51 protein-coding genes and 3 pseudogenes (1 of these 54 only partly in view) are annotated in these 56,115 nt (G+C 63.2%); 31 read left to right on the forward strand and 23 right to left on the reverse strand.

Translation table 11 applies throughout. The annotated features are described in order from the left end of the window. From AC3FNH_RS26455 to AC3FNH_RS26465, 3 genes are all read left to right on the forward strand, one after another. Nucleotides 1-2,626 (forward strand): beta strand repeat-containing protein (locus tag AC3FNH_RS26455; RefSeq protein WP_488722174.1); only part of this gene is annotated, 2,626 nt, incomplete at its 5' end. A gap of 124 nt (nt 2,627-2,750) precedes the next feature. Beyond that, the gene (locus AC3FNH_RS26460; protein ID WP_488722175.1) at nt 2,751-4,079 is read left to right on the forward strand and encodes a TolC family outer membrane protein; all 1,329 of its coding nucleotides are present in this window, start codon (nt 2,751-2,753) and stop codon (nt 4,077-4,079) included. 1,348 nt (nt 4,080-5,427) lie between these two features. Further along, nucleotides 5,428-5,868 carry an acetyltransferase gene (locus AC3FNH_RS26465; protein WP_488722176.1) on the forward strand — a complete coding sequence of 147 codons (441 nt, stop codon included), beginning with the start codon at nt 5,428-5,430 and terminating at the stop codon, nt 5,866-5,868. A 122-nt stretch (nt 5,869-5,990) separates the two neighbouring features. Here AC3FNH_RS26465 and AC3FNH_RS26470 read toward each other — a convergent pair whose 3' ends face one another. Then, nucleotides 5,991-6,899 (reverse strand): alpha/beta fold hydrolase, encoded by a 909-nt coding sequence (locus tag AC3FNH_RS26470; RefSeq protein ID WP_488722177.1) that lies wholly within the window; start codon nt 6,897-6,899, stop codon nt 5,991-5,993. Nucleotides 6,900-7,414: 515 nt separating this feature from the next. Here AC3FNH_RS26470 and AC3FNH_RS26475 point away from each other — a divergent pair. Then, nucleotides 7,415-8,473: a beta-keto acid cleavage family enzyme gene (locus AC3FNH_RS26475; RefSeq protein WP_276102861.1), complete on the forward strand. Its 1,059-nt coding sequence runs from the start codon at nt 7,415-7,417 to the stop codon at nt 8,471-8,473. Between the two features lie 126 nt (nt 8,474-8,599). Then, nucleotides 8,600-9,040: a nuclear transport factor 2 family protein gene (locus AC3FNH_RS26480; RefSeq protein WP_488722178.1), complete on the forward strand. Its 441-nt coding sequence runs from the start codon at nt 8,600-8,602 to the stop codon at nt 9,038-9,040. Between the two features lie 226 nt (nt 9,041-9,266). On the opposite strand, the gene AC3FNH_RS26485 is transcribed toward AC3FNH_RS26480, so the two are convergent. Further along, complete coding sequence (locus AC3FNH_RS26485; protein WP_488722179.1) at nt 9,267-9,647, reverse strand: c-type cytochrome; 381 nt, start codon at nt 9,645-9,647, stop codon at nt 9,267-9,269. Between the two features lie 525 nt (nt 9,648-10,172). Between AC3FNH_RS26485 and msrB the strand changes: the two genes are divergently transcribed. Genes msrB through msrA form a run of 3 tightly spaced genes read left to right on the forward strand, consistent with a single transcriptional unit; the run spans nt 10,173 to nt 13,322 of the window. After that, nucleotides 10,173-10,691, forward strand: coding sequence for a peptide-methionine (R)-S-oxide reductase MsrB (gene msrB, locus AC3FNH_RS26490; protein WP_488722180.1), 519 nt, complete (start codon nt 10,173-10,175; stop codon nt 10,689-10,691). Nucleotides 10,692-10,730: 39 nt separating this feature from the next. Then, nucleotides 10,731-12,563, forward strand: coding sequence for a cytochrome c biogenesis protein DipZ (locus AC3FNH_RS26495; protein WP_488722181.1), 1,833 nt, complete (start codon nt 10,731-10,733; stop codon nt 12,561-12,563). Between the two features lie 24 nt (nt 12,564-12,587). Beyond that, nucleotides 12,588-13,322: a peptide-methionine (S)-S-oxide reductase MsrA gene (msrA, locus tag AC3FNH_RS26500; protein ID WP_488722182.1), complete on the forward strand. Its 735-nt coding sequence runs from the start codon at nt 12,588-12,590 to the stop codon at nt 13,320-13,322. 236 nt (nt 13,323-13,558) lie between these two features. On the opposite strand, the gene AC3FNH_RS26505 is transcribed toward msrA, so the two are convergent. From AC3FNH_RS26505 to AC3FNH_RS26535, 7 genes are all read right to left on the reverse strand, one after another. Next, entirely contained in the window at nt 13,559-15,676 is a 2,118-nt protein-coding gene (locus AC3FNH_RS26505) for a xanthine dehydrogenase family protein molybdopterin-binding subunit (protein ID WP_488722183.1), read from the reverse strand. Beyond that, entirely contained in the window at nt 15,673-16,650 is a 978-nt protein-coding gene (locus tag AC3FNH_RS26510; protein ID WP_488722184.1) for an FAD binding domain-containing protein, read from the reverse strand. The genes AC3FNH_RS26505 and AC3FNH_RS26510 overlap by 4 nt, the downstream gene beginning before the upstream one ends. After that, a complete protein-coding gene (locus tag AC3FNH_RS26515; RefSeq protein ID WP_488722185.1) occupies nt 16,647-17,180 on the reverse strand; it encodes a (2Fe-2S)-binding protein in 534 nt (177 codons plus the stop codon). The genes AC3FNH_RS26510 and AC3FNH_RS26515 overlap by 4 nt, the downstream gene beginning before the upstream one ends. Before the next feature lie 565 nt (nt 17,181-17,745). Further along, nucleotides 17,746-18,567: a c-type cytochrome gene (locus tag AC3FNH_RS26520; RefSeq protein WP_488722186.1), complete on the reverse strand. Its 822-nt coding sequence runs from the start codon at nt 18,565-18,567 to the stop codon at nt 17,746-17,748. A 350-nt stretch (nt 18,568-18,917) separates the two neighbouring features. Beyond that, nucleotides 18,918-22,019, reverse strand: coding sequence for an efflux RND transporter permease subunit (locus AC3FNH_RS26525; RefSeq protein WP_276102871.1), 3,102 nt, complete (start codon nt 22,017-22,019; stop codon nt 18,918-18,920). Continuing rightward, on the reverse strand, nt 22,016-23,194 hold the full coding sequence (locus tag AC3FNH_RS26530) for an efflux RND transporter periplasmic adaptor subunit (protein ID WP_488722187.1): 1,179 nt from the start codon (nt 23,192-23,194) through the stop codon (nt 22,016-22,018). The genes AC3FNH_RS26525 and AC3FNH_RS26530 overlap by 4 nt, the downstream gene beginning before the upstream one ends. Before the next feature lie 104 nt (nt 23,195-23,298). Continuing rightward, entirely contained in the window at nt 23,299-23,916 is a 618-nt protein-coding gene (locus AC3FNH_RS26535; RefSeq protein WP_488722188.1) for a TetR/AcrR family transcriptional regulator, read from the reverse strand. 53 nt (nt 23,917-23,969) lie between these two features. On the opposite strand from AC3FNH_RS26535, the gene AC3FNH_RS26540 reads away from it, so the two are divergent. Both AC3FNH_RS26540 and AC3FNH_RS26545 read left to right on the forward strand, forming a co-directional pair. After that, complete coding sequence (locus tag AC3FNH_RS26540) at nt 23,970-25,526, forward strand: efflux transporter outer membrane subunit (protein WP_488722189.1); 1,557 nt, start codon at nt 23,970-23,972, stop codon at nt 25,524-25,526. Between the two features lie 153 nt (nt 25,527-25,679). Next, nucleotides 25,680-25,997: a hypothetical protein gene (locus tag AC3FNH_RS26545; protein ID WP_488722190.1), complete on the forward strand. Its 318-nt coding sequence runs from the start codon at nt 25,680-25,682 to the stop codon at nt 25,995-25,997. 39 nt (nt 25,998-26,036) lie between these two features. Here the strand turns inward: AC3FNH_RS26545 and AC3FNH_RS26550 are convergent, their stop codons facing one another. Next, nucleotides 26,037-27,026: a Bug family tripartite tricarboxylate transporter substrate binding protein gene (locus AC3FNH_RS26550; RefSeq protein ID WP_488722191.1), complete on the reverse strand. Its 990-nt coding sequence runs from the start codon at nt 27,024-27,026 to the stop codon at nt 26,037-26,039. 35 nt (nt 27,027-27,061) lie between these two features. Beyond that, nucleotides 27,062-28,426: an adenylosuccinate lyase gene (gene purB, locus AC3FNH_RS26555; protein ID WP_488722192.1), complete on the reverse strand. Its 1,365-nt coding sequence runs from the start codon at nt 28,424-28,426 to the stop codon at nt 27,062-27,064. A gap of 106 nt (nt 28,427-28,532) precedes the next feature. Between purB and AC3FNH_RS26560 the strand changes: the two genes are divergently transcribed. Then, complete coding sequence (locus AC3FNH_RS26560; RefSeq protein ID WP_488722193.1) at nt 28,533-29,444, forward strand: LysR substrate-binding domain-containing protein; 912 nt, start codon at nt 28,533-28,535, stop codon at nt 29,442-29,444. Between the two features lie 100 nt (nt 29,445-29,544). On the opposite strand, the gene AC3FNH_RS26565 is transcribed toward AC3FNH_RS26560, so the two are convergent. Then, complete coding sequence (locus AC3FNH_RS26565) at nt 29,545-30,453, reverse strand: LysR family transcriptional regulator (protein WP_488722194.1); 909 nt, start codon at nt 30,451-30,453, stop codon at nt 29,545-29,547. A 127-nt stretch (nt 30,454-30,580) separates the two neighbouring features. Between AC3FNH_RS26565 and AC3FNH_RS26570 the strand changes: the two genes are divergently transcribed. The 8 genes from AC3FNH_RS26570 to AC3FNH_RS26605 all read left to right on the forward strand — a co-directional run bounded on the left by AC3FNH_RS26570 (nt 30,581) and on the right by AC3FNH_RS26605 (nt 38,373). Continuing rightward, nucleotides 30,581-31,585 carry a Bug family tripartite tricarboxylate transporter substrate binding protein gene (locus AC3FNH_RS26570; RefSeq protein WP_276102882.1) on the forward strand — a complete coding sequence of 335 codons (1,005 nt, stop codon included), beginning with the start codon at nt 30,581-30,583 and terminating at the stop codon, nt 31,583-31,585. Further along, complete coding sequence (locus tag AC3FNH_RS26575; RefSeq protein WP_488722195.1) at nt 31,578-33,680, forward strand: acetate--CoA ligase family protein; 2,103 nt, start codon at nt 31,578-31,580, stop codon at nt 33,678-33,680. The genes AC3FNH_RS26570 and AC3FNH_RS26575 overlap by 8 nt, the downstream gene beginning before the upstream one ends. A 2-nt stretch (nt 33,681-33,682) precedes the next feature. After that, nucleotides 33,683-34,453, forward strand: coding sequence for an enoyl-CoA hydratase/isomerase family protein (locus tag AC3FNH_RS26580; protein ID WP_488722196.1), 771 nt, complete (start codon nt 33,683-33,685; stop codon nt 34,451-34,453). Beyond that, nucleotides 34,450-35,865 carry an aldehyde dehydrogenase family protein gene (locus AC3FNH_RS26585; protein WP_488722197.1) on the forward strand — a complete coding sequence of 472 codons (1,416 nt, stop codon included), beginning with the start codon at nt 34,450-34,452 and terminating at the stop codon, nt 35,863-35,865. The genes AC3FNH_RS26580 and AC3FNH_RS26585 overlap by 4 nt, the downstream gene beginning before the upstream one ends. Nucleotides 35,866-35,889: 24 nt before the next feature. Continuing rightward, nucleotides 35,890-36,708, forward strand: a complete 819-nt coding sequence (locus AC3FNH_RS26590; RefSeq protein ID WP_488722198.1) for an enoyl-CoA hydratase — start codon at nt 35,890-35,892, stop codon at nt 36,706-36,708. Between the two features lie 415 nt (nt 36,709-37,123). Continuing rightward, nucleotides 37,124-37,822 (forward strand): hydrolase, encoded by a 699-nt coding sequence (locus AC3FNH_RS26595; RefSeq protein WP_276102887.1) that lies wholly within the window; start codon nt 37,124-37,126, stop codon nt 37,820-37,822. Between the two features lie 73 nt (nt 37,823-37,895). Continuing rightward, nucleotides 37,896-38,093, forward strand: a complete 198-nt coding sequence (locus tag AC3FNH_RS26600) for a hypothetical protein (RefSeq protein ID WP_276102888.1) — start codon at nt 37,896-37,898, stop codon at nt 38,091-38,093. Between the two features lie 40 nt (nt 38,094-38,133). Beyond that, entirely contained in the window at nt 38,134-38,373 is a 240-nt protein-coding gene (locus AC3FNH_RS26605; RefSeq protein ID WP_488722199.1) for a DUF2789 domain-containing protein, read from the forward strand. Between the two features lie 254 nt (nt 38,374-38,627). On the opposite strand, the gene AC3FNH_RS26610 is transcribed toward AC3FNH_RS26605, so the two are convergent. The 3 genes from AC3FNH_RS26610 to AC3FNH_RS26620 all read right to left on the reverse strand — a co-directional run bounded on the left by AC3FNH_RS26610 (nt 38,628) and on the right by AC3FNH_RS26620 (nt 40,544). After that, entirely contained in the window at nt 38,628-39,176 is a 549-nt protein-coding gene (locus AC3FNH_RS26610) for a hypothetical protein (RefSeq protein ID WP_488722200.1), read from the reverse strand. Between the two features lie 206 nt (nt 39,177-39,382). After that, nucleotides 39,383-39,787, reverse strand: coding sequence for a cupin domain-containing protein (locus AC3FNH_RS26615; RefSeq protein ID WP_488722201.1), 405 nt, complete (start codon nt 39,785-39,787; stop codon nt 39,383-39,385). Nucleotides 39,788-39,791: 4 nt separating this feature from the next. Continuing rightward, complete coding sequence (locus AC3FNH_RS26620; protein WP_276102892.1) at nt 39,792-40,544, reverse strand: SDR family oxidoreductase; 753 nt, start codon at nt 40,542-40,544, stop codon at nt 39,792-39,794. A 191-nt stretch (nt 40,545-40,735) separates the two neighbouring features. Here AC3FNH_RS26620 and pdxR point away from each other — a divergent pair, with 191 nt between their 5' ends. Further along, nucleotides 40,736-42,259, forward strand: a complete 1,524-nt coding sequence (gene pdxR, locus AC3FNH_RS26625; protein WP_488722202.1) for a MocR-like pyridoxine biosynthesis transcription factor PdxR — start codon at nt 40,736-40,738, stop codon at nt 42,257-42,259. 550 nt (nt 42,260-42,809) lie between these two features. Here pdxR and AC3FNH_RS26630 read toward each other — a convergent pair. From AC3FNH_RS26630 to AC3FNH_RS26645, 4 genes and pseudogenes are all read right to left on the reverse strand, one after another. After that, nucleotides 42,810-43,055 (reverse strand): hypothetical protein, encoded by a 246-nt coding sequence (locus AC3FNH_RS26630; protein WP_488722203.1) that lies wholly within the window; start codon nt 43,053-43,055, stop codon nt 42,810-42,812. A 244-nt stretch (nt 43,056-43,299) separates the two neighbouring features. Next, a pseudogene (locus tag AC3FNH_RS26635) lies at nt 43,300-43,413 on the reverse strand (oxidoreductase); the annotation flags it as partial. 37 nt (nt 43,414-43,450) lie between these two features. After that, complete coding sequence (locus tag AC3FNH_RS26640) at nt 43,451-44,395, reverse strand: alpha/beta fold hydrolase (protein WP_276100014.1); 945 nt, start codon at nt 44,393-44,395, stop codon at nt 43,451-43,453. A 28-nt stretch (nt 44,396-44,423) separates the two neighbouring features. Next, the gene (locus AC3FNH_RS26645; protein ID WP_488722204.1) at nt 44,424-45,833 is read right to left on the reverse strand and encodes an MATE family efflux transporter; all 1,410 of its coding nucleotides are present in this window, start codon (nt 45,831-45,833) and stop codon (nt 44,424-44,426) included. 257 nt (nt 45,834-46,090) lie between these two features. On the opposite strand from AC3FNH_RS26645, the pseudogene AC3FNH_RS26650 reads away from it, so the two are divergent. From AC3FNH_RS26650 to AC3FNH_RS26660, 3 genes and pseudogenes are all read left to right on the forward strand, one after another. Next, nucleotides 46,091-46,264 (forward strand): annotated as a pseudogene (locus AC3FNH_RS26650) (enoyl-CoA hydratase-related protein); the annotation flags it as partial. An 85-nt stretch (nt 46,265-46,349) separates the two neighbouring features. After that, the gene (locus AC3FNH_RS26655; protein WP_488722205.1) at nt 46,350-46,739 is read left to right on the forward strand and encodes an NnrU family protein; all 390 of its coding nucleotides are present in this window, start codon (nt 46,350-46,352) and stop codon (nt 46,737-46,739) included. Beyond that, nucleotides 46,721-46,999, forward strand: a complete 279-nt coding sequence (locus AC3FNH_RS26660) for an NnrU family protein (protein WP_488722206.1) — start codon at nt 46,721-46,723, stop codon at nt 46,997-46,999. Before AC3FNH_RS26655 ends, AC3FNH_RS26660 begins: the two co-directional genes overlap by 19 nt. A gap of 245 nt (nt 47,000-47,244) precedes the next feature. On the opposite strand, the gene argC is transcribed toward AC3FNH_RS26660, so the two are convergent. Then, nucleotides 47,245-48,198 carry an N-acetyl-gamma-glutamyl-phosphate reductase gene (gene argC, locus AC3FNH_RS26665; RefSeq protein WP_488722207.1) on the reverse strand — a complete coding sequence of 318 codons (954 nt, stop codon included), beginning with the start codon at nt 48,196-48,198 and terminating at the stop codon, nt 47,245-47,247. Between the two features lie 200 nt (nt 48,199-48,398). Here argC and AC3FNH_RS26670 point away from each other — a divergent pair, with 200 nt between their 5' ends. From AC3FNH_RS26670 to AC3FNH_RS26705, 8 genes and pseudogenes are all read left to right on the forward strand, one after another. Continuing rightward, nucleotides 48,399-49,283: a LysR family transcriptional regulator gene (locus tag AC3FNH_RS26670; protein ID WP_488722208.1), complete on the forward strand. Its 885-nt coding sequence runs from the start codon at nt 48,399-48,401 to the stop codon at nt 49,281-49,283. 250 nt (nt 49,284-49,533) lie between these two features. After that, nucleotides 49,534-49,710: pseudogene (locus tag AC3FNH_RS26675) on the forward strand (transketolase family protein); the annotation flags it as partial. A 371-nt stretch (nt 49,711-50,081) separates the two neighbouring features. Beyond that, nucleotides 50,082-50,522 (forward strand): Hsp20/alpha crystallin family protein, encoded by a 441-nt coding sequence (locus AC3FNH_RS26680; protein WP_276102898.1) that lies wholly within the window; start codon nt 50,082-50,084, stop codon nt 50,520-50,522. 16 nt (nt 50,523-50,538) lie between these two features. After that, complete coding sequence (locus tag AC3FNH_RS26685) at nt 50,539-50,955, forward strand: Hsp20/alpha crystallin family protein (RefSeq protein ID WP_488722209.1); 417 nt, start codon at nt 50,539-50,541, stop codon at nt 50,953-50,955. Nucleotides 50,956-51,066: 111 nt separating this feature from the next. Beyond that, nucleotides 51,067-51,633 carry an Hsp20/alpha crystallin family protein gene (locus AC3FNH_RS26690; RefSeq protein WP_488722210.1) on the forward strand — a complete coding sequence of 189 codons (567 nt, stop codon included), beginning with the start codon at nt 51,067-51,069 and terminating at the stop codon, nt 51,631-51,633. Nucleotides 51,634-51,667: 34 nt separating this feature from the next. After that, nucleotides 51,668-52,051 (forward strand): hypothetical protein, encoded by a 384-nt coding sequence (locus AC3FNH_RS26695; protein WP_488722211.1) that lies wholly within the window; start codon nt 51,668-51,670, stop codon nt 52,049-52,051. Between the two features lie 59 nt (nt 52,052-52,110). Next, nucleotides 52,111-52,431 carry a hypothetical protein gene (locus AC3FNH_RS26700; RefSeq protein ID WP_488722212.1) on the forward strand — a complete coding sequence of 107 codons (321 nt, stop codon included), beginning with the start codon at nt 52,111-52,113 and terminating at the stop codon, nt 52,429-52,431. Between the two features lie 462 nt (nt 52,432-52,893). Continuing rightward, nucleotides 52,894-54,051, forward strand: a complete 1,158-nt coding sequence (locus AC3FNH_RS26705) for a hypothetical protein (protein ID WP_488722213.1) — start codon at nt 52,894-52,896, stop codon at nt 54,049-54,051. Nucleotides 54,052-54,228: 177 nt separating this feature from the next. Here AC3FNH_RS26705 and AC3FNH_RS26710 read toward each other — a convergent pair whose 3' ends face one another. The 3 genes from AC3FNH_RS26710 to AC3FNH_RS26720 form a co-directional block, all read right to left on the reverse strand. Further along, complete coding sequence (locus AC3FNH_RS26710) at nt 54,229-55,287, reverse strand: NAD(P)H-dependent flavin oxidoreductase (protein ID WP_488722214.1); 1,059 nt, start codon at nt 55,285-55,287, stop codon at nt 54,229-54,231. Between the two features lie 18 nt (nt 55,288-55,305). Continuing rightward, a complete protein-coding gene (locus tag AC3FNH_RS26715; protein ID WP_488722215.1) occupies nt 55,306-55,719 on the reverse strand; it encodes a VOC family protein in 414 nt (137 codons plus the stop codon). Nucleotides 55,720-55,781: 62 nt separating this feature from the next. Continuing rightward, on the reverse strand, nt 55,782-56,115 hold the 3' portion of the coding sequence (locus AC3FNH_RS26720; protein ID WP_488722216.1) for a tautomerase family protein. 203 nt of this gene lie beyond the right edge of the window; 334 of the gene's 537 nt are visible here — the last part of the coding sequence; its start codon lies beyond the right edge, outside the window; it ends in the stop codon at nt 55,782-55,784.

Genomic DNA, 56,115 nt, shown 5'->3' on the forward strand with positions numbered 1-56,115 from the left:
GGGAGATCCCTCGGCCAGCGGCACGCTGACCGCGCACGATGTGGACGCTGGCCAGGCGCACTTTGCCGCGGTGGCGCCGGAAAGCCTCGCGGGCACCTACGGCACCTTCACGTTCGACAGCGGCACCGGCGCGTGGACCTACACGCTCGACAACGGCAAGGCCGATGCGCTGACGGCGGGCCAGCAGGTGACCGACACGCTGACGGTGCAATCGGCGGACCTGACCGCCCAGCAGACCATCACGGTCAACATCACCGGCAGCAACGACAGTGCCACCATCACCGCCTCGGCAAGTGAAGACACGATAGTGACCGAAGCCGGTGGCGCCAATAACGCGGTCGCGGGAGATCCCTCGGCCAGCGGCACGCTGACCGCGCACGATGTGGACGCTGGCCAGGCGCACTTTGCCGCGGTGGCGCCGGAAAGCCTCGCGGGCACCTACGGCACCTTCACGTTCGACAGCGGCACCGGCGCCTGGAGCTACACGCTCGACAACGGCAAGGCCGATGCGCTGACGGCGGGCCAGCAGGTGACCGACACGCTGACGGTGCAATCGGCGGACCTGACCGCCCAGCAGACCATCACGGTCAACATCACCGGCAGCAACGACAGTGCCACCATCACCGCCTCGGCGAGTGAAGATACGGCGGTGACCGAAGCCGGCGGGGTGGGCAACACCACGCCGGGAGACTCAGCAGCCAGCGGCACGCTGACCGCGCACGATGTGGACGCTGGCCAGGCGCACTTTGCCGCGGTGGCGCCGGAGAGCCTGGCAGGCACCTACGGCAGCTTCACCTTCAATAGCACCACTGGCGCCTGGACCTACACGCTGGACAACAGCAAGGCCGAAGGCCTGGCTGCAGGGCAGCATGTTTCCGACTCACTGGTCGTCAGCTCGGCAGATCTCTCGGCAAGCCAGACGATCACGGTCAACATCAACGGCGCTAATGATGCCGCCGTGAACACTATGCCGGTCGCGCAGACGGTGAATGAGGATACGCCACTGGTGTTCAGCGCTGCCAAGGGCAATGGCATGAGCATCACCGATGTGGACAACGCGACGCACACCGTGACGCTGAGCGCGAGCCATGGTGCGATCACGCTGAACGGCATTGCCGGGCTGCAGTTCCTGGCGGGCGACGGCACCGCGGACAGCACCATGACGTTCACGGGCAGCGATGCGGCCATCAACGCCGCGCTCAATGGCATGTCATTCCTCGGGGACAAGGATTATGCCGGTGCCGCATCGTTGCAGATCCGGACCGACGATGGCGCATTGGTCGATACGGATACGGTCGCCATCACGGTCAACCCGGTCAACGACGCACCCGTGGCCGCGGATGACGCCATCTATGTGTCGAGAGACACCAGTGGCATCCTGATCCCGGTAAGCGCTCTGCTGGGAAATGACTCCGACGTCGACGGGCGGGCATTGTCCATTACGGGATTCAATGCAGGGTCAGGCGACATCTCCAACGTGACGCTTTCGCCCGACCACAACTTCATCACGTTCCAGAGCGGCAAGCAGGTCAGCACCTTTAGCTATGCGATCGCTGATGGCGCGGGTGGAACCAGCACTGCGACTGTCACTGTCTATGTCGAATCTACCAGCGGGCCCTCGAGTGTCGATCTGTCAGCCAAGAACTACCAGGCTTCATACCTCGATGGCGACAAACAGTCAGATATCCTGACAGGCGCTGGCGTATCGGATTACTTCCTCGGTGGCACTGGGGACGACACGCTGTTTGGGGGCGCCGGCAATGATGTTCTGCGTGGGGGCGCCGGCAAGGATACCCTGGATGGCGGCGCCGGCATCGACATGCTCGATTTCTCCGACGCGACCGGCGCCATCAATTTCACGCTGGTGCAAAGCGACATCGGCGTGCAGGTCACCGTGGCCGGCCTCGACACGGACACTTACCGCAATATGGAAGGTGTGATCGGCTCCCGGTTCGGCGATAACCTGACTGGCAGCAACGCCAACGACATCATTCGCGGCGGCGCCGGCAATGACATCATCGACGGCAGAGACGGCATCGACCTGCTGGACTTCTCGGATGCCACCGGCGCAATCACGATGACGCTGACGCAGGGCAGCACCGATACCACGGTGAACCTGGGCAATGTCGGGCTCGGGAGCGATACCTATAGGAACATGGAAGGCATAATTGGGTCATCGTTCAACGACAGCATTACCGGTTCGGACGGAAATGACGTGCTGCAGGGCGGGGCGGGCGACGATCTTTTGATGGGCGGTGGTGGCAACGACACGCTGATTGGCGGCGCCGGCGCGGACGTGCTCACCGGTGGCGCCGGCTCCGATACCTTCGCCTTCCTGCGGGCCGATGCCGCCTCGGTCGATACGATCACCGATTTCGACGTCAAGTCCGCGGCGTCGGGCGGGGACGTGCTGGACCTTTCCGACCTGCTGTCGGGTATGACCGTCACCAGCGCCAATTTGGCGCAGTTCATCCACCTGTCGGAGGTTGGCGGCAATACCGTGGTCAGTGTCGATCGGGACGGCGGCGGCGCGGGCGCAGCGTTCCAGGACGTGGCCATCCTGCAAGGCGTGGTAGGACTCGATCTCAATACGCTGCTGAGCAACGGCAATATCCACACGGCGTGATTGTCGCCGCGCGGGAAGAAGTTGCGGGACAACCGCGAAGTTGAAGCACACAATAAATGGGTGACGTGCGGTTTGCCGCGCTGCATCGGACGGCAAGCCGCAACAGCACCCGACTGGGGGAAAGATGGGAAAGACGTCGTGCCGGCTGGCACGCGTGCTGCTTTGGGCCGCCGTGTTGCTGCCCGCCGTGGCTGGCGCGCAGACGCTGCAGCAGGCGGTGGAACAGGCCGTGCAGACCAATCCCGAGGTCTTGGCCGCTGGAAGCCGGCGGCTGGCCGCTGACGAGGCCCTGAAGCAGGCCCGGGCCGGCTATCTGCCGCGCGTCGATGTCAACGCCGCCACCGGTCGGGTGCGCCTGGACAGTCACAGCACCCGCCTGATGGGACTGGCCGATTCCTCCTATAACAGCAATGCCGCCGGAGTCACGATCTCCCAGATGCTGTTCGACGGCTTCGCCACCAGCAGCGACGTGGATCGCCAGGGCGCCAGGATTGACGGCGCCGCTTACCGTGTCGGCGCCACCGCGGAAGACATCGCGCTGCGGACCGTCGCCGTCTATATGGAGGTGCTGCGCCGGCAGGAGACCGTGGCTATCGCCATGGCCAACGTGGAGGTGCACCAGCACATCCACGAGCAGATCCGGACGGGCGCAGAGAACGGCGTGCTGCGCCGCGCCGACCTGTATCAGGCCGAGAGCCGACTGGCCCAGGCCCAGGCCAGCCTCAGGGCGGAGCAGGGCAGTCTGCAGGAAGCCATGGTGTCATACCTGCGCGTGGTGGGCGCCCCGCCCAGGGACTTGTCGCGGCCATCCTCGCTGGCTGGCGCGCTGCCTGCCACGGAAGGGGAGGCCATGCGGGTGGCCTATGCCAGCCATCCTTCGCTGAACGCCGGGCAGGCCGATATTGCCGAAGCACAGGCTGCGCGTTCACAGGCCAAGGCTGCCATGTGGCCCAGGCTGGATCTCGAAGTCGGCATGAACCGGGACCGGGACCGCGTGCTTGGCACCACCGACGAGCGCAGCGTCATGCTGCGCCTGCGCTACAACGTATTCCACGGCAATGCCGACAAGGCCCGCATCAATGAGGCCGGCTACCAGGTCCAGGAGGCGGAACAGAATCTGGACCGAGTCCGCAGGCAGGTGCAGGAAGGGGTGTCGTTGGCCTATAACGCCTACCTCACCGCGCGCGACCGCGTTGTCGTCCTGGCGCAGTATGTCGAGTCCAGCGACGCCACTCGCGTCAGCTATGGCAAGCAGTTCAGGATCGGCCAGCGCAGTCTGCTTGATCTTTTGAACGCGGAGAACGAGTACTTCAGCGCCCGCACCGCGTATGTGACCAGCCAGTACACGGAGATCGCCAGCCAGTACCGGATCCTCGCCGGCATGGGCCTGCTACTGGCGACGCTGCAGGTGCCGCTGCCGCAAGAGGGAATAGTACGGATCGGGCAGCGCTAGGTGGGCGAGGGCCTCTCTCAGTCGTCGTGACGATGCTTCTTTCGGCCCTCGTGCCTGCCGCGATTTCCGTTCTCGTAGTCATCGAAATGGTTGTTGCGCGAGACCTTGCCGCCCAGCGCTGAACCCGCGGCACCACCGGCCGCGGCACAGACGATGCCGCCGGTTCGTTCCTTCTTGTTGGCGAGACCGCACCAAAGCAGGGGCAGACGAGCGCAGGATCTTCTTCCTGCGCGTCGGGCGCAGCCCGTTTGAGAACGACGTCAGCATCTGCGCAGAAGATGTAGTGAATCTTGTCGCGCCGATCCATCCTGGCCCCTCCCGTCGGTTGCCACGCTCCATAAATGTAGTCCTGAGGATCTCGTGCTGCCGGACGCGCTGCCGACCGGCGAGGCGCTCACGACGAGGGGCCAGGAGCGCCAGCGCGCCACCGCCAAGCGCCCAGTGGGCGCATCGCCGCCCCTTGTCTCTTGTTAATAAAGTCGTAGAAACCGCGACAATAAAGTCTGAGATCTGGCTGTCAGAAAAGCTCGGTTTTGCTTGTCTCTGCTCGATTCGATGACTTTATTGTCAGCGGATACATCACTTTGGTTTATCACAAGTGCCCTTTGCCTCGTGAGCCTGATGCCAGCAGGGATATTCCGACGGCTCGAAAGGGTGCTCCGGCTGGCGTTGGCTCTTGTTGACGGTACTGAAAGCAGGGGGCCGGTGGCCGTCGGTATCCGACCCTTCTCTTCATCCACCAGACCTTAAATGACAGTCCGATTCGCACCGGGAATCTGCCGCGCAGCCCTGTTTCAGCGTAAAGGTCCAGCTCCTTCTTTGCAGCACGCAAGACGCCGGTTGATGCCGTTCATAGGACTTGGGGAATGAGGGTGACCATTACGTAGGCCGCGGCAACCACCAGCATGGCCCCAGCAAAGGCCGAGTAATACTTAGCCCCGTGGTGCGGCGGATGGGAGTGAAAGTGATGAACAATAGGCTTCATTTGCATTCTCCCTGACCAAATTGCACACGATTGGAGCGTAGCCCCGCTATGGCAACTGACCAAGCAACCCTCATACCATCTGTTGCCTACTCGCCCGATTTAACCGCCGGAGAAGACATGCACCTTAGCGCTGCCGTCCCAGCCCAAAGCTTTCAATGATCTGGTAGAGGCCGTACCCGGCCGGACTCTGACTTCGACCCTCCGTCGGGCCGGCCGTCTAAGAACGACCCTGAGCGGGCATTGGAATGACAAGTCGTACCACCAACAAAAGTCACCTCGAGGCGTCGCCCTGAGATTTCACCCAGAGGCGGCCTTTTTCATTGCTGACTCAGATCCGCGTAGTGCAGCGCTTATAATCAAAAAATGATTATTATTAGAAATTCCCGTCCCGATGAGGGCGAACGCGCTGTTGAAATTTGGCGCCGCGCGGTTGATGCTACTCATGACTTTCTGTCCCAAGAGGATCGCCAAGCCATCGACGAGATGGTTTGCGACTTTCTGCCAAAAGTTCCGCTTTGGTTCGCTGTGGATGCCAATGATTACCCATTGGCACTTATGTTCATCGACAACGGACATATGGAGGCCTTGTTCGTTGACCCCGCTTGCCGCGGGAAGGGCATTGGTAGCGCACTCGTTCGTCACGGCCTTTTGCTTCACCCCAAGATGACAACTGATGTCAATGAGCAAAACGCTCAAGCATTGGGCTTCTACGAGAAAATGGGCTTCAAGCCCACAGGTCGTTCTTCGCTTGACGGGCAAGGGCGACCATACCCAATCATTCACCTGGAATATGTCGGCGTCTGAAGGGCTGCTTCTGGCCGGTCGCGGTCGGCCGCCCGCCAGATGGCGGGCCTCCAGGACTGAGCGAATTCGCTTCGCCGCCAATGGATATGCGCATCGCCGTCAATAATGAGGGAGACTTGGCGTTATTGCGCGAGGAAATTAACGATCGCGCCCACGGTAGCTTGTGGCTGCTCTTCCATTAGCCAGTGCCCGGCATTGGGAATGACCAGTTCCTGCACGTTGCTGGCGGCATTTCGCATGACTATCGCTTCATTCTGGCCAAAGGACTTCTCGCCGCCGATTGCCAGCACAGGCATGGTCAGCTTGGTCGCCAGCGATTTCTGATTGTCCTCGGCGTCCTGCGGAATCGACAGGAATTGCGCGAATGCGGAGTGCATTGCGCCCGGGCGCGCATAGAGCCGCGCATAGTGAACCCGCGTTGCTTCGTCGATCTTCGAGGCATCCCCCGCGAATTCGTTCCAGAACCTGTCCAAGTAGATTCGCTCGCGGCCTTTCACCAGCCGCTCCGCATCGGGGCCGCCGAAAGAGAAGTGCCAGAGGGCGGGCATGCGCACGATCTGTTCCCACGGTGGAACACCCGGCACCGGGGCGTCCATCACGACCAGCCGCTTTGTCTTGTCCGGATAGTGCGCCGCATAGGCAAATGCGACCATGGTGCCAATGTCGTGGCCGACCACGTCCGCCTGATCGATATTCAGTTGCGTCAGCACTGACCGAATGTCGCCAGCCTGCGTGCGCTTGTCATAGCCACCATCAGGGTGTGACGATAGCCCCATTCCACGCAGATCCGGCACCACCACGGTATGTGTGCGTGCCAGCTCGGCAGCCAATGGCGCCCACATGTCGCCAGTGTCGCCGAACCCATGCAGCAATACCACCGCCGGCCCTCTGCCCCCTACACGCACAAACAGGGTCGCCCCGTCAGTCCGGATATTCTGCTGGCGGAAGCCTGGCGGGTACGGCTTGACCTGTGCTTGCAAAGGCTGGGTGATGGCAAGCATGAGGGCGACGGCAGCAAACAGTTTTCGCATGGTTTTTTCTTCTCTGAAGTGGTGCGGCCTGGGTCGATTTGGGAAGGAGCCATTCTGGATGGGCCGAATGGATGTGCGCTACGCGAACGCTCCTAAAGCGTAGTCCACGCCGCGCGCGGCGCAAGCACAGACCAAAAAATGATTTTTAATCCACCATCGAAGGCTTAATGTGAGGGCGGTCCCCTGTAATAACCCGCCGCTGGCAGCTAACTGCCGCTACGCCGTGCCGCTACGCCGATAGTCATCGTCCAGCACCGTCAAGGACGGTGCTGACCGGGCGGTTATCTTCTCGCGCAGGTAGTGCCTTCTCGGTGTCCCGTATTGTCAAATGAGTGTCCCGGAAAATCAAATGCGGGACGACGTCTTCGCCAATACTGCTTGGCAAGCCTCCCTAGGGAATGATTCGCCTGTCCAACGCGCCGTAGCACCCCCGGTGTTAGGCGTCAGTGAAGCCTGAATGGCCTTCCGCAGTCGGCAGTCCCGGGACCCTCGTAGATGCTCTTCCTGTCATTACCATGAACTTCCTTGACGGACACCTGTTCCCCGAAAACCAGCAACCGCTGATTATCACGGCTGCGCCTTACGCTCCCTCGTGGATGCCATCGGACTTTCCCGAGGACATCGCCGTCACCATGGAAGAGCAAATCCAGAAAGCGGTGGATTGCTACAACGCGGGTGCCACCGTACTGCACCTGCATGTACGGGAACTCGATGGCAAAGGCTCCAAGCGTCTGTCCAAGTTCAATGAGCTGATCGCTGGCGTGCGCGCCCGGGTACCGGAGATGATCATCCAGGTCGGCGGCTCGATCAGCTTCGCTCCGGAAACGGAAGGCGCGGCTGCAAAGTGGCTCTCTGACGACACGCGCCACATGCTGGCCGAACTCGACCCGAAACCCGACCAGGTTACGGTTACCGTAAATACGTCACAGATGAACATCCTCGAGCAGTTTGATCATCGCGACATCGTGGGCAGTTCCATGGAAGACCCGGCGGTCTTCAATGCCTACAAAGAGATGACCGTGCCGGCGCAGCCGGGCTGGGTCGAGGAGCACGTCCGCCGGCTGAGCGCGGCGGGGATCCAGAGCGCGTTCCAGTGCTACAACATCAACAGCTTCGAGTCTGTGGAACGACTGATGCGCCGCGGCATCTACCAGGGCCCGCTGGTCCTGAACTGGGTCGCGATTGGCGGGGGCATGGACTCGCCGAGTATCTATAGCTTGGCCAATTTCGTGCGCGCCGTGCCGGATGGCGCTGTTTTGACGGTGGAAAGCTCGGTACTCAACGTGCTCCCGGTGAACACGATTGGTATTGCGATGGGGCTGCATGTGCGCTGCGGCACCGAAGACACGCTCTGGAACCAGACCCGTACCGAGAAAATGGGTACGGTGGCCCAGATCGAGCAACTGGTGCGTATCTCGCAAGAGATGAGTCGCCCGATCGCGACCGCCCAGCAAGCGCGCGAAATGTGCAAGATCGGCGTCTTCTATGACACGGTGGAGGAAACACTGCAGGAAAACGGCTTCGCGCCCAATCGCAATGGCGCGCAACAAGGCTTCCTGAGGAAGGTGGCCTAACCAAGCGTTAGTCCTGAGGAGGCTTCGCCTCCCAAAGCACAATTCTTGCGCGCCAGTCGCGCGATCGTCCGGACGGGCCATGCTGGCGCCGTCCGGCTTCGGCGTGGCATTTCAGGTAATGGAACCATGAACAACCCAGAGACTCTTTCCATTGTTGTTGGCGGCGAGCAAACGGTGATCCGCATGTATCACGCCCTCGACCGACAAGACTATCCTGGTGTATCTGCGTGCTTCATGCCAGATGGTATTTGGGATCATGGCAGTCATGCACTGCTCGGGCGAGAACAGATCCTTGCTTCCCTGAGCAAGCGGTCCGCAACGCTGTTCACTCGACACTATGTCAGCAATTTTGTTGTCCTGGAGCAGGGCGGATCCGTGGCTAAGGTGGCCTTCGGTCTGACCGTCTATCGCTCCGACACAGGTGCAGCGCCAACGCTCCCCTTGGACAAGGTGGTGCCGGCCCTGTTGGCTGACGTGGAATGCGAGTTGACATGCAGTGACCGTGGAGATTGGCTCATCAACCGCCTCGCACCTCGGATCACCTTCGCCGCGCGCGCCGCGTCCTGATGCCCAGCGTGGGCGGCCACGCCAGCTTGTCCATCGTGCCCGCCCACAGCTCACCCCGACTGCGCCAGCCGCCGTCGGCGCGTATGACGTCGCATGTGCGGCCGTTGCCGGCGACTGAAAATTATTGGATCGGAATGCCCGATCGGCCCGGAACGGCAGGGTTGGCCGCGATCTTGAGGGGAGGGTCTCAGAACGGACCCATCGCGGTCAGACGGTCAACACGCAATCATCTGCTTTTGGAAATCACGTCACTCATGTATTTATTCAAATCGCGAAAATCCTGAACGGTCCAGGAGTGCGGCGCCAGCTTTACGCCGTTCTCCCTCAAAGTTCTCGGAATCAGGTCCCCGTTCGGACGAAGTATTACCGATGAAACAATGACGCCCGGATAATCATTGAGTCGCTTTTTGAACGCAGCAGTTGTGAGATCAGGCGTGGGGGGATTGCTTTTCTTGGCCAATGGCCCCGTGCCCTTGATATCTGCGCCGTGGCACGTCGCGCATCTCTGTGTGTAAAGATTTTTCCCGTTGATGTTTTGCGCGAAGGATAGTGATGGTTGAGTCAACACCAACGCTCCTAGCGAAGCGAATAATTTTCTTGCTTTCATTAGGCCTTGTCGTATCACGCAGATTGCCGGGCCGGGGAGTATAGCTCGCAAGCGCGGAATGGCCGCTCATGGCCGGCTCAGGCCATAGCCCGCCGCCAACACGAACCGGCAACGAACGGACATAAGGGATGTTCTGATGTTCCAACTTCGTTGAAGGTGCAGGAACTGGAGTGGTTGCTCGATTCGAGGCAACAGTCACTTCACTGAAGCGATTCCGGGCGAGCCGACTGGGAGCCGCTGGCCTATAGAGACGGCCACCCCAAAAAGGACCAGAATCGTCATCATGGGGCCGCGGATGACCGGCGGCCGCTACATCGTGCCGGCGTCACCTTCAGGGCGGTCCCATCGGATTCTTGTATCGCTGTGTATCAAGCTGGAGTCTGGCTACTTGCGCTGACAACCCGCGTCGCAAGGCACTACAGGCCAGATACACCGGTCACCTTAAATGCAGCAGTGGCGCGACAGGAACAGCCAGCGGAAGTGCTGGCCAGACCTGCGCCGCCCTCACCTGCATAGGAGGCCATCATGCGCATCAACAGGCGCTTTTTATTGTCCGGCGGCACCTTGGCCGCCACGCTTGCCGCCATGGGCGGCTGGCGTGCGCTGGCCGGCGGCGCGGCGATTGCTGGCGAAACCCGCAAGGCAGCGGAACGCTTCGAGGTCACCATGAGCGACGAGGCGTGGCGCCGGAAACTGTCCCCGGCCCAGTACGCCGTGCTGCGCAACGAGGGCACGGAGCGACCCTTCAGCAGCCCGCTCAACGGCGAGCATCGCAACGGCATCTTTGCCTGTGCCGGCTGCGAGCTCGACTTGTTCTCCTCGAAGACCAAGTTCGACAGCGGGACCGGCTGGCCCAGCTTCTGGGCACCGCTGGAGAATGCCGTGGGTACCACCGAGGACCGTACCTTCGGCATGCTGCGCACCGAGGTCCATTGCCGGCGCTGCGGCGGTCACCTGGGACATGTCTTCGACGATGGCCCGAAGCCGACCGGCCTGCGCTATTGCATGAACGGGGTCGCCATGACATTCCGGCCCGTCGCCTGACGACTTCCGTGAAGCCCTCCCTGTCCACACGTACAAACCATGCTGCTCCTGATCCTTGCCTATCTCGGCGGTGCGCTCACCATCCTGAGCCCCTGCATCCTGCCCGTACTGCCGTTCGTATTCGCACGCGCGGACCAGCCCTTCGCGCGCAGCGGCCTGCCGCTGCTGGCCGGCATGGGCATCACCTTCGCGCTGGTGGCCACGCTGGCGGCCGTGGGCGGCGGCTGGGTGGCGCAAGCCAACCAGTATGGACGCTGGCTCGCCATTGCGCTGCTGGCCGTGTTCGGCCTGACGCTGCTGCTACCGCAGCTTGCCGAGCGGCTGATGCGCCCGCTGGTCAGCGCAGGCAGCCGCCTGTCCAACTTCGCGCAAGCCGATGGCCGTGCAGCGAGCCCGGCCTCGTCGTTCCTGCTGGGCATCGCCACTGGGCTGCTCTGGGCGCCCTGCGCGGGACCGATCCTGGGCCTCGTCCTGACCGGCGCGGCACTGCAAGGCGCCAACCTTGGTACCACGCTGCTGCTGCTGGCGTATGCGGCCGGCGCGGCGACGTCACTGGCGGTAGCCCTGCTGATCGGGGGACGGGTGTTCGCGGCCATGAAGCGTTCGCTCGACGCTGGCGAATGGATACGCCGCGGCATTGGCGCCGCCATGCTCGTCGGCGTGGTGGCGATCGGGCTGGGTCTCGATACCGGCGTGCTGGCGCGTGTCTCGACGATTGCCTCGGGCGGACTGGAGCAGCACCTCGTCAACAGGCTGGCCGGCAACAAGGCCGCCGACAAGCAGGACGGCACGATGATGACGAGCGCGAATCCGAAAGGCGCGGTGCCGGGCGACGCCAGTGGGGGCGCGATGATGACGCGTGCCGGGGGCAGGGCAGCGGCGCTGCCGGTCGAAGGCCTGTTCCCGGGACTCAACGGTGCCGTCGAATGGCTGAACTCCCCTCCGCTGACTGCCGAGGGCCTGCGCGGCAAGGTCGTGCTGGTCGACTTCTGGACCTACTCCTGCATCAACTGCCTGCGCACGCTGCCCTACGTGAAGGCGTGGGCCAACAAGTACAAGGACCAGGGGCTCGTCGTCATCGGCGTCCACGCACCGGAATTCGCGTTCGAGCGCAATATTGACAACGTGAAGAGGGCCTCCCGCGAGCTCGGCGTGACCTATCCTGTGGCGATTGACAACAACTTCGCCATCTGGCGCGCCTTCGGCAACCAGTACTGGCCCGCGCACTACTTCATCGACGCGCAGGGCCGAATTCGCTTCCACCATTTCGGCGAAGGTGAATACGAACACTCGGAAGCCGTGATCCGCCAACTGCTGGAAGAAGCCGGCCACGCCGATGTGGCGAAGATCGCGATGGCCATGCCGGCCACGTTGAACGACAAGACCGGCAGTGGGGTGCAGATGGCGGCGGACAACGGTGCGATACGATCGCCGGAGACCTATGTTGGATACGAACGCGCGGAGAACTTCGGCTCGCCTGGCGGCGCGGCGCATGACCGGCCCAAGGACTACACGGCGCCCGCGAAGCCCGACCTGAATCAATGGGGCCTTGCCGGCAACTGGCGCATCGGCGCGGAGCGCGCCACGCTTGACCGCCCGAACGGACGCATCGTCTACCGCTTCCACGCACGCGACCTGCACCTCGTGCTCGGTCCGGCCCAGGACGGCAAGCCGGTCAGGTTCCGCGTGACGATCGACGGCGCCGAGCCAGGCACGTCGCACGGCACCGACACCGCGCCGGATGGAACCGGCGAGGTCACCGCCCAGCGCCTCTACCAACTGGTGCGGCAGGACGGCGAGATCAGGGACCGCACGTTTGCCATCGAATTCCTCGATCCCGGCGTGGAGGCTTATGCCTTCACATTCGGCTAACCTTTTGAACCCAAGGAGATTCACATGAACGCGATCGCAACACTGCAGCGCTTGACGCGCTTCACAACGCTTAGGCTGATGGGTGTCTCCATGCTGGTGGCGGCTGCCGGAATCTGGGGGCGGCCCGCATTATCCGCGGAGGATGCGGTACGCATTCCCGCCCCCTCGCAGGACGAGAAGCCCGGTGATGCCCACATCGAGACGGCCGTGTTCGCGGGCGGCTGCTTTTGGGGTGTGCAGGGCGTATTCGAGCACGTGCGTGGCGTGACGCGTGTGACATCAGGCTATGCTGGCGGCGCGGCCAGCACGGCGCAGTACGAGAAGGTTGGCTCAGGCACGACGGGCCACGCGGAATCCGTCGAAATCCGCTACGACCCGGCGCAAGTCAGCTACGGCAAGCTGCTGCAGGTCTTCTTCTCGGTGGCACACAACCCGACCCAGCTCAACTACCAGGGGCCCGATCACGGCACCCAATACCGCTCCGCGATCTTTCCGGTCACGCCGGCGCAGCGCGCGATTGCCGAGGCCTATATTGCCCAGCTTGGGGCAGCCAAGTCGTTCCGCGCACCGATCGTGACGCGCGTGGAGGACTACAAAGGGTTCTACCCGGCGGAAGCCTATCACCAGGACTTCCTGACGAAGAATCCGCACCACCCATACATCGTGATCAACGACCTGCCCAAGATCGGCAACCTGAAGCAGATCTTTCCCGATCTCTATCGCAATGCCCCCGTGTTGCTGAGCAGATCGGGGGCCTGAGACTGGGGTACGGGGCGCAACGCGCCTCAGGCGCAGGTCGTACCTGCTACGCATGTCTCTCCGCGCCATATAGCATGCGATGCGGCGTCGCGATGAGGCAGTGACCGTCAGCTAACTGGGCTTCTGGCTCTCGGCAATTCGAACTCCCTCGTCCATGATCGCATTGCCATGCAACGTGAACAGGTCGGCACGCCCGCCCGCGGTGGCGTGCAAGGGCAGGCCCGTGCGGATGCGCACTAGTGTTCGACCAGATGCTCGATGCGGATCGGCAACTCCCGCACTCGCTTGCCGGTTGCGTGAAACACCGCGTTAGCCACGGCCGGCGCCACGCCCACCAGCGCGATTTCCCCCAGTCCCTTTACGCCTAGCTCGTTCACATGGGGATCGACCTCGTCGACAAAATGCGCTTCGAGCGCCTGGATATCCAGGTTGACGGGCACGAGGTAATCCGCCATATGGGCATTCACGGGCCGGCCATCGCGCGCATCGAGGGCGGTCCGCTCCATCAGCGCCATGCCGATGCCGCCGACCATCCCGCCCGTGCACTGGCTGGCTGCAAGCCGCGGATTCACGATACGACCCGCGCCATAGGCGCCGACCACGCGCCGGACGCGGATCGTACCGACATCGGGATCGATTGCGACTTCCACGAACACCGCACCGAAGGCATGCATGGAGAAGCGGCTGCGCAATTCGGCATCGGGACCCGCCGTGGCACTGGCTTCAATGCCGCCATCGGTGCGGCCTGCGCGCGCTTGGCGCAGGTCCAGCGCCGCCATGCAGGCGGAGCGCACGGCGGAGCCGACCGAAGCGAGGGTCATGGAGCCGCCATGTGGCGGGGTGGGCGGGAAATCCGAGCGGCCAAGGCTGAAGCGCACGCTGTCCATTGGCAGCCCCAGCGTCTCGGCGGCGATCTGCGTGATCGAGGTGTAGGTGCCAGGTCCCATGTCGCTGGCTGCGGCTTCCACTTCGGCGGTGCCATCAGCAAGCAGGCGCACGCGGGCGCTGGCCTGGCCATGGAAGACCGGGTAAGTGGCACAGGCCATGCCCCAGCCGATGCGCAGGCGGCCGTCTCGCATCGAGCCGGGCGCCAGCGTGCGGCGGGCCCAGCCGAACGCGTCGGCGCCGCGCTCGTAGCAGGCAAGCATGGAGCGGCTGGAGAAGGGCAGTTGCAGGCCCTCGTCGAGCCGGGGTTCATTGCGACGGCGCAGCTCCAGCGGATCCATCCGGAGGGCATGGGCCAGCTCGTCCATTGCGCATTCCAGCGCAAAGACGCCCGTGGCTTCGCCCGGACCCCGCATATAGGTCGGTGTGCTGATATCCAGTGGCACCAGCCGGTAGCGCGTGCGCACATTAGGGCAGCTATACAGGAAAGGCGTCACCGCTGTGAGCGCTTCAGTGAACTGCTCATAGCGGCTGGTTTCACCGGTGCCTTCATGCACGATGCCGGTCAGCCTGCCCTCCGGCGTCGCCGCCAGCGCCACGCGCTGGACCGTGCGTGGCCGGTGCCCCGCAAGATGAAAGGTTTGCCGCCTCGACAGCACCAGCTTGACGGGCCTGCCGACCTCGCGCGCGGCGATCGCCGCCAGCGTGACATGCGGCCACGTGCGCAGGCTGGTGCCAAAAGCGCCGCCGATAAACGGGCAGATGACGTGGACATTCTCAGCCGGGATGCCGAAGATCGCCGCGATCTCGGCCTGCTCGTTGACCACAAACTGGCTCTTGCTCCAGAGCGTTAGCCGCTCGCCTTCCCAGGCTGCAATGGTGGCATTCGGCTCGATCGGCAGGTGATTTTCACGCGCGGCATCGTAGCTGGCATCGATGCTGACCGCGGCCGCCGCCAGCGCGCCGTCAGGGTCGCCGCGTACCCGGTCGGCCGAATGGGGGCCTGGCTCGCGTGCTTCGTCCGGCACCACGGCTTCGGCACGCTTGTCGAGCGGGTCGGAAACAGGTGTTTCCTCGGCATAGCGAATATGCAGCAGACAGGCTGCGTGCTCGGCTTGGTCCAGGGTCTGTGCCACGACCACGGCAACCGGCTGGCCGTAGAAGCGGACATGATCGTCCTGCAGGACATGGAGACGTTCGCCGTGTGCCGGATCGATAAAGCCTTTGTGGGGCGCATACGCCAGTTTCGGGGCGTTCTCATGGGTCAGTACCACCAAGACCCCTGGCAGCCTACGCGCCGCTTCCGTGTTGAGCTCGACTACTCGTCCCAGTCCGATCGAAGCGCCCACGATGACCGCATAGGCTTGCCCGGGTTGATTGAAGTCAGCGGCATACTGCGCCCTGCCGGTCACTTTGGCGCGCCCGTCGATGCGGGCATGCGGTTTGCCGATATGGTTTGCGTTCGTCATCTGGCTTCTCCTGCGAGTTCGAGGGCCCGGACCACGGTCCGTTGCAGCAGCTCAACCTTATATCGGTTGCCGGGCAGAGGAGCGGCGTCTGCGATCGTAGTCACCGCGGCCGCCTCGAAGCTTTCGCGCGTCGGCGCTTTGCCTTGCAAGGCGACTTCAGCAGCACGCATGCGCCACGGCCTGGTGCCGACGCCACCGCATGCGAGGCGTGCGCCCTGGATCGCGCCATCACGAACCTCGAAGGCTGCCGCGGCCGATACCAGGGCAAATTCATATGAGGCCCGGTCCCGCACCTTTAGATAACGCGCATTCCGTGCATAAGGGAGCGGTGGAACCCTGACCTCGATGATGAGTTCGCCGGGCTCCAAGGCGTGTTCGAGATGCGGCGTGGTCCCGGGCAGCCGGTAAAGGTCTTCCACGGGGAAGTGGCGTGACCCGTTTGGGCCGTGTACATAGACCACCGCGTCCAGTGCGACCAGTGCAACCGCAAGGTCGGACGGATGTGTTGCCGAGCAATGGTCGCTGACGCCCAGGATGGCATTGCCCGCATGCAGGCCGTTGATGGCCGCGCAACCGCTGTCCGGGGTGCGCTTGTTGCAGGCCGCATCGAGCATGCGGAAGTAAGGACAGCGCACGCGCTGGAGCAGGTTGCCACCGATGCTGGCCATGTTGCGTAGCTGGGGCGAGGCGCCCTCGAGCAGCGACTCGGCAATCACCGGATGGAGGCGGCAGACATCGGGATGCGCAGCGACATCGGACATGCGGGCCAGCGCGCCGATGACCAGCTCGTCGCCCTCCACGCGGATATGGCCAAGCGGCAGTGCGTTGATGTCGACCAGCCGCGTGGGCTGCTCCACGTGCTCCCGCATCAGATCCACCAGCGTGGTGCCGCCGGCGATAAAGCGCGCCCCACCCGCGGCGGCCACCAGCGCTTCCGCTTCCGAGCTGGCCTTCTGCAGTATGAACGGGATCATGGCTGCTTCCTCCCTCCAACTTCGGCGACCGCCGCGACGATTCCCGGGTAGGCCCCGCACCGGCAGATGTTGCCGCTCATCCAGAAGCGCACTTCCTCGGGCGAAGTGGCATGACCCTCGCCAATGCAGGCTACGCCCGACATGATCTGGCCGGCCGTGCAGAATCCACATTGAAACCCGTCGTGCGCGATAAACGCGGCCTGTAGCGGATGCAATTCGCCGTCGACCGTCGACAGGCCTTCAATCGTGCTGACGTGCGCGTCATTACAGATGGCGGCAAGCGCAAGGCAGCTGTTGATCCTGCGCCCGTTCACCAGCACCGTGCAGGCGCCGCATGCGCCCTGGTTGCATCCCTTCTTCGTGCCCGTGAGATCCAGGCGCTCGCGCAGGACGTCGAGCAGCGATTCGCGCGGGTCGATATCGAGGCGATGCAGCGTGCCATTGACCGTCAGGCTTAGCGGCACGCGGGTAGAGCCGTGGTCATCGCCAGGCTGTGGCTGACTGCCTTCGGAACGAACAGAACTGGACATAGTCGACATTCCTCTTTGCATGGCCCAAGGAACTTGGGCGATTGGGGACAAGGGCGTCGTCCGGTGCCTGCACCAACCATGGGAACGCTCGGCGGGAAATGAACTGCAGCGACACCCCGGGGCGCGAATCCTGCAAGTCACTACAGGCTTCGCCGGGCCCTGGCCCGCATCGGGAACCGAAAGTGTGTGGCGGTCACGGACTGGTGGACAGTCGTGGCCCGCTACAGGCACCGGTGGTCATTGCAACGAAACGCCGTCTCATTGCCACGGGCGATTCCTTGCGTTGACGGATTGGATAATAGGTACGAAAAGAGAGCCTCGCTGGCATTTCCTCGCCTCAAGCCGCAGCCACTCAAGAGCGGCGCGCAAAGCACGCCAGGAAAGATGCGAACGGAGAAAAGCGGCTTGACTAGGCCCATCTCTCCCGCGTTGCGGAAACCGAAGTCCTTGACCTGCGCAACATCAAGCGCAGACCTCATTGATCAGCGATCCCCTAACCATTGGGAAGTTTGCCTGATCAACGTAACGCTACGGGAACTCTTCGAGTGGATGTGCCAGGGGGGGACTACTCTCTGCCGGCGAATGGCTGTGGTCTGAGTGATCCAAGGTATGCGACCAGCGCGTTCATGTCGGAGGCGTTGATATTTTTGTACCAATCGAACGCCATGGGCGGTTTGTAGTGAGCGCCGTTCTTGTCTATGCCGCGAATGGCCAGGGCGATCTCTGTCTTATTCCAACCCTTTAGGCCACTTTCATGCGGAGTCAGATTGCGCGCAACACTCTCGCCCCAGGGTCCCTTGAACACTTGGCCGCCGGCGCCTAGACGCGTGAGCTGAAGCATTCCCTTCTCATCGCGCGGCGTGTGACATTCCATGCAATGCCCGATATTGGCGAGGTACTCCCCGTACTTGATCGTTTCCTTAGGGGAGGGGGCACGAATGCCCTTCACGGCCGGGCCATAGTTCGGCGGCAATGGGACGTTGTACTTGGACTTCTCGACGGCGTTCTTCACGGGTGGCTGCACCCTCAAATACGCAATGATCGCTGCCAAATCGGCATCAGACATACGCCGGTAGAACTCGATTGGCATAGGCGGACCGATAATGCTCCCGTCCGGTCGAATGCCTTCACGGATCGCCTTGCCAAGCTGAGCATCGGTCCATTTTCCGATGCCAGTCTCAGGGTCAGGGGTAAGGTTGGGCGCGTAGGCCTTAAACGGCGGCTCGTCGAAGACCATGCCGCCAGACAGGCCCCTGGAGAAGATCGGCTCGCCCTTCTCACCTCGAGCGATATGGCAATTGCCGCAAGCCACCACGCCCTCCATTAGGTATTTTCCCCGCGCGATCCGCGCTACGTCCTGGCCGCTGCTTGTACCAATTTGAGCCATCAGGAGCACACCTGTGGCCATTCGGAATAACGTCCCCATGATTCCCCCTGCCTATAGGCTATAGCTAACCTGCGCTGAGTACCTTCACCGGAGTATCAGCAATTCCTGGCTGAATGAAATCCCCCGAATAGGGGAACATGACCAAGAGATGGCGGACTGATCATGCGGGATTCGAATCGGCGATGAGTGAGGATTCAACCCTAAGCCATCCAGGGCGATCGGCGCTGCTTGTAGGTCCGCAATTCGGGGCTCCGCTTTGTGTGCGGACCTAGGCCTCGGCAGGGCTGCCGGGCATGGGTCGGTGCCCATTTTCTTCGATCGCTCTTATCTGAGTCTCGCGACCGCCCCGCTTACGCCATCTCCGCCACCTCGCCCACGGGGGCCTCCTGCACCGCCACCTGCGCCGGCGGCCGAATTCGGAACCAGATCGCATACATCGCCGGCAGGAACACCAGCGTCAACAGCGTGCCGGCGAGCGTCCCCCCGATCAGCGTATAGGCCAGCGTACCCCAGAACACCGAGTGCGTGAGCGGGATGAAGGCGAGGATGGCCGCCACGGCCGTCAGTAGCACCGGCCGGGCCCGTTGCACGGTAGCCTCCACCACCGCGTCGTACGGCGACAGTCCCTCCTTCAGGTTGCCCTGGATTTGCCCGATCAGGATCAGCGTATTCCGCATCAGGATGCCGGACAGCGCCACCAGCCCCACGAGCGCATTGATGCCGAACGGCTGGTGGAAGAGCAGTAGCGTCGGGACCACGCCGATCAGGCCGAGCGGACTCGTCAGGATGACCATGACCATGCCCGCCATCGACCGCACCTGGAACATGATGATCAGCAGCGTGATCGCCAGCATGATGGGGAACAGCGGCGCCAGCGCCTTGTTCGCCTTGCCCGATTCCTCGATGGAACCGGCCATCTCGATGCGGTAGCCCGAAGGCAGCGTCTGGATGACCGGCTGCAGCTGCGCCAGGATGGCCTTCGATACGTCGGGCGGCTGCTGGTTGTCAGCAATGTCGCCCCGCACGGTGATGGTCGGCGTGCGGTCGCGTCGGCGCAGGATGGGATCTTCCATGCGCACGTCCACCGTGCCGACCTGCGAGAGGGGAACGCGCTCGCCGTTGGCGCCGATCAGCGTAAAGCCGGCGATGCGCTCCGGGTCGAGGCGGATGTCGCCCGCGGCGCGCGCCACCACCTGCACCGAGCGGATGTCCTCGCGCACCTCGGTCACCGGCACGCCGGTCAGCAGGAATTCAAGCTGCTGCGCCACGTCGTGGGAGGTCAGGCCGACCGCCTGCAGCCGGTCCTGCTGGAGCGTAAAGTGCAGCCCCGGCACCCGCGGGCCCCAGTCGGTGTTGACGGTGCGCATCAGCGGGCTGGCGTCCATCACGCCCTCTACCTGCCTGGCGATGGCGCGCAGCTTGTCGGGGTCCGGACCCATGACGCGGAACGCGACCGGGAAGGGCGAGTAGGGCCCGAACACCAGTTGCGTCACGCGCACCCGCGCGCCTGGAGAAAGGCCTTCGGCGATGGCTTGGCGGAGCCGGCCCTTGAGCACGTCGCGTTCTTCCTGGTTGTCGGTGCGCACCACGATCTTGGCGAAGGACGGGTCCGGTAGTTCCGGCGACATCGCCAGGTAGAAGCGCGGAGCCCCCTGGCCGATATAGGACGTCACAATCTTCGCTTCTGGCTGTTTGTCGAGCCACGCTTCCACCTTCTCCGCCGCGGCGCTGGTCTGTTCGATGGACGTGCCGTAGGGCATCTGCACCTCCACCAGCACCTCGGGACGATCAGAGGTCGGGAAGAACTGCTTGCGCACGGCGCCCATGCCGACCACGCTCGCGGCGAACAGTCCGACGACGATTGCCGCGACGACCCACTTCCGCCCGATGACCCTCCCCAGCAGCCCACGAAAGCGCTGGTAGTTCGGCGTGGCGTAGATGGCGCCATGGCCGCCTTCCACCTTCGTCATCTCGGGCAACAGCTTCACGCCGAGATAGGGCGTGAAAACGACCGCGACGATCCACGACGCGATCAGCGCGATCCCCACGATCCAGAACTGGTTGCCGGTGTACTCGCCTGCGGAAGACTTCGCGAAGCCGTTCGGCATGAAGCCCACGGCGGTGACGAGCGTGCCGGACAGCATCGGCGCGGCCGTATGGCTCCAGGCATAGGCCGACGCCGCGATCCGTCCATACCCTTCCTCCATCTTCACCACCATCATTTCGATGGCGATGATGGCGTCGTCCACCAGCAGTCCGAGGGCCAATATCAGGGAGCCCAGCGTGATGCGGTCGAAGTTCTTTCCGGTCGCGGCCATGACCACGAAGACGGCGGCCAGCGTCAGCGGCACGGCCGCCGCGACCACGATACCCACCCGCCAGCCCATGCTGACGAAGCTCACCACCAGCACCACGATCAGCGCGGCGAAGAACTTGACCATGAACTCGTCGACGGCCGACTTGATGTTGACGGCCTGGTCGGTGACCTTGCTCAGTTCCATGCCCAGCGGCAGCTCGGCGTTGACCTTCGCCACTTCCGCGTCGAGCGACTTGCCGAGGTCGAGGCCGTTCCAGCCGTCGCGCATCACGATGCCGAGCAGCAGCGCCGGCTCGCCCTTGTTGCGCACGACGAAGGTGGCCGGGTCCTGGTAGCCGCGTTCGACGGTGGCGATGTCAGACAGCTTCAGCGTGCGGCCGTGTGCCACCACGGGGGTGTCGCGGATGCGTTGCAGCTTGTCGAACGCGCCGTCGAGCCGCACGAAGACCTGCGGCCCGTCAGTGTCGATGGAACCCGCGGGAGTGAGCACGTTCTGGCTGTTGAGCGCGGCGAAGATGTCCTGCGGCGTCACGCCGAGCGTGGCCAGCCGGTCGTGCGAGAACGACAGGTAGATGCGCTCCGCCTGCTCGCCGATGATGTTGACCTTCTTCACGCCGGCCACATGCAGCAGGCGCTGGCGGATGGTCTCCGCCTCGCGTACCAGCAGCCGCTGCGGCTCGCCCCTGGCCTTCAGCGCGAAGAGGCCGAAGGTCACGTCGGAGTATTCGTCGTTGATGAGCGGGCCGATGACGCCGGCCGGCAGGGAACGCGCCTCGTCGCCAAGCTTCTTGCGGGCCTGGTAGAACTCCTCGGGGACTTCCTTTGGCGGCGTGCTGTCGAGCAGCGTGACGGTGGTGAACGCCAGTCCGGGCCTTGTGTAGGTTTCCGTGCGGTCGTAGTAGCGCAGTTCCTGCATGCGCTTTTCCAGCTTTTCCGCGACCTGGTCCTGCATTTCCTGCGCCGTCGCGCCGGGCCATGCCGTGATGAAGATCATCGACTTGACGGTGAATGGCGGGTCCTCCGCGCGGCCGAGCTGGAAGAAGGCGAAGAAGCCGGCGACCGAGATGAGGAGGATCAGGAAGAGGGTGACAGCACGCTCGCGCACGGCGAGTGCCGAGAGATTGAAGCCACTCATTGCTGCCCCCGCACACCATTGCGGCCTTTACCGTCGGTGGCGGCTTCGGCCACCTTCACCTCCGACGCCAACCTGACCTGCTGCCCTTCGTTCAGCAGGTGAGCCCCCAGCGCCACCACGCGGTCGCCGGGCTGGATCTGGCCCTCGACCCGCGCGGCATCGTCGCTGATGGCGCGCACGGTGACCGGCCGCCACGTCACGTGCGCCGGGGTGCCGGTGAGCACCCAGACGCCGGGGCCCTTGCCCGGATCGTGGAGCGCGCCGATGGGAACCTGCAGGCCGGATTGCGCCGCTTCCTGCGGATCGGCCACCTGCAGCGTGACGGTGGCGCCGAGCGGCGCATCGGTCAATGCACCGCCAAGGACGTAGCGCGCCTCATAGGTGCGGGTCTGGCGGTCGGCGGCGTCGGAAAGCTGGCGCAGGGTCGCGGTGACTGCCATGCCGTCCTTGCCGTAGAGCGTCGCGCGGGCCGTGGAGCCTACCGGCGGCCGCAGGGTTTCGGGCAGATGGATGATGGCCTCGCGCTGTCCGGCGCGGGCCAGCCGCGCCACCACCTGGCCGGCATTCACGACCTGCCCGGGTTCGGCGAGGGTCTCGACCACGACACCGTCGGCATCGGCCAGCAGCACAGCGTAGTCGGACGCGTTGCGCGCGACATCGGCCTGTGCCTCTTCCGCCCTGAGCTGCGCCCGCGCCGAATCGGCGGAGGCCTTGATCTGGTCATAGGCAGATGCCGATACCGCCCCGGCCGCCACGAGGTCGCGGTAGCGCTCCTCGTCAGCCGCCAGTTGCGTGGCGCGCGCCTTGGCGGCGGCCACGGCTTCCTGCCGCGCGCGCGCCGCCAGCTTCAGGTCGACGGGATCGAGCCGCATCAGCGGCTGGCCGCGCTTCACGGACTGGCCAGTGTCGACCAGGCGCTCCAGCACCTTGCCCGACACGCGGAAGCCCAGGTCGCTCTGCACCCGTGCGGCGACGATCCCGGTGAAGGCGCGCCGGGCGGCTGACGCGTCCTGCACGTTTTCCACCCTCACCAGCGGCGCTTGCACGCGGGGATCGGGCTGGGGCTTGCCGCCGCATGCCGCAAGTGCGAGCGGCAGCAGGCACATGGCCGCGAACGCAGGAGCGCTGGTTGCGGCGTGGGTGACGGTGGATGCGGAAAATCGGCGCTGAAGCATGAGGGCCCTCCATACAGATGGCCTTCACTGTAGTAACAGTGACCAATTTAGTCAATGGTCACTATCGGTTTTCGCGCCCCGGGATCTGCGCGCACTTGGAGCGATCAGGGTGCCAGACTTCGCAAGATCAGGTTGCTGAGCTGCGCCGGCGCCACTTCGACGAAGTCCAGGTTGTGCTGGAGCTGTAGTGGGTCGAGGTAAGGCTTCATCACGAGATAGATGGCATGAGCCGTTTCGTCGAGCGGCGTCTTGCGCTCGAACTCACCCGACTCGCGCCCCTCGCGCACGATCTGCAGGATCAGTTTCTGCATATGGGCATCGTAGTCGCGGGCCGAAGCCCACTGTTCCTCGCAGGCCACCACGGCAATGGCGTACAGCTTGCGGTCCTGGAAGAAGAGCCGGCTGCCAGCCTCCGCCAGCGTGCCGAAGAGGCGTCGCAGCCGCTCGGAGGCCGAGTCAGCGCCGGCCACCGCCTCGTCCACAGCCTGCCTCATCTGGTTGAGGCAGTTGCTGCAGATCGCCTCGCCGATTGCCTGCTTGGAGTCGAAGAACTTGTAGACGTAGGCCTTTGAGAATCCGATGGCCTTGGCCAGGTCGGACACCGTGGTCTTTTCGTATCCATAGAGGCTGAAGTGCTCGGTGGCCGCCTCCACGATCTGGTTGCGCACGCCGTGGTCCACGGGACCGCGCATCTGGGGGGTGATGGGTTGGGTATCGGTCATGTCGTGAGCTTACACGTTGAATCGTCATTGACAAAGGGTGACCAGTTTGTATTATGGTCACAAGTCACGCAAAGAGTTCGACTATGTTATTCCGGCAGCCCATGCAGTCCCGACGCCTCCCTTCCCGTTCCCGATCGCTCACTCGCCTGTCCGGCCTCGTTACCGCCGTGACTACTCTGGCGGCGCTCGCTGGCTGTGCCGTCGGCCCCGACTACCGCAGGCCCGAGGTGCCTACCGCCGACCGTTTCCTTGGGCAACGCGACGTGGAGCAGCGCCGGGCCGCCACCCGGGCGGATCTCGAAGTCTGGTGGGAAGGGTTTGGCGACCCCCAACTGACGCGCTTCGTGCGGCTGGCACTCGACCAGAACCTCGACCTGGCGGCGGCCTCCGCACGGGTCACGCAGGCCGGAGCCGGACTGCGCTTCGCCACGGCCGCGCTACTGCCCTCGGGCGGCGTCAGCGCCCAGGCCGCGAAGCAATACCAGTCCGTGGAGACGCCGCTGGGCCGGGTGCTGAATGCGACGCCAAACTTCGACCGGCATGGCAGCCTGTACGAGGCCGACCTCACCGCCAGTTGGGAGATCGACATCTTCGGCGGCCTGCGGCGGGAGCGCGAGGCGTCGCAGGCGGAGTACCAGGCGTCGGAGGCCGGGCTGGCTGCCACCCGCGTGGAGGTGGCGGCACAGGCCGCCGACACCTATGTGACCATCCGTGGCTTGCAGGCCCGGCTGTCGATCGCGCGGCAGCAGGTGGATACGCAGCGGAAGCTGGTCTCGACCGTCAGGCTGCTTTACACCAAGGGACTGGCCGCCGCGCTGGAGGTGCAGCAGGCGGAAGGCGCGCTCGCGCAGGTGGAGGCCACGATTCCGGAACTTGAATCCGGACTTGACGCTGCGCTGAACGCGATGGACGTGCTGCTCGGCAGCCCCCCGGGCACTTACCGCGCCGAACTCGCCGACATCAAGGCGATCCCGGCCGCGCCACGGATCGAAGCCACCGGCACGCCTGCAGACCTGCTGCGGCGGCGCCCCGACCTGATCGTGGCGGAACGCCGGCTGGCGGCGTCGAATGCCCGCATCGGCGCCGCCATCGCCGAGTACTACCCGAAGGTCTCGCTCAGCGGGCTGCTGGGCAGCGCGACAACCGTGGCCAGCGGCAACCTGTTCTCGGCTGGTGCCAACCAGGCTGCCGGCGTGGCCGGGCTGCGCTGGCGACTGTTCGACTTCGGGCGCATCGGTGCGCAGATCGACCAGGCGAAGGGGCAGGAGGCCGAGGCGCTGGCGGGCTATCGGCTGGCCGTGCTGCATGCGTCGGAGGATGTCGAGAATGCCTTCACGGCGCTGGTCAAGCGCGAGGAACAGACCAATACCCTCGAACGCGGGGAACTGGCGCTCCGGCAGGCGCGGAATTCGTCGTTCGCGGCCTATGAGAAGGGCGTTGTCCGCCTGATCGAGGTGCTGCTCGCCGACGAGAACCTGCTGAAGACATCCGATGCGAAGGCGCAGGCCGAAGCGCAGTCAGCCCGCGCGGCCATCGCTGCATTCAAAGCCCTGGGCGGGGGCTGGCAGGCGGCTGCGGCGCCGTCGGCGCCGGGGGGTACAGTGCTGTAGGCGATACGCCAGTCGGCGTGCCGGCGCAAGAGTATGAGACCGGTTCCGCGCTGGAGAAAGCTACCCAGGTGCTGTCGCTGCGAGACGGTATAGTGCGCGATTTCCGGTTCGTCCGCTGGTTCGACCACCCGGCGCCGCCGCCAGCCGGCTGCCGTGGTGCCGGCGCGGTTGCTTGGGCAGCATCATGTCGCCTTCTACCGCGGCTATCTCGAAGGGGTGGAGCTGGCCCGCCCGGCCGACCGCTACCTGGAAGCCGGGCTCGACCTGCGCCTGGCCGGTGCCACCGTGGCGTGGATCGAGGCGGAACTGGCGCGCGGCGTGCGGCGTCTGTCGACCCGACAGGCAGGCACCGCCGCCGGAATTCAGGCACTTTCCCGCTCAACCAGAGCCTTGGCGATGAGTCTTTGTAACCTGGCGCGACAACCCCTTGTAGGGCAGATGCTGGGCTTGCGGGAGGCAGCGTCTGAATAGTGGTCCGGACGGTACGGAAATGCCCTGCGCGTCCGCAAATCAGTCGATGGTTGCGCCCGACTGCTTCACCACAGCCCCCCACTTGGCGCTCTCCGTCTTGATATAGGCGCCCAGTTCTTCCGGTGTAGAACCGACCGGCACGATGCCGTCGGTCAGAAAGCGCTGGCGCAGATCCGAACTTTTGATCAGCGCGGCGATTTCGCTGCTCAGGCGCGCAACGATCGGCTTCGGAGTGCCACGCGGCGCCAATAGCGCGTACCACACATTGGAGTCGTAGCCGGGCACGCCGGCTTCGGCGAGGGTGGGAACGTCAGGCATCGACACCGCTCGATTTGCGGTCGATACGGCCAGTACTCGCAGCTTGCCTGCCTTGATCTGCTGGGCCGCGAGCCCGTAGCTGGCAAACATGGCGCTCACCTGGCCGGCCAGCAGCGCTGGCATAGCCGGCCCGGCGCCCTTGAAGGGAACGTGCACAAGGTCGATGCCGGCCTTCGATTTCAGCAATTCCATTGACAGGTGCGGACCGCTGCCGTTGCCCGACGATCCATACGTGTACTTGCCCGGATTGGCCTTGGCCAGCTTGATGAATTCGGCCAGATTACGCGCCGGCACCGACGGATGCACCACCAGGAAGTACGGCGCCGAAGCCAGCAAGGATACTGGCTCGAAATCGTTGACGGGGTCATAGGGAAGTTTGCTGTACAGGCTCTGGTTGACGGCGAGTTGCGCAGTCAGCGCGAGTACCAGTGTATAGCCATCGTTGGGCGCCTTCGCCACCATGTCCATACCGATATTGCCGTTGGCGCCGCCGTGGTTATCCATGATGAAACGCTGTCCGGTACGCTGTGAAAGATACTGAGCCAGCGGCCGTCCGACGATATCCCCGCCGCCGCCAACGGCATACGGCACAATCACGCGAACGGGCTTGTTTGGATAGGAGTCGGCTTGCGCGCCATGCGCCGCCGCAGCGGCTGCATATAGCAGCGACATCGCGACAAGTCTTCCCAGTTGTTTGGCGGCTTGGAACATTGCATGGTCTCCGTTTATGTATGATTTTGATGCGGTCAGTTGAGCCAGCCGCTTGCCCGGATTCTTTCGAGGACCGCTTCGACGATTGCTGGCGCCAGCCCAACATAAGTGGACGGGTCCAGGAGCTGCCTGAGTGATGAGGGATCCAGGGCGTCGCGGACCGCGGCGTCGCGCAACAGGGCCTGCTCGAAGGTGATGCCAGCCTCCATCCCTTGCATGGCGGCGGCGTAGACCAGTTCATGCGCGCTTTGCTTGCCGACTTTCTCGGCGAGTGCGAACATCACCCGCTCCGACATCAGGAAGCCACCGAGCAGGTCCAGGTTGGCCCGCATCCTGTCAGTGTTTACCGTCAGGCCGGACAGCGCCTGATGCATCATTTCCAGCATGGCCGCCGTCATCATGCAGGCCTCGGGAACCGCTTTCCACTCCATCCGCACAGCGGCTACATCGCGCTCGTGCTCGACCATCTGTGCATCGTGCATCATCGCCACGCTGTAGCGGATGGCGCGACTCAGGGTGACAACCGTCTCCACAACTGCGGGGTTCCGCTTATGGGGCATGGTGGATGAGCCCACCTTACCTTCGTTGAAAGGCTCAGCTACTTCGCCAACCTCGTCGGCCTCCAGGTTCATGATCTCATTGGCGATCTTGCCCAGCGTCGCGCCAAGCAGTCCCAGCACCCCGACATACTCGCCAAGCCGGTCCCGCGCAGGCTGCCAGCTTATCTCTGCCACATTCAATCCCAGGCGCGCCATGACCCGCTTTTCCAGCTCGATGGCGTGCAGGCCGAAAGACGCCTTAGTGCCAACCGCCCCAACCATCTGGCCGACAAAGGTGCGCGCCTCCAGCGCGACCAGTCGTTCATTGTGGCGGCCAAGTTCCGCCAACCATATCGCGCATTTATGGCCAAAGGTGATGGGCAAGGCCTGTACCGAATGTGTGCGGCCGGTCATCGGGGTATGCTTGTGCGTGTCGGCAAGCCGGTACAGCACCCGCGCCACCGCAGCCAGGTCTCGCGTCAGGAGGTGGTGCGCTTCCCGGACCTGCAACATCATGCCTGTGTCGTATACGTCCTGAGACGTCGGGCCGAAATGCACGAACTCCCCCGCTTCGCTGCCGCACTGGCGCTGCAGGGCGCGCACCGCCGGCACCAGCGGGTGTTTGACGCGGCGAACCTCCATGGCAAGCTGGTCCAAGTCGAAGTGTGCGACCCGCGCCCCCGCGGCAATTTCCCGTGCCGCGGCCCTTGGGATGATCTCCAGCTCTCCCTGTTCCAGCGCCAGCGCCGCCTCGAAATCCAACCACTTCTGCACCCGGTTCTCTTCCGAGAACACAGCGCGCATCTCGTCCGTGCTCCACATATGCTGCTGAAGGGCCTGGTCGAAAACACTGCTTGTCATTGCTGATGCCTTCTATCGTGGAAAGGGGATAGCAGTCATTCTGGGTCGATCAAACCATTCTGTAAAATGACATGTTCGGAGACATTCATTACCAAAATGGCATGATATGACGCTGCAACAACTTCGCTGCATCCAGGCCGTGATCGACAGCAAGCTGAGCGTTTCGGGCGCTGCGGAAGCACTGCACACCACACAGCCTGCGGTCAGTAAGCTGATCCGTGCGCTCGAGAACGAGATCTGTATAGAGTTGTTCGTGCGTCGCGGAAACCGGCTGGTGGGCCTCACCGATGCAGGGCAGGAAGCGGCAGCGCTTGCCAGGCGCGTCTTGAACGGCACGCGCGCGTTGTCAAACCTCGCGCGTACGACCCAGACGATGAACCGTGGAACGCTGCGTATCGGCACTACGCACATCCATGCCCGGTATGCGCTGCTCGACGTTATCAAGAGGTTCCGATGTGCCTTTCCGGAGGTCGATCTGGAACTGGCGCAGGGCACACCCACGGAAATCCTGCGATGGGTCAGCGAAGGCGCCGTAGACCTTGGCATCTCCACACTGCCGGAAAGCACGCCCGAGGGCATTGTCACGCTTGATGCCTATCCGATCCGCCGCTGCCTGATCGTTCCCCGCGGTCATCCCCTGTTGCGACTGAAGAAGGTCACGCTCGAGGACATCGCGCAATACCCGCTGGTGGCTTATGACGAGCGCTTCAATTCAGGCTGGAAGGTGCTGCGCGAGTTCGAGCGCCATGGGCTCTCCCCACGTGTAGTGGTCAGGGCCACCGATGCCAATGTCATCAAGGCCTATGTTGCTGCCGGGCTGGGGGTTGCCGTACTCCAGCAAATGGCGCTGGAGCCAGACAGGGACACTGACTTGGCGACGATCGAGACCGACGGCATATTCCCACAATCGATGGCGGTCATCAGCCTACGTGATGACCAGTTCGTACGGGGCTATATGCAAGCCCTGATCGACATGCTTTCGCCGAGCGGTGCGGCCCGAGCCGAAGGTCGAGCCTAGCAGATGCTCTCGCGGCAACGCCGGCGAATTGATGCATTCATCATCCTTTCAGACGATCGCCGTAAGTATTGGCGTTTTGAGCGCAGTGTCCGTGTTCCAACTAGGCACTCGTGCTCCTTGCGACTTCAGGCACCAACTCATGAAGTCGAGAAAGAACGAGTCGTGCCGCCCGGGACAACGGATGATGTCGCGTGACGCCCATTGCAATGGTCCGTGGCAAGCGCGGCTCGACAATCTCGACGGCGGACAAGTGCCCGGTGGCAACTTCGTGATCCACTGCGAGGATTGGAAGTATTGTCAAAGCGCCACCCGAAAGCGCAACCTCCTTCATCGTATTCAGCGATTCGACTTCCAGCGCCACATCCAGCGAGATGCCGAGCTGACGCGCGTGCTGGTCGAGAATCGATCGCAGCCCGTTGGGGGCCGGTGGCAGGACAAGCGGAAGACCATCGAGCTTGCGGAACGGCACCGTCGGTACCCCGGCGAGCGGATGCCCGGGCGCGCAGATCAGGTAAGTGGCGACCTCAGCAAGCACGTCTTCTCCCTGGCGGGGCCCGGGACCATAGCGGTTGATGACCGCCAGGTCCAGATGGCCCGATTCCAGTTCCTCGTCGAGTTGTCCGCTGAAGCCTTCGGCCACGCGCAGCCGGACACCGGGCGCCGAGGCGCGCAGATTCTCGAACAGCGCCGGTATCAGGCGCGGCGCCATTGACGGCAGCACGCCGATCCTCACCTGTCCGAACGGGACGCCCGCCGCGTCCTTGACCTCATCGCGCAGCCGTGCCGACTGGGCCAGCAGCAACTGGACATGCGGGAAGATCCGCTGGCCGAATTCCGACAGCACCACGCCCCGGCCGGTTCGTTCGAACAGCCGGTCGCCCCATTCCGCCTCGATCTGCGCAATCGCACGGCTCACCAGTGACTGGGCAATCCCCAGGGAGCGTGCCGCACGTGACAGCGATCCCACTTCAGCCACCAGCGCCACGGTTTCGAGCTGTTTCAGGTTCACCTTGGTTCTCCATCCAAAAAGTGGATATCAGATATATATGATTATACTCTTTTGAGTTGGCTAAGGAGTCCATACACTGAGGACATCCCTCCCTGCAGAGAGGGCTTACGCAACATCTGGAGACAACATGCCGTGCTTTTCCGCTGTGCTTCGCGCATTCCGGCGTCCGTTATGCGCCTTGCTGGTCGCTGCCACCCCGGCCGCCTTTAGTGTCCCCGCTGCCGCCTCGACCGGCTATCCCGCCAAACCGATCCGCCTGGTCGTGCCGTTTCCCGCCGGCGGACCCACTGACGCGATGGCGCGACTGATCGGCCAGCACCTGTCGCAGCAGCTTGGACAGCCTGTGTTGGTCGACAACCGCGGCGGCGCCGGCGGCACCATCGCCACCGAGGCCGCCGCGCAGGCAGCCCCCGACGGCTATACGCTCTTCTTTTCCACCACCGGTACCATGGCCATCAACCCGTGGCTCTACCGATCGCTGAAGGTGGACCCCCTCAAATCGTTCGATGCCGTGGGCTCGGTGGCGTCCACGGTCAACGTGCTGGTGGTGCCGAACAACCTGCCGGTCGGCAACATCAAGGAACTGATCGCACTGGCAAAGCAGAAGCCGGGCACGCTGACGTTCGGCTCGGCCGGCAACGGCAGCTCCAACCATCTGTCCGGCGAACTGTTCAAGTCGATGGCCGGCATTGATATCGTCCATGTGCCGTACAAGGGCTCGGCCGCGGCGTTCACTGACTTGCTTGGCGGACGCATCTCGATGATGTTCGACACCGTATCGAGCCAGGGGCAGTACATCAACGCGGGCAAGGTCAAGGCGCTAGGCGTGACCGGCGTGACCCGTTCGGAAGCGCTGCCCAAGGTGCCGACGATTGCCGAGGCTGGCCTGCCGGGCTTCGACGTGACGATCTGGTTCGGCCTGTCGGCACCGAAGGGCACCACGCCGGACGTGATCCGCCGCCTGAACAGCGAACTACAGGCCGTGCTGGCGCAGGCAGACGTGCAGAAACAGCTCGCCGCGCTGGGCGCCCGGCCGCTGCCGGGAACGCCGGCCGAGTTCTCGAAACTGATCCAGCATGACGCGGGCAAGTGGTCGCCGGTGGTCAAGGCATCGGGAGCGACCCTTGACTGAGACCACTGCAACCTTCCACGCCCTGTTCTCGCCGGCATCGGTGGCCGTCATCGGCGCCTCGGACAACCCCAACAAGGTGGGCGGACGACCGATTCACTACATGCGCACCTTCGGCTTTGCGGGCGAGGTGTTTCCGGTCAACCCGGCGCGCGAGGTCATCCAGGGCTATCGTGCGTACCCCGAACTTGATGCGATCGGCAAGGCGCCGGACGCCGTCGTGATTGCCGTGTCCGGCGAAGCCACGCTTGGGCAGGTGCGCAAGTGCGGCGCCGCGGGCGTCAAGGCTGCCGTCATCATGGCGTCGGGTTTTGCCGAAACGGGCGAGGCGGGACGCCAGCGGCAGCAGGAACTGGTGGCGGTGGCCAATGCCAGCGGCATGCGGCTGGTGGGCCCGAACGCGCAAGGCACGGCCAACTTCGCCAGCGGCGCGGTGCTCAATTTCTCGACGATGTTCATGGAGGTGGCGCCCCAGGACGGCCCGATCGCGATCATCAGCCAGAGTGGCGCGGCGAGCGTCATGCCTTATGCATTGCTGCGCCAGGCTGGCTACGGCGTGCGCTACCTGGTGGCGACGGGCAACGACGCCGATCTCGACGCCTGCGCGATGACCGCCGCCGTGGCGGCGGACCCCGATGTGCGGTTGATCCTGGTCTACCTCGAATCGGTGTCCGACCCTGCCCAGCTTGCCCGCGCGGCGGAAGTGGCCCGAGCGCGTGGCGCCAGCATCGTGGCGATCAAGGCCGGCAACAGCCAGCGCGGTGCCAAGGCGGCGGCCTCGCATACCGGTGCACTGGTCGGCAACGATGCCGCGATCGATGCCTTCCTGGCACGTCACGGCATCTGGCGTGCGCGTGACATTGGCGAACTGGTCCGCGCGGTGCCGCTGTATTTGCAGCAGCGCGCCCCGGGGCAGGGCCGCACGGTCGTGATGAGCCATAGCGGTGCGGTGGGTGTGATGGCGGCCGACCTGGCCGAACGGCACGATCTGCCGCTGACCGAACTCCAGCCGGCAACGCTGCGCGAGCTGGGCGCGATCCTGCCCGAGTTCGGCACGGCCAGCAATCCGCTCGACATGACAGCGGCGCTGCTGGGCAAGGCCGACATGTTCCCGCGCGTGCTCCAGGCGCTGGGCGCCGATCCGCAGGCCGACATGGTGATGGTTGGCATTCCGGTGGCGGGTCCCGGCTACGACGTCGAGGCACTGGCGCGCGACGCCGCCGCCTTCAGCGCGGGCCAAGCCAAGCCGTTGGTGGCCAGCGCGACGCAACAATCGGTCCGCGAGGTCTTCGTGCGACACGGCGTGCCGGCCTTTGTCACCGAAGCCGATGCCGTTGCAGCGCTTGCGCAGTATGTCGCGCATCATCGGCTGGCCGCGGCGGCAACGGTGACGGAGACGGCGTCGACCTGGCCTGACGCGCAGCGCCTCAACGGCAGCGGCTTGCAGGACGAAGCCCGTAGCCTGGCCTTGCTCGCCGAAGCCGGCGTACCGATCGTGGCGCACCGACTCTGTGACAGCGTGGATGCGGCGGTAGCGGCGTTTGACGCGCTCGGCGGGGTGCCGGTGGTGGTCAAGGGCTGTGCGGCGGACGTCCCGCACAAGAGCGAGCACGGCCTCGTGCAGCTTCGACTGACCGATGCCTCCGGCGTGGCCCGGGCGGCGCAGGACTGCCTCGACACGCTGCAGCGGCTGGGCGTGGAATCGCCACGGGTAATTGTGGCGACGATGGTCAAGGGCCGTCATGAGTTTGCGCTGGGGGTCTCGGTCGATCATGTGTTCGGGCCGCTGGTGATGATCGGGGAGGGCGGCACACTGCTCGAACTACGCAAGGACGTCGTGACCCTGCTGGCGCCGTTCACGGCCGAAGACGTCAAGGCGGCCTGCGCAAGACTGCGCCTGGCGCCGCTGTTCGATGGCTATCGCGACATCCCGGCGCTTGATCTCGACGCGCTGGCCGCGTCCGCAGTGGCGCTCGGCGACTGGGCATTGTGTCACCGTACTGCGCTGGCATCGGTGGATATCAACCCGCTGATGGTGATGGCTGCCGGCGAAGGGGTCATGGCGGTAGATGCCGTGGTGGAACTCAAGTGGAATTGAACATGGAAACTGTACGCGTCGAACGGGATAACGACATTGCCATCGTCACGCTGAATCGCCCGACCAGAATGAATGCGGTCAATGACGCCTTGCGCGGCGAGTTGATCGAAGCCCTTGGCCGGCTCAACGCCGAGCCTTCGGTGCGCGCCGTCGTGCTGGCCGGTGCCGGCGAGCGGGCGTTTTGTGCCGGACAGGATCTTGATGAGGCGGCCACGGTGACCTGGCAACAGCTCGTGCCCTGGCTGAATCGGCAACGGGCGATGTACCAGGCCGTACGCGACCTGGAGAAGCCCTGCGTGGCCGCCGTGCGGGGTGTGGCGGCAGGCGCGGGTTTCCAGCTTGCGCTGTGTGCGGACTGGCGGCTGGCCACAGCAGACAGCCGCTGGGGGCAGCCGGAGGTCAAGGCAGGCCTGGCGAGCATCGTCGGATCCTACCTGATGACGCTGCACGTGGGGCACACCCATAACGTGCAGATGTCGCTCTCGGGCGATCTGGTCAGTGGCCAGCGCGCCTTCGATATCGGTCTGGTGACGGCACTATGCGGCGAGACCGAACTGATGGCGCAGGCGCTCGCGCAGGCCAGATCGCTCGCGGCGCTGCCGCCGACCGCCTTGCGCCTGTCCAAGCAGCGCTTTCGCGCCATGACGCAGCCGGGATTCGATGACGCCTGTGTCGCCGGAATCCGGGCGCAACTCGAATGCTATGCCGACGGCGAACCGCAGCGCGTGATGGCTGCGTTCCTCGACAAACGCAACACAAGGGAGTCGCAGTGAAGCAATTTGCCCAACATTATATAGACGGCGCACGTCGCCCGATTCGAGCCGGCGAGTCAATTCGCGTCTACGATTCGGCGACCGAAGCCCCGTTGGCCGATGTCAGTCTCGGCACCGCGGGCGATGTGGCCGAAGCCGTGGCGGCGGCCGCGCGGGCGCAGCCTGGCTGGCAGGCGCTGGGCGCAGCCGGACGGGCACCGTATCTGCGCGCGCTGGCCGACGTGCTGGAAGACTGCGCGGCGGAGCTGGCCAATGAGATCTCGCGCGAAGTCGGCATGCCGCTGAAGCTGTCGCGTCGGATCCAGGTCGATGCACCAATCGCGGCGTGGCGCGCCACGGCGGCGCTGGCGGACACGTTCGCCTTCGTCCGGACGATCGGCAATTCCCGCGTGACGCTGGCACCGGTCGGGGCGGTAGCCGCTATTACGCCGTGGAACTACCCGCTGCATCAGATCACGGCCAAGGTGGCGCCGGCGCTGCTGGCCGGCTGCACGGTGGTGCTGAAGCCGTCAGAGCTGGCCCCGGCCGTGACCGAACGGATGATGGCCGCGTGCGAGCAGACGAAGCTGCCGCCGGGCGTCCTGAATCTCGTGTTGGGCGGCGCGGCGGTCGGCGAGGCGCTGGTATCGCACCCCGACATCCAGATGGTGTCGTTCACCGGCTCCACGGCTGTCGGCCGCAAGGTCGCCGCGCAGGCGGCCGGCGACATGAAACGTGTGTCGATGGAACTGGGCGGGAAGTCCGCGTCCGTCGTGCTGCCGGGCGCGGATCTCGCCAGGGCGGTCAAGGCGACGGTCAACTCATGTTTCCTCAACTCGGGGCAGACTTGCAGCGCGACTACCCGGCTGATCGTACCCCGCGAGGACTACCCGCAGTGCCGGCAACTGCTGGCGGAGGCGGCAGCAGCGATGAAGCTTGGCGATCCCGCCGATGGTGAAACCCGGATCGGCCCCTTGCTATCGGCGCACCAGCGTCAACGCGTGCAGGCGCATATCGCCGAAGCGGAGCAGGCAGGCTTTGATCGGATCGCCGGCGGTGTCGAAGTGCCGGTGCCGGCGACCGGCTATTTCGTCGCGCCGACCATCTACGGCAACGTCGCACCCGACAGCCGGCTGGCGAATGAGGAGGTCTTCGGACCGGTGCTGGCGGTGCTGTGCTATGACAGCGTCGACGAGGCGATTACCTTGGCCAACAGCACGCGCTACGGGCTGGCAGCAAGTGTCTGGGCTGCCGATGACGGTGCTGGCGAAGTGGTCGCCAACGGGCTGCGGGCAGGGCAGGTGGACGTCAACGGCGCCCGGTTCAATCCTGCAGCACCGTTCGGCGGCTTCGGCATGTCCGGCGTCGGGCGGGAAGGCGGCGTGTATGGGCTGGAGGAGTTCCTGGAACCGAGATCCGTTCAGCTCCCTTAGTACGACATCGAAAGGAATCGCAACATGTACAGTCAGATTACCGTTGCTCGCGCCGGAAAAAGCGAGCGGATCGCCGTGGTCACCATGAACCGGCCGGACAAGCTCAATGCGCTGACCAAGGTCATGGAGGCCGAACTGCGCGACGCCATGGAGGCCGTCGATCGCGACGACGACGTCCGCGTGGTGGTGCTGACCGGGGCAGGCAAGGGCTTCTGCGCCGGCATGGACATCAACGAGCTCGAAGTGCTGCCACCGGGCGATATCCGCGCCGCTCAGTGGATGCGCCCGTTCGACATGAACCGGCGCGCCGACTACCAGACCCGCTATGGCTACTTCCCGGCCATGCGCAAGCCCGTGATCGCGGCGATCAATGGCGCGGCAGCGGGGCTGGGGCTGGTGTTCGCACTCTACAGCGACATGCGCTTTGCCAGTGCCGACGCCGCATTCAGTACCGCGTTCGCGCGTCGGGGCTTGGTTGCCGAGCACGGCATCTCCTGGCTGCTGCCGCGCGTGGTCGGCCCCGGTCGTGCGGCCGACCTGTTGTACTCGGCGCGCAAGGTGCTGGCTGACGAGGCGCTGCGGATCGGCCTGGTCGACCGTGTGGTGGATGCGGACGCCCTCATGGCGACCACGCTCGACTATGCCGACGACTTGGCCGAGAACGTTTCGCCCCGATCCATTCGTGTGATGAAGCGGCAACTGTGGGAGCAGCCGTTCCAGTCATTGGCTGAAGCCACACGAATCGCCAATGCCGAAATGTTCGAAAGCATCCAGAGCGAGGATTTTACGGAAGGGGTTGCGCATTTCCTCGAGCGCAGACCTGCCCAATTTTCCGGCCGGTGACCGGCAATCGGTCCCATGCGCGGCGGCAAGACCCTGCTTCTGCGCATGTTTGCTGACCTCGAAGCTCGACCGTCTCTGACCGACCCGTCACCGCAGTTCTCACTCCACTCTGCGTGACGACCGAAGTTTTGGCCGAAGCCGCTGCCCGCAGTTTGGCGGTTCCTTCGGGCGACTCAAACTGGCCGGGAGGGGCGTGGCTGATTCCGGGCCGCCACTGGCCAGTTTGATAGCGTGACGCATATTCAGTAATTTTGAATAACTATGACAGCGATACGTCATTTTCTCCGGGGTGACGGTCGCTATAGTTCTGCACATGGACAGCGCAACAACCTCCGGCAAGCAAGCAGAGAGCCGGATGCGCCGTCCGATAATACCTCAAACTTATTGAATTACCATTTATATACCGGAGAACATCATGTCGAACGCCAAACTGCAAGTCCTGACCCCGCGCAACAGCCAGCTCATCATCATCGACCATCAGCCCCAGATGGCCTTCGGCGTGCAGTCGATGGACCGCCAGACCATGAAGAACAACGTCGTGGGCCTGGCCAAGGCAGCAAAAATCTTCGACGTGCCGACCACGATCACCACGGTGGAAAGCGATTCGTTCTCGGGCTACACCTACCCCGAACTGCTCGACGTGTTCCCGGGCAAGCAAACGCTGGAACGCAGCTCGATGAACTCGTGGGACGACCAGAAGGTGCGCGACGCGCTGGCCGCCAACGGCCGCAAGAAGATTGTGGTCGCCGGTCTGTGGACCGAGGTCTGCAACACCACGTTCGCCCTGAGCGCGATGCTCGAAGGCGACTACGAGATCTACATGGTGGCCGACGCTTCTGGCGGCACGACGAAGGAAGCACACGACTACGCGATGCAGCGCATGATTCAGGCCGGCGTGGTGCCGGTGACCTGGCAGCAGGTCATGCTGGAGTGGCAACGCGACTGGAAGAACCGCGAAACGTACGACGAGGTGATGGCCGTGGCCAAGGAGCACTCGGGCGCGTACGGCATGGGCGTCGACTACGCCTACACGATGGTGCACAAGGCCGCCCAGCGCACGCAGACGCCGCACCAATCGATCGCTCCGGTGCATGCGCCGGTGACTGAGTACTGATATCCACGGTCGGTGGCGCGGCATTGAGAACCGGGCCACCCTGAATAAGCGCAGGCGAAGGGCGGCAACCGCTATGGCACGCAATCACAAATTCGGTCGTAAGCTGGAAATGGCCGCGGTCGCCTTCGCGACGGGATTTTCAGCTCACGGGCACACCTCGTCGTCCCTCGGGGTACTGGCTGGAACGCTGGCGGTTTGCGCCCTGGTCGCACGCAGCGCGTTCAACAAGCGCTCGCCGACGGCGGGCCTGGTGTTGCTGCCCCAGACATGACGATCAACGTCGCGGTGCGCGTTCAAAAGAGAAATCAATCATGACCAAGCAGTATCCGACCTTCGTCGATCTGTTCGCCCAACTTGGGCTACCCACCGACGAAACCGCCATCGGCGAGTTTATTGCCGCACACTCACCTTTACCGCGCGGCGTCGAGTTGTGCGAGGCGTCATTCTGGACACCATCTCAGGCAGCATTGCTCCGAGACGAATTCATGGATGACGCTGACTGGGTACCCGTCATTGACCAACTGAATCTTGCGCTGCGTAGTACCGCCTGATCTTTCGGCATCTCAAACGCGTGGCGCAAGCGTAATCGGAAAAAATCGGAGGTGGTACAACGGACATCCGAACGACGGCGAACGCAGCGACCAAGCGGCTCTTCATGGCCGGCAGGAGTCAGTTTTCCCAAGGGTCGAAGAAACCCTGCGGCGACGGGCTGTAGCCGACCCATAAGGACATTCGGGTTTTCTGGATAGCAGCCATTCGTTCTAGATGCCCCGCTCGGCCTTTCCCGCAGTTCCGCAGACAGCTCTTAACGTTCCTTGGTTAGACTTTCGGCCTGTCGCCGGACCCTGGCAAGCATACGCCGTCGGATTAACCCGCTGACGGGACGGATGATGTACCAGTAGGGAGCAAATCGGCGACGAACTGCCGCAGTTGGACAAAACACCCGGGTCTCCGTGCTCAGCAAGGATGCGCCTGACGCATCGGCATCTACGTTGAAGCTCATGACGAGCTGGCAGACGTCCTGTCTGACGGTCGTCTTGAAGGCTTCGGCGGAACCAATATCTAGCAAACCGTAATCTGCCCGCCAGAACGCTCCGGTCAGCCCGAACGCTAGTCCGGAGTCTCCCTCGCGACCAAGAAAGGTGAAATCGTCGAGATCAAGCGGGGGGCTGCTCGACCGGTTCATAAGTCGTGAGGGCAATTCACGCAGGCCGATGGCTAGTCGTACAAGAGGATCGTGTTGCGCACGTTGGCGAGTAACGCAATCCAGAATAACGTTCGCCGGGGCGTTTACGAGGGCAGTGTGTCGCTCGCGGAAATCATAATGAGGCAGAAAATCGTCGATCAGAGGCATTTATATTTTTCCGCTCGTCTGCAATTCAATCCACGAAGAAAATTGTTTGCCATCCACACGTCGATTGTCAGCGATCTAGGCGTCCGTGTCGACCGGCCGTTCATGGCCGGTTCCGGTCATGCGAGGAGAGGGCGCCAGCCGGAGCTTCCCAGCCCCGGAGCGGGCGCCCCGCACCGGCACCGGCGGTGCCTGCGTGAACGAGTTGGCTACTTCACCGGAGTCAGGACTGGCGCGCCCTTGTTCTTGAGCAGGAGCACGACGAACTTGGCTGGCCGTGTGGAACTGGCGTTGCGCCCGACAGTATGGATATCGTCCGGGCCTTCGTGGAATGTGTCCCCGGGCTTGAGGGTCACCTCCTTTCCACCCTTGAGGCCCATGACAATGCTTCCCTCGAGCACATAGACGAAGGCATGTGCGTCATGACGATGTACAGGATCGACCGAGCCAGGCGGATATTCCACGACGATCATCTCGACTTCCTTGCCCGGATACTCGGGCAATGGTTCCGAGCGCAGCGGCGTGACATGGGCTTGCGGTGCGGCCATGGCCGGTTGCATGGCTGTGAGGCAGGGCAACATCAGGGTTGCCGCCAACAACACGATCGCTTTCATGGCGTTACTCCCCTCGAGCCTGCGCCAGCCACTGATCGAGACCGATGCGGCCGATCCGCGCGTCGCCGAGCGGCACGAGCGACAGTTCGTCGACGTGGCCGCCGTAGTACCGCGCATCGCGATCCGTCACGACCGGGCGAGTGTCGCCTACCGATTTCAGGTAACGCGCGATGATCTCCGCAAAGGGCGCACGATCCGGGCCGGCGATGTCAATGGTGCCGTTCAGTGGCGCCGCGAGCGCGACCTGCGAGAGGATGGCCGCGATGTCGTCCGCGGCGATCGGCTGGAACAGCCCGTCGCCGACGCGCACGGTGCCGCTCTCCGTGCTGAAATCCGCGATGCCGCCAATGAATTCCATGAACTGCGTGGCGCGCACGATCGTGTATGGCACGCCGGCCGCTTCGATCGCCTCTTCCTGCGCGACTTTGGCGGTGAAATACGCATTCTCCGGCATGCGGTCGGTGCCGACGATCGACAGCGCGACGTGATGGCGCACGCCCGCGGCCACTTCTGCTTTGCCGAGATTGCGCGCCGACGTACGGAAGAAGTCCAGTACCGCCTGTGGCTCCCATGATGGCGCGTTCGTCACGTCCACCACGACGTCCGCGTCGATGAGAGCGTTGCTCAGGCCTTCGCCCGTCACCGAGTTGACGCCGGTGCGCGGGGATGCGGCGATCGCCTGATGGCCTGCCTCCCTGAGCAGGGTGACAAGACGTGAGCCGATCAGGCCCGAACCACCGATTACGACGATCTTCATGGCAGTTTTCTCCAGCTGAGAGTAGATGAACGCGCGGAGCGCTTGATGTGGCGGCATCGCGTGAAAAGCGCCAGTCACCGTTGCCTTGCCTGAAGTCATTGTGGAGCTATCATGCCCTATACAATAGGGCCAAGAATTAACGATATGACTAGTCCAAGTTATTGCTGTGCTTCCTTGCCGGCAAGCCTGCCATGACCGCGCGAACCCCCGCATTGGCCATCGAAATCGATCGCCGGAGGTCCTTGCCGATCTATCTGCAGATTTGCGAGCGTTTCAGGACGGCGATCGCGGCAGGGCATCTGCGTCCCGGCGATCGCGTGCCCGCGCTGCGCGGCCTCGCCACGCAATTGAATACGGCGCGAGGCACGGTCGAACTGGCCTATACGATACTTGTCGACGAGGGCTATCTGCAGATGCGTGGTGCGGCGGGCACGTACATATCGCCTTCGCTACCGGCGTCAGTGGTCCGTTCGACACGTACACAGGACCGCCAGAACGCGCCCGGCGCGCGACTCGCTGAAGGGGCGGACGCGGCGAAGGCGCCGGACGCGTCTGATCAGCCCATGCCGCGCCAGTTGCCGATCAGCGTCGCCATGAGCGGCGAGCCGCGGCCGTTGCAGCCGGGCCTGCCAGCGCTCGACGCGTTTCCGCGCAAGATATGGAGCCGGCTGGTTTCACACCGTGCGCGCAGTGGCGAACGCACGATGCTCGCCTACCCGGATCCTGCGGGCTATCGGCCACTGCGCGAACACATTGCCACCCATCTGGGTCTGTCGCGAGGCATAACATGCCTGCCCGAGCAGGTGTTCGTTACCACTGGCTACCGCGCGACGCTCGAACTCGTCTTGCGCAGTCTTGCGAGCCCGAGCGATCGCATATGGTTCGAGGATCCCGGCTATCTGCTCGCGCGCAGCTTTCTGGCCGAGACCGGTGTGCAACTCGTCCCGGTTCCCGTCGATGACGAAGGGATCGATGTCGAACGCGGCATGGAACTGGATCCCGAGGCGCGCTTCGCACTGGTCACGCCATCGCATCAGAGCCCGCTCGGGCATACGCTGTCGCTCGCCAGGCGTATGACGTTGCTAAGCTGGGCGGAAAAGGCGTCTCGCTGGATCATCGAAGATGACTATGACAGCGAGTTCCGCTATCTGGGCCGGCCATTGCCGGCCCTGAAAAGCCTTGACCGGCATGATCGCGTGCTCTATTGCGGCACGTTCAGCAAGGTGATGTTCCCCGGTTTGCGGCTCGCATATGCGGTGGTGCCGGAGCGCGCGGTCGAGCGCGTTACGCGGGTAGCGTGCAGCATGAATGCCGGCTCGCCGACGCTACTGCAGGCAACCCTGGCGGATTTCATTGAACAAGGGCATTTCGCGCGGCATGTGAAGCGGATGCGGTCTTTGTATGCACAGCGGCGCATGCTGATCTCGCACGCGCTAAAGGATGCATTCGGCGAGCGGATGAATGTTGAATTGCCACCGGGCGGAATCCAGTTCGCGGTGCAATTCGCCGATGGCGTCCATGGCCCCGTCGATGATGTTGACGTTGCCTGGCGTGCTCGGCAGGCTGGGCTTGCGGTGCTGCCACTTTCGATCTGGTATGCGAACGGCCGTATGCGGGGCACACCGCGCGGCCTCGTGATTGGCTTCGCGAACATCCCCGATGCGGGCGAAGCGCACCGTCTCGCGCGTACGTTGCGCGCATGTCTTGATGGCTGACGTGTGGGGCGGGTACATGCCTGCTCTGGGTCCGGGGCGACTGCCGCCCATGAGTGCGCGGGTGGCAACGGGCGGCTACCGACCCCTGAGCGGTCATACGCGCTCGCGACAGGTGGAAGGCCGCTTCCAAGGTACTACGGCCGGTCAAGTGGTCGGCCCGGACAGCAAGTGCTCCGCCGTAGCGGTCGTGCGCAGCCATCGGACTTTCCACTCGATGAGCGGCCGTTGGTGAGAAACAGGTTAGACCGAGGTCCAGTCACGCGGAGTATTCAATCTGCCGTACCGAACACGCTAATCTGGACCGTCGCGGTTGGTCGGAAATCGAGACCGACGGCGAGAGCGCAACGCAGATCAAAGGTCGGCAGCTTGTCCTGACCTCGAGGCAGCGACTTCAGAAGGCGGGCGGCCTCGTCGACGGCATCCACGTTCATCAAGAAAGATCACGCGCGCATTTTCTTCGCGTAGTCAGAACTGCTGCATCTTCCATCTAAGAGGTCGTCTGCGTCGCCCGGGTGCACAAACGACCTTGTCCAGTGTGTGAGGGCTGGGGTTAGCGTTGCGTCGCCGGCTCAAAAGCTCCGCGATTCGCGATGACATAGTCGCGTACAGAACTCGGCTTTTGACCTGTAAGCTGTTCGACGATGTCGTTCGTGCCGGCGAATTCGCCTTCCTGATATGCGCGATACACTGGCGTGATGTGCTGGATGAAATGCGCCGGTAAGCCGAGTTGCCTGAGACGCGCTTCAAACGCTTCGAAGCAGCTTTCCGCCTCGTAACGAATTGGGCGGCCGAGCAAAGGGTCAATCCAGTTTATCCAGTTTTGATAGCAACAGGAGTCCTACAAATAAATCACTATCGTCCGCAATCTGTCACGCATTGATCAGCGCTTCACGCGATGTTGCCGATGTGTCATGGGGTCGTCGAAGACCCCAGGATGGCGAGTGGCGAAAGGGGCCCGAGCGGGACCTTCGATGGAGTGTTTAGTCGCCGAGTAGAGGCCCATATAGGGCGCTGGCAGGAATCTTTGTCTGGTTCGCATAGACCTGCGGTACAGAGCCAAAGACGATATGCTCGCGGTCGGCGAATTGCTTCGCTGTGGCTCGGCCAATCCCTGAGGAAACCCCTGTGACGAAAGCAACGAGTGGCTTGGACATTTTGAAACTCCAATCTGATGGGCTAAATTTTCTGGGTTCAATGGCTGACCGCTGCCACAGGCGAAAGAATGTCGGCAACTGCTTTCGGGTCATCAACTTGAGGCCAGTGGTTAAGCGGCAGAAGGTGAAGTTCGGCGTGCTTGAACTGTTTGGCTAGGTCTTTGGCAACACCTACATTTAGGAACGGATCGCCTTCACCCCAAATCAGGGTCACGGGCATTTCGAGGCTTGCCAGTTGGTCCACTGCTTTGCGGTTCTCCTCAACGTTCTTGTTCAGGTCTCCGGTCATCAAGTTAAATCCACGGATCGAATCGAGTTTTTCGAAGTTGTCTTCGATTATCGGTAGCAGACTGCTCTTGACTTTTGTTCGGATTTTTTCAGGCGCATCGGCCACGAATTGGTTGGCCTGGTAGCTCAACAGCCAGTTCCGTAGAGTCGTGCTGCTCATGACTGCTTCGGCGGCGGGCTTGAGCCATCCGGTAGAGCTCAGTCGGATCAACTGCGGCAGCTTCAGGGTCGGCGTATCGGTGTAGTAGGTGTTGAGCAAGACGATCGCGCTGACACGGTCTTGGTGCTTGCGTGCGTAGTTGATCACCGCCGGGCCACCTGCGTCATGTGCCACTGGAATGAAGGACTTCAGGTGCAATGCGTCGGCGACCGCCGCAAGATCGGATTCCTGCTGGTCAAATGAATACTGGAAGGTGCCTGATTTTTCCGAATCTCCAAAGCCGAGGAAGTCAAACGTGATGACACGTTGGCCGCGCTCGGAAAGGATGGGCGCCAACTCGTCATAAATTCGATGGTTGTCTGGAAAGCCATGAACCATGACCATTGCCGGCTCCGCACCGGGATAGTCTTTCACGTAGATGGACTGACCTGCTTTCTGGATGCGAAGCTCGGTGGCCTCACCTGCCGATGCGGTAAAAGCTGCGGCGCCCACGGTGAACGCGACGAAAGGGCTAAGAAATTTTGAAAGTTTCATGATGATTTCCTTTGATAGGGGTCGAGAGTTAACGTACTGACAGGGGAGAAACAGGGTTGGAATTGGCGTCTGCACGGCGGGTCAGGTATCTGGCTAGGTCAGACTTCTTTTGCCCAAACGGGTCCCCCTTGGCGAAAGCGATGGCATTGATGGCGCCGAAGATCCCGAGTGTTCCTGCCATCACCCAGTAGAGTTCTGTGACGGCACCGTTGGCTTCAGCAAGGAGATACCAACCTCCCAGCGTGGCCACAAGCAGACGTGTCAGGCTGGCGACGACTGGCCAGAGGACTTTTCCGGCCCCTTGGCTGGCGAAGTACAGCGACATGCCGAGTCCAAAGAAGACGTACATCGGCCCTGCGCGCCGGAGATAGCTCGCTCCGGCTTCTATCACTTGGGCGTCATTGCTGAAGAGTCCCATCCAGAGCTCGGGTACCAGCGCGGCAGCGATGCCGATCAGGCCCGTTACTGCCGCAGAGAGAGTGGCGGCAGTCCAAGCGATATGGCGGGCGCGCTCAATTTTTCCTGCACCGACGTTTACCCCAACCATCGTCACAGTCGCAGTTCCCACGGCGAACAACAGTGGGATGAGCAGGTAATCGAGGCGTGATGCCATGCCGTAGCCGGCGATCGCGCTCACACCCAACTTGCCAACGAGCCCAGTACATACGACCACCGTTGCGTTCGTTAGCAGAGTACCCACGGCGGAAAGTAGTCCTACACCCAAAATCGCTTTCATCAAACGCCACTCGATCCGTACGATTCGCAGGCGAACCGGTGAGCGCGGGGTCAGCATGAATATGACGAACGCAATAGTTGCGACCAGGTAGTAGACAATCATGGCGTAGCCAGCCCCCGCGATGCCCAGGCGAGGAATGGGCCCCCATCCAAGGATCAGAGGCGGTGACAGCGCAAGCGTGAGGGCGGCGCCGACGGCCGTCAGTGTTGCTGGCACTTTGACATTGCCAGCCCCGCGCAACGCCGATGCAAGCAGGTTTGCGATCCAGATGGGTATTGCTGCGCCAAACACGAGGTTGGAGTACTCAAGCGCAGCGGCCAGCGCCGGCCCCTTTCCTCCCAGCGCCCTATACAGCGCCGGTCCACCAAGTGCTGCGGCGGCGGTAAATAGCGCTCCAAATGCGATGGCTACCACCACGGCATGCCAGACGAGGGCGTCTGCGTCATTGCGTCGGCCCGCACCCATGGCTCGGGCTATGGCCGAAGAGACGCCGCCGCCCAGTCCACCGTTGGACATCATGGTCATCAGCATCAGCAGGGGGAAGACCAGTGCGACCCCTGTAATGGCGTCGGTCCCCAAAAATCCGACGAAATAGGTCTCTGCGACACCAACGAGCGTTTGCACCGCAAGGACTACAAGAATTGGCCACGCCATTCGCAGAAGACGCGGGGTGATCGGGCCGGTCAACAGTGATTCATTCACGTCTGTTATCCCTGAATAGTCACTTGCATTTTGCAAGTGAATTGAACTGTAGCATGATGCTTGCAAAATGCAAGTAACTTTCTTGTAGCAAGGACAATGGCTATGAAATCGAGGAAAAGTGCGGCGGAGGTTGCGCGGCGGTCCGTTTGCCCAGTGGCCAGCTCGCTAGATGTCGTTGGCGACAAGTGGTCGCTGCTGATCGTGCGTGATATGCGCGAAGGCAAGCGCACCTACGGGGAATTTGCGGCCTTGGACGGATCGCCGTCGTTACGCTAAATCACCCTCATACCCGCAACGCCATTGCTGATGAATCCTGCATCCAGGCCATTGTCACGGCGCTTTCGGAAATCTCCGCGGATGCGGCGCTGCGGGCTGCCATTCTGACCGGCGTCGGGTCCGCGTTCTGCGCAGGCGGCAGCCTGCAGTCGCTTGGCCAGTTCGCCGCGGGCGAGCCAGTTGCCAACGAGCACCGCTACCGCAGTGGCACCCACAGTTGCGTTGGCAGCAGTGGCCTTCGTGGGCAACCACTTTCTCTTGTCCCATCCGTTCCGCGGACGGTTGGTCCGCGCTGTTGGCGAAACAGGGTTTCTGGGCGTTTATTCGCTGGTTGCAGTCCTGACGCTCGGGTGGATGGTCATGGCCTACGGAAAGGCGCCCCTTTCGGCGCCACTATGGCCGGTAGGAAACGGGCTCTGGGCGGTTGTGACCGCGCTCATGCTGATCGCGTCGATCCTCCTGATGGGCTCTCTGATTCGCAACCCGGCGTTTCCGACAGGCGGCCGGCCCGGCTCGTTCCCCGAAGCGGCTCGCGGCGTGTATGCGGTGACGCGCCACCCAATGATGTGGTCGTTCGCACTCTGGGGGAGGGCCACGTTGCAGTGTTCCCGGTGGCCAAGAACATCATAGTCGCAGCGGCTATTGTCGTCCTCGCACTCGTCGGCGCCGCATTGCAGGACCGGAAGAAGGAGCGACTCCAGCCGGATCTCTGGCCCGCATGGGAGTCGAAGACGAGCTACTTGCCATTCGCGGCGATTGTCGCTGGCCGTGCCACGCTGGGCGGCTTTGGCTTGCATGCGCTTCTGGGCGGCCTCGTCGTCTGGCTCGTAGCGACTTGGGCGCATACCCCATTCACCGGTCGGGCGGCGGGCATCTGGCATTGGATGTAGCCGCGGGTGAGCTGTCAGGCAATGGAGCAGTAGCGAGTCGCCACCAGACACCCCGAGCCGCGAACGAACTGCGCACTGGAACTCGGCGCGCAGCCGGTTGACATTCCCACCTGCAGCCATACAACTTGGCATGACCTCCGAGGCCGACCCTGCTTCGCATCGGGCCGGCCGTGGTGCCACGGTTGTACGGCACTGTGCCCAGGGAATTGCCCGGCCGCGACGACCGCCGTTACCCTGGGTAGACGTCAGGCGGCCCGACGAATCTCCGCCGCCACCCCGGCCAGCATGAGGTCGAGGTTCTGCACTGCCGCCCCCGAAGCTCCCTTACCGAGGTTGTCGAACACCGCTGCCAACAGCACCTGCCCGTGTTCGCGGTTGGCGAACACGCCCAGGCGCAGGTCGTTGGTGCCGTTCAGCGCCTGCGGGTCGAGGCGAGTGGCGGCAGCCGATTCGGCGAGCGGCATCACCTCGACATGGCGCGCGTCGGCGTAGTGGTCGAGCAGGCAGGCGTGCAACCTGTCGACGTCCGTGCCGGATGCCAGCAGGTCCAATTCCAGCGCCACTGTCAGCACGATACCTTGCCGGAACGCGCCGTAGGCCGGCACGAAGGCGGGGCGCCGTGCCAGGCCCGCGTGCTGCTGGATTTCGGGTGTGTGCTTGTGCGTCAGGCCCAGGCCATAAACCTGGAAGGGCAGGGCCTGGGTGGCTTCCGGTCCCTCGTAGGTATCGACGGCGGTGCGGCCGCCACCCGAATAGCCCGACACCGCGTGGATGGCGATGGGGTAGCCGTGCGGCAGCAGGCCGGCCTCCACCAAGGGGCGCAGCAGGCCGATCGCCCCGGTCGGATAGCAGCCCGGATTGCTGACGCGCAGCGCGCCCGCGATGCGCTGCGCCTGGCCGGCGGCCATCTCCGGAAAGCCATAGGTCCAGCCGGGCTGCGTGCGGTGTGCCGAACTGGCGTCGATCACGCGCACCGCAGGGTTGACGATGGACGTCACTGCCTCGCGTGCGGCGGAGTCCGGCAGGCACAGGATGGCGATGTCGCAGCCGTTGATGGCGTCGGCGCGGGCGCGCGCATCCTTGCGCTGGCCGGCGGGCAGCGTCAGCAGGCGCAAATCGTCGCGTCCGCGGAGGCGTTCGTGGATCTGCAGGCCGGTGGTGCCCTGGTCGCCGTCGATGAAAACAAGAGGGTAGCGCATGGGATGGATCCTCGGAAGTGGCGTGAAAGTGGCGGCCCCGGCCGGTGCGGCATCAGCTCCGCATTGGTGCGGCCGGTACAGGAAGCGCCATCTTGCGCCACCGGATAGAATCGAAAAAGTTGAATTTCATGACGATGAAATTTACGTTTTCTGAACGATCTGCTCCTCAGTAGATAAGCCCTTAACCGGAGTGCTGCCCCATGCGCGAGATCAGCCTGGACCGCCTGCGTACCCTTGTCGCCATCGCCGATCTGGGTTCCTTCGCCGAAGCTGCGCGCGCGTTGCACTTGGCTCCGCCCACCGTCAGCCTGCACATTGCCGAGCTGGAAGCCCGCGTCGGTGCGCCACTGCTGACGCGTAAGCGCGGCGAGGTGCGTCCGTCGTCCATTGGCGAGACATTGGTCGATCGCGCCCGCCGCCTGCTGGCCGATGCCGACCTTGCGCTGGACGACGTGCGGCGTCAGGTGCAGGGGTTGACCGGCCGCGTGCGCCTCGGCGCTTCGACCGGGGTCATCGCCCACCTGCTGCCGCAGGCGCTGGCCATGCTGGCGGAACGGCATCCCGACATCGACGTGCAGGTGGCCGTGCTCACCTCGGAGGAGACGCTGGCGCGGCTGGCCGCCGGCACGCTGGAGGTCGGTCTGGTGGCACTGCCACAGGCGCGCGTGGCGGGGCTGACCATCCGCCCTTGGCGGCGCGATCCGGTACGGGCTTTCCTGCCCGCGAGCTGGCCCTGCCCGGCGCGCATCACGCCGGCCTGGCTGGCAACGCGTCCGCTGATCCTGAATGACGGCACCACGCGCCTGTCGCGTTTGACCGCCGAGTGGTTCGCCACCGGTGGCCACAGGCCGGCGCCGCGTATTCAGCTCAACTACAACGACGCCATCAAGAGTCTGGTGGCGGCCGGCTATGGGGCGGCCCTGCTGCCACACGAGGTCACCACGCCGGCTCCGGATGCGCGCGTGGTGATGCGGCCGCTGCGGCCGGCGTTGTGGCGGCGACTGGGGTTGGCGCACAGCGGGGAACGGGTAGAACGTGCCACGGAATACGTACTGGAGGCCCTGTGGGCGCTGCGGGCGGGGTAGCGCCGTTGGCCACACGTCGACCGGCGGCTGTGCGACGTGCCCCGACCGGACCTCCAGGGCGTTGCCCGGGGGCATCTTCCGCGCGGCTGCGTTGCGGGTCATTGGCCTGCGCTATCGGTGCTGCGGCGCCGAGGTAGGCAAGCAGCCAGCCTGGCAAACTGCGCCGCTCCAGAACGGCGTTATAGGCGCCGGATAATTTCGGCCTGTCGGGACCGTGGTAACAACAGACCCCGAACGACGGCCTGAAGTCCAGGGTCTCGGCGAGGCTGTGGCCACCACGCTGATGCAAGCGGGCGCTGTAGTGCCGTTCCGGCAGGTTGGTCTGCCGGATGAGTTTCTGGACGCAGGGGCGCTCCCAACGCTGCACGATCGCTATGGCATATCGACGAACGTGATGGCTGAATCGATTCGGCAGTGGATCAAGTAGGGATCGGGTGCGGGCGCCTTGCGCAGCTTCACTAGTACGGCGGCATGCACATCAAGAGGGAAGGGCTGAAGTAGAGCAGACTTCAGCCTTTCGGATAGATCGGCCCTCGCCGCTAGATTGAGACGGAAATCTGGGCGGATCGCCCGCCTGGCATATCCGTCACGCTCCAAAATGGTCTCATTCTGGATCAGCCAGGTGCCTCTTGTGATGCTTGTGACGCTTGAAATTCCGCTCGCTCGTTACTATTTTATTTTTGCTCAGGCAGTCGCGACGTCGCGCTGCGTGTTTCTGTTTGTTTGCCGGCAGCCAGGCAGGTGAATGGGAGCGCGTGATGCCCATCCCTCCTTGCTGCATTGAAGGAGGTTACGACCATGAGTGAAGCATTCTTCGGAACCGACTTGTTCAGTGAACTCGATCGCCTGCAAAGGCAAATGACGTCGCTGTTCGGCGGCTTCCCTTCCAGCATCCGCGCTGGACGCTTCGGCGCATTTCCTGCAATCAACATCGGCGCGACGGACGACTCCATCGAGATCGTTGCTTTTGCGCCCGGAGTGAAGCAGGAAAATCTCGAAGTCTCGATCGACAGGGGCTTGCTGACAATCAGCGGCGAACGCCAATCCGTCTGTCCGGACGACACGTCGGAGGCCCGACGCTACGCACAGGAGCGCTTTGTCGGCACCTTCCGCCGGGTGATCGAGCTTCCTACCGACGTAGATCCCGACAAGGTGCAAGCGCGCTACGCCAACGGCTGCCTGTCGGTCACCGTGGGCAAACGCGAGGCATCGAAGCCGCGAGCGATCACCGTCCAATAACCGGAAGGAGACTGCCATGAACGATTCTTCGCAAGTCGTCGAACGCGATCCGGGCGCCGTGGCGCAACCCAGGGACGACAAGGCCGCACAGGGCACGCGGCCCGTCACGCTACTGCCGGCGGTGGACATCGTCGAGGACAGCAGCGGCGTTACGCTTTGGGCCGACCTGCCGGGCGTGACCCGCGACAAGCTGCAAGTCAGCGTCCACGACGGCAGCCTCCACATCGAGGCGGAAGCCGTCGTGCCGACGCCGACCGGGTTACGTGTGCAGCATGCGGAAATCCGTCAGCCCCACTTTGCCCGGGCCTTCGCACTGAGTCCGGACCTGGATTCAACGCAAATCGGCGCTCAGCTGCAGGATGGCGTGCTGAAGCTGACCATTCCCCGCCGCGAGGAAGCGCGTCCGCGACGCATAACCGTCAACGTCACGTAGGACCTTCATGACGCGTCCAAAAGGACGCAACCGCGTCATGCGCCATTGCCATGCCAGCGCAGGGCGCACGACGCCTTTTGACAATCGATGATCCTCAATCGGAGCCGCGACATGAAAACGGAACTCAAGTGGAACCCCTTCAAATTCCTGCGGAAGACAGCTGCCGACAAACCGGCCGCCAATGAAGAGGCGCCCGGCACCGTCCCACCACGGCACCGGGTGCCGGAATGGCCGGACGTCTCGCGTTTCTTCTCCGGCGATCCTTGGCGTGCCATGAGCGAATTCCTGCATGAACCTCTCGCCAACTTCAGCGGCCTGGACCGCTGGTTTGGCGACTTCAGCTCGTCGCGTTTCCAGCCTCGGATCGACGTCGTCGACGACGGCGCGGCACTTCGGATCACTGCCGAATTGCCCGGCATGGAACGCGAGGAGGTGCAGATCAGCATCGAGGATGGCGCGCTAGTGCTGAGGGGCGAGAAGAAGCAGGATGTTCAGGCCGAGGAAAGCGGATGCTATCGCCTTGAGCGCGCGTACGGCGCCTTCATGCGTAGCATTCCCTTGCCGGACGGGCTTGACCTGGACAACGTCGAAGCCCGATTTAACCAAGGCGTTCTGACGCTGCGCTTGCCTAAGAGCGACACGTCATCGTCCTCCGTGCGCAAGATCAACATCCAATGAACCACTGAGACCTATTAGATAGCAGAGGCCTCTCATGGAATTCGATACCGACTGGATGACACTGGGAAAGCATCGCGTGCGCCTTTTGTGCGTGCGTGGTTTTCCGACCGAAAAGACGCGCTGCGTGGCGGAGGTCGCGCGGCTTGCAATTGAGCACAACCTGAGCGCGGCGGCACGCCTGCTCGAGGTAACGGCGGTCGGGGAAAGCGCCTATACGATTAGTATTGGCACGACCTTTCCCAAGGATAAAGACGCTGCCCTGCCTCTTGAGGTTGCACTGGCCACAGTGTTCGGCCTGAAGCCCGACCGGATCAGCATGGAAATCACGGTGGTCAATCAGGCCGAGGTGGACTTGCATTTCGGCGTCTACGAGCGGATGTTGGCGGAAAAGCTCGGCATCGTCGCGCCGATACATTGAGTTATTGAGTTGCCATGAGCTACTGTGCGCGACGACGCTGCTGACCCCGATCGGGTGCAATGATTGACGGCGGCCAAGAAGAGTTGAAAGTGGTGCGTCGTCATGGTCCATCTCCCGGGCCGAAAGCGAGTGAATCGACGTTGGGAACCGATTTACTAAAATTCCTTTTCCGATTTAAGGCGTCCGAGGCAATTTTTCGAGGAGGAAGAAAAATGCTCGAAAGATCGCAGCTTGATCAAGCAATCGATCAGATCCACGCGCTCTATGCGGCATTGAGCACGGTTTTGGCGTCAGGCCTCACCGATGAGACCAGAGGCTTCGCCGAAGAGATCTTAAGAGATGCGCGGCCATTCCTCGACGCGCAAGAGCGAAGCACTTAGGCGTATCAAACGGCCGGCGCGAGCCGGCCTTTTTTTACGGAAAGAGCCCTTGCTAGCCAGCTCGTGATCCGTCTCGAGCCCAAGGCGAGATAGGCAAACTCGGTCGCCAGGCTCGGATGCCCTTGTACTGTCGTCGCATCGGGGCAGTCAGTGCGTCGCGGGATTCCCCGCTCCTCTTGGCCAGCCGGCGCCTGGTTGTTCCGAACGTTCGACGCCGCACACTGCGAGCTCGCGTGCGCTTACGCGGTGAGCCCCCCGTGGAGTCGAATCGCCTAAGCTATTGTTAGGACAACAACGCCTCGTGAAGGGATCCGTTTGTGCAATCCAGTTAGCGCCATGCTGTGCACTCATGGGCTCAGCATGCGTGCCGACTGGGCAGAACTACCTTTAGATGTTCCGTACGGAACGGGCGCAATATGCAGTGAAATTGTCCAGATTGAAATTATAAATCGGGAGGGGGACATGGTTGCCAATTCACGTTTCGCGCGCAGAGCGCTGCTGGGGCTGTTATCCAGTGTTTTGTCGGTCGTCGCGGCCGCCACGCCTACCGAGAACGTCCGCGATGGCAAAGAGCCAGTGCCAGATGCAGGCGGCGTGATTCCACAAAAGATCGTGCACCGGACGGCTCCCCCGATAGGGGTGACCATTAATCCGTTTGGTAAGACGCCTCCGTCGGCGTCCATGGGTTACCAGCCGCCTGCCGGTGGTACGAGCTCCAACGCCTATCCGATCCAGTACTACGGCGGTCCGGTCATGGCTTCCATCAGTAAGGTGGTTCTAATCTGGTATGGCAACTGGAATCAGAGCAACAGGACCGATACTCCGACAGGACAGCAGATCATTCGGAACGCGATCTACGGCTTAGGCTACGACGCAGGTATGCAGAATAGCTATGGCTCGTATGCCGATTACTCTGGCGTCACCACTGGCGCCAATGGTATCGGCGGGTTCGGGCAGTACACGCAGTCGGTGGCAGGGGGGGTGACGCGCGTGGCGTCTACGACGATCCTCGAGTGCACGCAGCCGACCTCTTTGACCTACGGCGGGAGGACTTTATCGGATTCCGCCGTACAGTCGCTGGTGAAGGCTGCCGCGAAGTCCTCATGTTCTGGAGGCACGCCCGATGCGAACGCAGTCTATCTGGTGTTGTCCTCGTCTGATATCCGGGAATCCTCCGGATTCCTGACCAAGTACTGCGGCTGGCACACCTACACGACAATGTCGACCCCTTCCGGGAACGCGGCAATCAAGTATGGCTTCATCGGCAATCCTTCGAAGTCGATCGGCTCCTGTACTTACCAGACCACCAGTTCGCCCAATAACAACCCCGGCGTGGATGCTATGGTGTCTGTGATCGCCCATGAGCTGGACGAAACCGTCACCGACCCGGAGCTCAACGCCTGGTACAACGCCCAGGGCAGCGAGAACGGTGACATGTGCGCCTGGACCTTTGGGTCCAGTCAGGCTCTGCTGTCCAACGGCTCCTACTACAACGTGACTTTGCCGGTGCCAACCACTCCCGTCGTCCCGGGCAACTACAGCGGTCAATACCTGATCCAGCGCGCCTTGGGGGTCAATAATTCGGCGTGCTATGTCAATGCCAACCCGATTATCCAGTGAACCGATCGCGCTTCCGGAGGCTCCTGTCACCCTAGCGGTGGGTCGACATGGCCCTCGGAGGTGACCGACCACCCGCGTGCGCGCCTAGGCATGTCGCAGCCACTGCGGCGATGCGGCGGGCAATATGAGGGCTTTTGCGGAACCAAATGGCTCGGAACGACTTCTCTGCCGCTGGCGTCACCTGCCGTATAAACGTAGGCCGGACACGCATTTTTGCGCTTCCTCCCAGAGGCGCTGCGTTAGAAGCCCCGCATCTTCCTCACGCGCCATTGCCGCCGCTTCGCCCGCCCAGAGGATCGAAAAATCACTGTATCCGCCTTTTTCGTACGCAAAGCGAAGCGGATCGACTGCACCGGTTGCCAGTGGAAACGTTGGTGCTGCTGCGCTCATCGGCCCTTGCTCGCGCATGAAGCGCGTCAACAATCCACGTGCCGGGCGACCCGTGTAAAGATTGGTCAGCCGCGTCATGTCGTCACGCGCAGAGCGCAAGGCTGTGCGGTGAATGCCGGACCTGCCAGCCTGAGGCGTCATCAAGTAGGCCGTTCCTAACTGCACTGCACTCGCACCAAGAGCAAAGGCTGCCGCAATCCCTCTGCCGTCCGCAATCGCGCCGGCTGCGATAACAGGGACACTCACTGCGTCCACAACCTGCGGTAGCAGCGCAAATAACCCGGGCTGCGCGTTGATGTCGGTAGTGAGGAACATGCCTCGATGGCCTCCGGCCTCTGCGCCCTGCGCGATGATGGCGTCGACACCGCGACTCTCAAGCCAGCGCGCCTCTTCGACCGTCGTCGCGGAAGACAGAATCATCGCACCGGTATCCCTTGCCCGCGCAAGCAAGCGCTCGTCGGGGAGCCCGAAATGGAAGCTGATCACAGGTGGATGGCATTCTTCGATGACTTCGCACATCGACTCGTCGAAAGGCGCTCTGCCCGGTCCTCTTTGGGCAGCCGACAGATCGAGACCGACTTCCCTGTAATAGGGCGCGAGCAATTCGAGCCATTTCGCGTCACTCTCCTCATCCTGGCTCGGCGAGACGTGGCAGAAGAAATTGACATTGAACGGCGCCGACGTTTCCGCGCGAATTAAAGCGATCTGTTCGCGTAGTTGCGCCGGAGTGAGCGCTGCACAAGCAAGGGAACCCAAGCCACCCGCCTCGCTGACGGCAATAGTGAGAGGGCTCAGAGAACCGACCATCGGAGCTTGAATAAGAGGAATGCGGGAAGGAAGCCTCATTGTTGTTAGCGTGCGCGATTACGGGAGATTGTTTTCTGCTGCTGCAGCGTGACATACGGCCTCAACGCGGTTGCCGGCTGGGTCAACCAGGAACGCCGCATAGTAGTCAGGGTGGTAATGAAGCCTTAAGCCGGGATCTCCGTCGGAGTTCCCGCCCGCCGCGAGTCCTGCATAGAAAAAAGCATCCACATGCTCACGAGACGGGGCCTTGAAACACCAGTGTCGTTTGTTCGTCCCTATTTCAGTGGGGTCAAGATAAACTGCTAAGAAGGTCGATACCGTATCTTGCGCAGAGCAACGCTCGCTGTAACCGAGTGCAGCGGGTCGGTCATAGACCTTGCTTGCACCCAATGCTGTCATGATGGCATCGTAGAAGCGCCGCGCTTCCTGAATATTCGGAACACCGATCGACACATGATCAAGTAATTGCATCGTATGTACTCTCATTGAAGCGCGCCAGAGGCATGGATCGCTGCTTGTTCACTGCGGAGTCGCTATTCCTTGGCTGCTCCAAAACATGCTGCATCCAGAGCGGCTTCCAGCATCCTCCGCGCGTCGTCGCGCCGCTTGTCTGCGAGGCGCTCGGATCCGACGCTCCGTTGCTCAGGGTCATCGACGAGCATTGCATGAATGTCGGCTATCGTCCGAATGCCCCCGCGACTGCCCCATTGGCCCTCCGGAATCTCCGTAGGGAAAACCCAGACGCGCGTTGCAACGTCCTCGAACGCGCCATTTTCAGCACGAGCCACGGCCTCTGTGATTGCCCTGACGAGTTTCTTGCGCGACGCGTCGGTGTATTGCCCCTCAGGCACGGTAGGAATGATCCGG

This window comes from Cupriavidus sp. 22TCCZM01-5, assembly GCF_057798915.1.

Excerpts from the sequence above, each read along its gene's own strand:
- AC3FNH_RS26460 (WP_488722175.1), top strand. The coding sequence starts at position 2,751 with ATGGGAAAGACGTCGTGCCGGCTGGCACGCGTGCTGCTTTGGGCCGCC.
- AC3FNH_RS26465 (WP_488722176.1), top strand. The coding sequence starts at position 5,428 with ATGATTATTATTAGAAATTCCCGTCCCGATGAGGGCGAACGCGCTGTT.
- AC3FNH_RS26470 (WP_488722177.1), bottom strand. The coding sequence starts at position 6,899 with ATGCGAAAACTGTTTGCTGCCGTCGCCCTCATGCTTGCCATCACCCAG.
- AC3FNH_RS26475 (WP_276102861.1), top strand. The coding sequence starts at position 7,415 with ATGAACTTCCTTGACGGACACCTGTTCCCCGAAAACCAGCAACCGCTG.
- AC3FNH_RS26480 (WP_488722178.1), top strand. The coding sequence starts at position 8,600 with ATGAACAACCCAGAGACTCTTTCCATTGTTGTTGGCGGCGAGCAAACG.
- AC3FNH_RS26485 (WP_488722179.1), bottom strand. The coding sequence starts at position 9,647 with ATGAAAGCAAGAAAATTATTCGCTTCGCTAGGAGCGTTGGTGTTGACT.
- msrB (WP_488722180.1), top strand. The coding sequence starts at position 10,173 with ATGCGCATCAACAGGCGCTTTTTATTGTCCGGCGGCACCTTGGCCGCC.
- AC3FNH_RS26495 (WP_488722181.1), top strand. The coding sequence starts at position 10,731 with ATGCTGCTCCTGATCCTTGCCTATCTCGGCGGTGCGCTCACCATCCTG.
- msrA (WP_488722182.1), top strand. The coding sequence starts at position 12,588 with ATGAACGCGATCGCAACACTGCAGCGCTTGACGCGCTTCACAACGCTT.
- AC3FNH_RS26505 (WP_488722183.1), bottom strand. The coding sequence starts at position 15,676 with ATGACGAACGCAAACCATATCGGCAAACCGCATGCCCGCATCGACGGG.
- AC3FNH_RS26510 (WP_488722184.1), bottom strand. The coding sequence starts at position 16,650 with ATGATCCCGTTCATACTGCAGAAGGCCAGCTCGGAAGCGGAAGCGCTG.
- AC3FNH_RS26515 (WP_488722185.1), bottom strand. The coding sequence starts at position 17,180 with ATGTCCAGTTCTGTTCGTTCCGAAGGCAGTCAGCCACAGCCTGGCGAT.
- AC3FNH_RS26520 (WP_488722186.1), bottom strand. The coding sequence starts at position 18,567 with ATGGCTCAAATTGGTACAAGCAGCGGCCAGGACGTAGCGCGGATCGCG.
- AC3FNH_RS26525 (WP_276102871.1), bottom strand. The coding sequence starts at position 22,019 with ATGAGTGGCTTCAATCTCTCGGCACTCGCCGTGCGCGAGCGTGCTGTC.
- AC3FNH_RS26530 (WP_488722187.1), bottom strand. The coding sequence starts at position 23,194 with ATGCTTCAGCGCCGATTTTCCGCATCCACCGTCACCCACGCCGCAACC.
- AC3FNH_RS26535 (WP_488722188.1), bottom strand. The coding sequence starts at position 23,916 with ATGACCGATACCCAACCCATCACCCCCCAGATGCGCGGTCCCGTGGAC.
- AC3FNH_RS26540 (WP_488722189.1), top strand. The coding sequence starts at position 23,970 with ATGGTCACAAGTCACGCAAAGAGTTCGACTATGTTATTCCGGCAGCCC.
- AC3FNH_RS26550 (WP_488722191.1), bottom strand. The coding sequence starts at position 27,026 with ATGTTCCAAGCCGCCAAACAACTGGGAAGACTTGTCGCGATGTCGCTG.
- purB (WP_488722192.1), bottom strand. The coding sequence starts at position 28,426 with ATGACAAGCAGTGTTTTCGACCAGGCCCTTCAGCAGCATATGTGGAGC.
- AC3FNH_RS26560 (WP_488722193.1), top strand. The coding sequence starts at position 28,533 with ATGACGCTGCAACAACTTCGCTGCATCCAGGCCGTGATCGACAGCAAG.
- AC3FNH_RS26570 (WP_276102882.1), top strand. The coding sequence starts at position 30,581 with ATGCCGTGCTTTTCCGCTGTGCTTCGCGCATTCCGGCGTCCGTTATGC.
- AC3FNH_RS26580 (WP_488722196.1), top strand. The coding sequence starts at position 33,683 with ATGGAAACTGTACGCGTCGAACGGGATAACGACATTGCCATCGTCACG.
- AC3FNH_RS26590 (WP_488722198.1), top strand. The coding sequence starts at position 35,890 with ATGTACAGTCAGATTACCGTTGCTCGCGCCGGAAAAAGCGAGCGGATC.
- AC3FNH_RS26595 (WP_276102887.1), top strand. The coding sequence starts at position 37,124 with ATGTCGAACGCCAAACTGCAAGTCCTGACCCCGCGCAACAGCCAGCTC.
- AC3FNH_RS26600 (WP_276102888.1), top strand. The coding sequence starts at position 37,896 with ATGGCACGCAATCACAAATTCGGTCGTAAGCTGGAAATGGCCGCGGTC.
- AC3FNH_RS26605 (WP_488722199.1), top strand. The coding sequence starts at position 38,134 with ATGACCAAGCAGTATCCGACCTTCGTCGATCTGTTCGCCCAACTTGGG.
- AC3FNH_RS26610 (WP_488722200.1), bottom strand. The coding sequence starts at position 39,176 with ATGCCTCTGATCGACGATTTTCTGCCTCATTATGATTTCCGCGAGCGA.
- AC3FNH_RS26615 (WP_488722201.1), bottom strand. The coding sequence starts at position 39,787 with ATGAAAGCGATCGTGTTGTTGGCGGCAACCCTGATGTTGCCCTGCCTC.
- AC3FNH_RS26620 (WP_276102892.1), bottom strand. The coding sequence starts at position 40,544 with ATGAAGATCGTCGTAATCGGTGGTTCGGGCCTGATCGGCTCACGTCTT.
- pdxR (WP_488722202.1), top strand. The coding sequence starts at position 40,736 with ATGACCGCGCGAACCCCCGCATTGGCCATCGAAATCGATCGCCGGAGG.
- AC3FNH_RS26640 (WP_276100014.1), bottom strand. The coding sequence starts at position 44,395 with ATGAAACTTTCAAAATTTCTTAGCCCTTTCGTCGCGTTCACCGTGGGC.
- argC (WP_488722207.1), bottom strand. The coding sequence starts at position 48,198 with ATGCGCTACCCTCTTGTTTTCATCGACGGCGACCAGGGCACCACCGGC.
- AC3FNH_RS26670 (WP_488722208.1), top strand. The coding sequence starts at position 48,399 with ATGCGCGAGATCAGCCTGGACCGCCTGCGTACCCTTGTCGCCATCGCC.
- AC3FNH_RS26680 (WP_276102898.1), top strand. The coding sequence starts at position 50,082 with ATGAGTGAAGCATTCTTCGGAACCGACTTGTTCAGTGAACTCGATCGC.
- AC3FNH_RS26685 (WP_488722209.1), top strand. The coding sequence starts at position 50,539 with ATGAACGATTCTTCGCAAGTCGTCGAACGCGATCCGGGCGCCGTGGCG.
- AC3FNH_RS26690 (WP_488722210.1), top strand. The coding sequence starts at position 51,067 with ATGAAAACGGAACTCAAGTGGAACCCCTTCAAATTCCTGCGGAAGACA.
- AC3FNH_RS26695 (WP_488722211.1), top strand. The coding sequence starts at position 51,668 with ATGGAATTCGATACCGACTGGATGACACTGGGAAAGCATCGCGTGCGC.
- AC3FNH_RS26700 (WP_488722212.1), top strand. The coding sequence starts at position 52,111 with ATGATTGACGGCGGCCAAGAAGAGTTGAAAGTGGTGCGTCGTCATGGT.
- AC3FNH_RS26705 (WP_488722213.1), top strand. The coding sequence starts at position 52,894 with ATGGTTGCCAATTCACGTTTCGCGCGCAGAGCGCTGCTGGGGCTGTTA.
- AC3FNH_RS26710 (WP_488722214.1), bottom strand. The coding sequence starts at position 55,287 with ATGAGGCTTCCTTCCCGCATTCCTCTTATTCAAGCTCCGATGGTCGGT.
- AC3FNH_RS26715 (WP_488722215.1), bottom strand. The coding sequence starts at position 55,719 with ATGCAATTACTTGATCATGTGTCGATCGGTGTTCCGAATATTCAGGAA.